This is a genomic window from Rhizobium sp. G21, assembly GCF_014158035.1.
In the GTDB taxonomy this organism is placed as follows: domain Bacteria; phylum Pseudomonadota; class Alphaproteobacteria; order Rhizobiales; family Rhizobiaceae; genus Rhizobium_E.
Genome location: NZ_JACFXW010000002.1, coordinates 395001 through 451170 on the forward strand (window position 1 = coordinate 395001; position 56170 = coordinate 451170).

Annotated in this window: 50 protein-coding genes, 1 tRNA gene, 2 rRNA genes and 8 pseudogenes (1 of these 61 running past the window's edge); 29 read left to right on the plus strand and 32 right to left on the minus strand. The window is 62.0% G+C overall.

What is annotated here, in order from left to right; all coding sequences use genetic code 11:
- The first annotated feature begins 9 nt into the window (after nucleotides 1-9).
- The 3 genes from H2O14_RS23120 to H2O14_RS23130 all read left to right on the plus strand — a co-directional run bounded on the left by H2O14_RS23120 (nucleotide 10) and on the right by H2O14_RS23130 (nucleotide 3396).
- A 23S ribosomal RNA gene (locus H2O14_RS23120) occupies nucleotides 10-2811 on the plus strand.
- Between the two features lie 233 nt (nucleotides 2812-3044).
- A 5S ribosomal RNA gene (rrf, locus tag H2O14_RS23125) occupies nucleotides 3045-3159 on the plus strand.
- Between the two features lie 160 nt (nucleotides 3160-3319).
- Nucleotides 3320-3396, plus strand: a tRNA-Met gene (locus H2O14_RS23130).
- A 616-nt stretch (nucleotides 3397-4012) separates the two neighbouring features.
- On the opposite strand, the gene H2O14_RS23135 is transcribed toward H2O14_RS23130, so the two are convergent.
- Complete coding sequence (locus H2O14_RS23135; protein ID WP_182829737.1) at nucleotides 4013-4975, minus strand: helix-turn-helix domain-containing protein; 963 nt, start codon at nucleotides 4973-4975, stop codon at nucleotides 4013-4015.
- Between the two features lie 299 nt (nucleotides 4976-5274).
- Between H2O14_RS23135 and H2O14_RS23140 the strand changes: the two genes are divergently transcribed.
- Nucleotides 5275-6195: an AraC family transcriptional regulator gene (locus H2O14_RS23140; RefSeq protein ID WP_182829738.1), complete on the plus strand. Its 921-nt coding sequence runs from the start codon at nucleotides 5275-5277 to the stop codon at nucleotides 6193-6195.
- 36 nt (nucleotides 6196-6231) lie between these two features.
- Here H2O14_RS23140 and H2O14_RS23145 read toward each other — a convergent pair whose 3' ends face one another.
- A complete protein-coding gene (locus H2O14_RS23145; protein WP_182829739.1) occupies nucleotides 6232-7125 on the minus strand; it encodes an AraC family transcriptional regulator in 894 nt (297 codons plus the stop codon).
- Between the two features lie 181 nt (nucleotides 7126-7306).
- Here H2O14_RS23145 and H2O14_RS23150 point away from each other — a divergent pair, with 181 nt between their 5' ends.
- From H2O14_RS23150 to H2O14_RS23175, 6 genes and pseudogenes are all read left to right on the plus strand, one after another.
- Entirely contained in the window at nucleotides 7307-7864 is a 558-nt protein-coding gene (locus H2O14_RS23150) for a type 1 glutamine amidotransferase domain-containing protein (RefSeq protein WP_182829740.1), read from the plus strand.
- A 43-nt stretch (nucleotides 7865-7907) separates the two neighbouring features.
- Nucleotides 7908-9334 (plus strand): annotated as a pseudogene (locus tag H2O14_RS23155) (NAD-dependent succinate-semialdehyde dehydrogenase).
- Nucleotides 9335-9373: 39 nt separating this feature from the next.
- Entirely contained in the window at nucleotides 9374-9910 is a 537-nt protein-coding gene (locus H2O14_RS23165) for a DUF2721 domain-containing protein (protein ID WP_182829743.1), read from the plus strand.
- A complete protein-coding gene (locus H2O14_RS29050) occupies nucleotides 9907-10671 on the plus strand; it encodes a lyase family protein (RefSeq protein WP_312858702.1) in 765 nt (254 codons plus the stop codon). Before H2O14_RS23165 ends, H2O14_RS29050 begins: the two co-directional genes overlap by 4 nt.
- On the plus strand, nucleotides 10559-11191 hold the full coding sequence (locus tag H2O14_RS29055; protein WP_312858719.1) for a lyase family protein: 633 nt from the start codon (nucleotides 10559-10561) through the stop codon (nucleotides 11189-11191). The genes H2O14_RS29050 and H2O14_RS29055 overlap by 113 nt, the downstream gene beginning before the upstream one ends.
- 170 nt (nucleotides 11192-11361) lie before the next feature.
- Nucleotides 11362-12117 carry an SDR family NAD(P)-dependent oxidoreductase gene (locus tag H2O14_RS23175; protein WP_182829744.1) on the plus strand — a complete coding sequence of 252 codons (756 nt, stop codon included), beginning with the start codon at nucleotides 11362-11364 and terminating at the stop codon, nucleotides 12115-12117.
- On the opposite strand, the gene H2O14_RS23180 is transcribed toward H2O14_RS23175, so the two are convergent.
- Nucleotides 12110-12910 (minus strand): LysR substrate-binding domain-containing protein, encoded by an 801-nt coding sequence (locus H2O14_RS23180; RefSeq protein ID WP_312858720.1) that lies wholly within the window; start codon nucleotides 12908-12910, stop codon nucleotides 12110-12112. The genes H2O14_RS23175 and H2O14_RS23180 overlap by 8 nt on opposite strands.
- Nucleotides 12911-13181: 271 nt before the next feature.
- On the opposite strand from H2O14_RS23180, the pseudogene H2O14_RS23185 reads away from it, so the two are divergent.
- Nucleotides 13182-14086, plus strand: a pseudogene (locus H2O14_RS23185) (SDR family NAD(P)-dependent oxidoreductase).
- A 109-nt stretch (nucleotides 14087-14195) separates the two neighbouring features.
- On the opposite strand, the gene H2O14_RS23190 reads toward H2O14_RS23185, so the two are convergent.
- From H2O14_RS23190 to H2O14_RS28010, 5 genes are all read right to left on the minus strand, one after another.
- Nucleotides 14196-14909, minus strand: a complete 714-nt coding sequence (locus tag H2O14_RS23190; RefSeq protein WP_182829745.1) for an SDR family oxidoreductase — start codon at nucleotides 14907-14909, stop codon at nucleotides 14196-14198.
- A 74-nt stretch (nucleotides 14910-14983) separates the two neighbouring features.
- Nucleotides 14984-15640, minus strand: coding sequence for a peroxiredoxin-like family protein (locus tag H2O14_RS23195; RefSeq protein ID WP_182829746.1), 657 nt, complete (start codon nucleotides 15638-15640; stop codon nucleotides 14984-14986).
- 94 nt (nucleotides 15641-15734) lie between these two features.
- Nucleotides 15735-16505 carry an enoyl-CoA hydratase/isomerase family protein gene (locus H2O14_RS23200; protein WP_182829747.1) on the minus strand — a complete coding sequence of 257 codons (771 nt, stop codon included), beginning with the start codon at nucleotides 16503-16505 and terminating at the stop codon, nucleotides 15735-15737.
- A 150-nt stretch (nucleotides 16506-16655) separates the two neighbouring features.
- Nucleotides 16656-17015, minus strand: coding sequence for a glutathione binding-like protein (locus H2O14_RS28005; protein WP_312858703.1), 360 nt, complete (start codon nucleotides 17013-17015; stop codon nucleotides 16656-16658).
- Nucleotides 16982-17167, minus strand: a complete 186-nt coding sequence (locus H2O14_RS28010; RefSeq protein WP_246697733.1) for a hypothetical protein — start codon at nucleotides 17165-17167, stop codon at nucleotides 16982-16984. The genes H2O14_RS28005 and H2O14_RS28010 overlap by 34 nt, the downstream gene beginning before the upstream one ends.
- A gap of 108 nt (nucleotides 17168-17275) precedes the next feature.
- Here H2O14_RS28010 and H2O14_RS23210 point away from each other — a divergent pair, with 108 nt between their 5' ends.
- Nucleotides 17276-18163, plus strand: coding sequence for a LysR family transcriptional regulator (locus H2O14_RS23210; protein WP_182829748.1), 888 nt, complete (start codon nucleotides 17276-17278; stop codon nucleotides 18161-18163).
- Here the strand turns inward: H2O14_RS23210 and H2O14_RS29620 are convergent.
- Nucleotides 18137-18352, minus strand: a complete 216-nt coding sequence (locus H2O14_RS29620) for an ester cyclase (protein ID WP_409526972.1) — start codon at nucleotides 18350-18352, stop codon at nucleotides 18137-18139. The two genes, H2O14_RS23210 and H2O14_RS29620, sit on opposite strands and share 27 nt — an antisense overlap.
- A 100-nt stretch (nucleotides 18353-18452) precedes the next feature.
- On the opposite strand from H2O14_RS29620, the pseudogene H2O14_RS23220 reads away from it, so the two are divergent.
- A pseudogene (locus tag H2O14_RS23220) lies at nucleotides 18453-19578 on the plus strand (IS3 family transposase).
- A gap of 56 nt (nucleotides 19579-19634) precedes the next feature.
- Here H2O14_RS23220 and H2O14_RS28015 read toward each other — a convergent pair.
- The 3 genes and pseudogenes from H2O14_RS28015 to H2O14_RS23230 form a co-directional block, all read right to left on the minus strand.
- A pseudogene (locus tag H2O14_RS28015) lies at nucleotides 19635-19856 on the minus strand (IS5/IS1182 family transposase); the annotation flags it as partial.
- Between the two features lie 126 nt (nucleotides 19857-19982).
- Nucleotides 19983-20969 (minus strand): B12-binding domain-containing protein, encoded by a 987-nt coding sequence (locus H2O14_RS23225; protein WP_182829749.1) that lies wholly within the window; start codon nucleotides 20967-20969, stop codon nucleotides 19983-19985.
- 217 nt (nucleotides 20970-21186) lie between these two features.
- Nucleotides 21187-21570 carry a cytochrome c family protein gene (locus H2O14_RS23230; RefSeq protein WP_182829938.1) on the minus strand — a complete coding sequence of 128 codons (384 nt, stop codon included), beginning with the start codon at nucleotides 21568-21570 and terminating at the stop codon, nucleotides 21187-21189.
- Between the two features lie 293 nt (nucleotides 21571-21863).
- Here H2O14_RS23230 and H2O14_RS29060 point away from each other — a divergent pair, with 293 nt between their 5' ends.
- On the plus strand, nucleotides 21864-22184 hold the full coding sequence (locus H2O14_RS29060) for a TspO/MBR family protein (RefSeq protein ID WP_312858704.1): 321 nt from the start codon (nucleotides 21864-21866) through the stop codon (nucleotides 22182-22184).
- On the opposite strand, the gene H2O14_RS23240 is transcribed toward H2O14_RS29060, so the two are convergent.
- The 6 genes from H2O14_RS23240 to H2O14_RS23265 form a co-directional block, all read right to left on the minus strand.
- Nucleotides 22151-22450, minus strand: coding sequence for a hypothetical protein (locus H2O14_RS23240; RefSeq protein ID WP_182829750.1), 300 nt, complete (start codon nucleotides 22448-22450; stop codon nucleotides 22151-22153). The genes H2O14_RS29060 and H2O14_RS23240 overlap by 34 nt on opposite strands.
- Nucleotides 22447-23679, minus strand: coding sequence for a geranylgeranyl diphosphate reductase (locus H2O14_RS23245; protein ID WP_182829751.1), 1233 nt, complete (start codon nucleotides 23677-23679; stop codon nucleotides 22447-22449). Before H2O14_RS23245 ends, H2O14_RS23240 begins: the two co-directional genes overlap by 4 nt.
- A gap of 4 nt (nucleotides 23680-23683) precedes the next feature.
- Complete coding sequence (locus tag H2O14_RS23250; RefSeq protein ID WP_182829752.1) at nucleotides 23684-25048, minus strand: BCD family MFS transporter; 1365 nt, start codon at nucleotides 25046-25048, stop codon at nucleotides 23684-23686.
- 11 nt (nucleotides 25049-25059) lie between these two features.
- A complete protein-coding gene (gene chlG / locus H2O14_RS23255) occupies nucleotides 25060-25980 on the minus strand; it encodes a chlorophyll synthase ChlG (RefSeq protein ID WP_182829753.1) in 921 nt (306 codons plus the stop codon).
- A gap of 135 nt (nucleotides 25981-26115) precedes the next feature.
- On the minus strand, nucleotides 26116-27552 hold the full coding sequence (gene ppsR, locus H2O14_RS23260) for a transcriptional regulator PpsR (RefSeq protein WP_182829754.1): 1437 nt from the start codon (nucleotides 27550-27552) through the stop codon (nucleotides 26116-26118).
- Nucleotides 27549-28331 carry a cobalamin-binding protein gene (locus H2O14_RS23265; RefSeq protein WP_182829755.1) on the minus strand — a complete coding sequence of 261 codons (783 nt, stop codon included), beginning with the start codon at nucleotides 28329-28331 and terminating at the stop codon, nucleotides 27549-27551. Before H2O14_RS23265 ends, ppsR begins: the two co-directional genes overlap by 4 nt.
- Before the next feature lie 390 nt (nucleotides 28332-28721).
- Here H2O14_RS23265 and bchF point away from each other — a divergent pair, with 390 nt between their 5' ends.
- The 15 genes and pseudogenes from bchF (at nucleotide 28722) to H2O14_RS23340 (ending at nucleotide 45065) form a co-directional block, all read left to right on the plus strand.
- A complete protein-coding gene (gene bchF / locus H2O14_RS23270; protein ID WP_182829756.1) occupies nucleotides 28722-29270 on the plus strand; it encodes a 2-vinyl bacteriochlorophyllide hydratase in 549 nt (182 codons plus the stop codon).
- Nucleotides 29267-30580 (plus strand): ferredoxin:protochlorophyllide reductase (ATP-dependent) subunit N, encoded by a 1314-nt coding sequence (locus H2O14_RS23275; RefSeq protein WP_182829757.1) that lies wholly within the window; start codon nucleotides 29267-29269, stop codon nucleotides 30578-30580. The genes bchF and H2O14_RS23275 overlap by 4 nt, the downstream gene beginning before the upstream one ends.
- A pseudogene (gene bchB / locus H2O14_RS23280) lies at nucleotides 30577-32111 on the plus strand (ferredoxin:protochlorophyllide reductase (ATP-dependent) subunit B). The gene H2O14_RS23275 and the pseudogene bchB overlap by 4 nt, the downstream one beginning before the upstream one ends.
- A complete protein-coding gene (locus tag H2O14_RS23285; protein WP_210275583.1) occupies nucleotides 32086-35892 on the plus strand; it encodes a magnesium chelatase subunit H in 3807 nt (1268 codons plus the stop codon). The pseudogene bchB and the gene H2O14_RS23285 overlap by 26 nt, the downstream one beginning before the upstream one ends.
- On the plus strand, nucleotides 35855-36784 hold the full coding sequence (gene bchL, locus H2O14_RS23290; protein ID WP_182829759.1) for a ferredoxin:protochlorophyllide reductase (ATP-dependent) iron-sulfur ATP-binding protein: 930 nt from the start codon (nucleotides 35855-35857) through the stop codon (nucleotides 36782-36784). Before H2O14_RS23285 ends, bchL begins: the two co-directional genes overlap by 38 nt.
- Nucleotides 36785-36806: 22 nt before the next feature.
- Complete coding sequence (bchM, locus tag H2O14_RS23295) at nucleotides 36807-37523, plus strand: magnesium protoporphyrin IX methyltransferase (protein WP_182829760.1); 717 nt, start codon at nucleotides 36807-36809, stop codon at nucleotides 37521-37523.
- Nucleotides 37520-38962 carry a BCD family MFS transporter gene (locus tag H2O14_RS23300; RefSeq protein ID WP_182829761.1) on the plus strand — a complete coding sequence of 481 codons (1443 nt, stop codon included), beginning with the start codon at nucleotides 37520-37522 and terminating at the stop codon, nucleotides 38960-38962. The genes bchM and H2O14_RS23300 overlap by 4 nt, the downstream gene beginning before the upstream one ends.
- Before the next feature lie 34 nt (nucleotides 38963-38996).
- Entirely contained in the window at nucleotides 38997-39779 is a 783-nt protein-coding gene (gene puhA, locus H2O14_RS23305; RefSeq protein ID WP_182829762.1) for a photosynthetic reaction center subunit H, read from the plus strand.
- The gene (gene puhB, locus H2O14_RS23310; protein ID WP_182829763.1) at nucleotides 39776-40447 is read left to right on the plus strand and encodes a photosynthetic complex putative assembly protein PuhB; all 672 of its coding nucleotides are present in this window, start codon (nucleotides 39776-39778) and stop codon (nucleotides 40445-40447) included. The genes puhA and puhB overlap by 4 nt, the downstream gene beginning before the upstream one ends.
- A 9-nt stretch (nucleotides 40448-40456) precedes the next feature.
- Nucleotides 40457-40951, plus strand: a complete 495-nt coding sequence (gene puhC, locus H2O14_RS23315) for a photosynthetic complex assembly protein PuhC (protein WP_182829764.1) — start codon at nucleotides 40457-40459, stop codon at nucleotides 40949-40951.
- Complete coding sequence (locus tag H2O14_RS23320) at nucleotides 40948-41253, plus strand: hypothetical protein (RefSeq protein ID WP_182829765.1); 306 nt, start codon at nucleotides 40948-40950, stop codon at nucleotides 41251-41253. The genes puhC and H2O14_RS23320 overlap by 4 nt, the downstream gene beginning before the upstream one ends.
- A gap of 101 nt (nucleotides 41254-41354) precedes the next feature.
- Nucleotides 41355-42358: pseudogene (acsF, locus tag H2O14_RS23325) on the plus strand (magnesium-protoporphyrin IX monomethyl ester (oxidative) cyclase).
- 6 nt (nucleotides 42359-42364) lie between these two features.
- Nucleotides 42365-43174 (plus strand): putative photosynthetic complex assembly protein PuhE, encoded by an 810-nt coding sequence (gene puhE, locus H2O14_RS23330; protein ID WP_182829766.1) that lies wholly within the window; start codon nucleotides 42365-42367, stop codon nucleotides 43172-43174.
- A gap of 79 nt (nucleotides 43175-43253) precedes the next feature.
- Complete coding sequence (hemA, locus tag H2O14_RS23335) at nucleotides 43254-44471, plus strand: 5-aminolevulinate synthase (RefSeq protein ID WP_182829939.1); 1218 nt, start codon at nucleotides 43254-43256, stop codon at nucleotides 44469-44471.
- Between the two features lie 42 nt (nucleotides 44472-44513).
- Nucleotides 44514-45065 (plus strand): isopentenyl-diphosphate delta-isomerase, encoded by a 552-nt coding sequence (locus H2O14_RS23340; protein ID WP_182829767.1) that lies wholly within the window; start codon nucleotides 44514-44516, stop codon nucleotides 45063-45065.
- A 197-nt stretch (nucleotides 45066-45262) separates the two neighbouring features.
- Here the strand turns inward: H2O14_RS23340 and pufC are convergent, their stop codons facing one another.
- From pufC to H2O14_RS23400, 14 genes and pseudogenes are all read right to left on the minus strand, one after another.
- Complete coding sequence (gene pufC / locus H2O14_RS23345) at nucleotides 45263-45979, minus strand: photosynthetic reaction center cytochrome PufC (protein ID WP_246697735.1); 717 nt, start codon at nucleotides 45977-45979, stop codon at nucleotides 45263-45265.
- Nucleotides 45934-46104 carry a photosynthetic reaction center cytochrome c subunit family protein gene (locus H2O14_RS29065; RefSeq protein WP_312858721.1) on the minus strand — a complete coding sequence of 57 codons (171 nt, stop codon included), beginning with the start codon at nucleotides 46102-46104 and terminating at the stop codon, nucleotides 45934-45936. The genes pufC and H2O14_RS29065 overlap by 46 nt, the downstream gene beginning before the upstream one ends.
- Nucleotides 46080-46331 carry a hypothetical protein gene (locus H2O14_RS29070; protein ID WP_312858724.1) on the minus strand — a complete coding sequence of 84 codons (252 nt, stop codon included), beginning with the start codon at nucleotides 46329-46331 and terminating at the stop codon, nucleotides 46080-46082. The genes H2O14_RS29065 and H2O14_RS29070 overlap by 25 nt, the downstream gene beginning before the upstream one ends.
- Nucleotides 46332-46343: 12 nt before the next feature.
- Nucleotides 46344-47306, minus strand: a complete 963-nt coding sequence (pufM, locus tag H2O14_RS23350) for a photosynthetic reaction center subunit M (protein ID WP_182829768.1) — start codon at nucleotides 47304-47306, stop codon at nucleotides 46344-46346.
- 13 nt (nucleotides 47307-47319) lie between these two features.
- A pseudogene (pufL, locus tag H2O14_RS23355) lies at nucleotides 47320-48164 on the minus strand (photosynthetic reaction center subunit L).
- A 104-nt stretch (nucleotides 48165-48268) separates the two neighbouring features.
- On the minus strand, nucleotides 48269-48466 hold the full coding sequence (gene pufA / locus H2O14_RS23360) for a light-harvesting antenna LH1, alpha subunit (protein WP_182829769.1): 198 nt from the start codon (nucleotides 48464-48466) through the stop codon (nucleotides 48269-48271).
- A gap of 12 nt (nucleotides 48467-48478) precedes the next feature.
- Nucleotides 48479-48700 carry a light-harvesting antenna LH1, beta subunit gene (pufB, locus tag H2O14_RS23365; protein WP_182829770.1) on the minus strand — a complete coding sequence of 74 codons (222 nt, stop codon included), beginning with the start codon at nucleotides 48698-48700 and terminating at the stop codon, nucleotides 48479-48481.
- Between the two features lie 116 nt (nucleotides 48701-48816).
- Nucleotides 48817-49050 carry a hypothetical protein gene (locus tag H2O14_RS23370; protein ID WP_182829771.1) on the minus strand — a complete coding sequence of 78 codons (234 nt, stop codon included), beginning with the start codon at nucleotides 49048-49050 and terminating at the stop codon, nucleotides 48817-48819.
- A gap of 45 nt (nucleotides 49051-49095) precedes the next feature.
- Nucleotides 49096-50547, minus strand: a complete 1452-nt coding sequence (gene bchZ, locus H2O14_RS23375; protein ID WP_182829772.1) for a chlorophyllide a reductase subunit Z — start codon at nucleotides 50545-50547, stop codon at nucleotides 49096-49098.
- On the minus strand, nucleotides 50541-52100 hold the full coding sequence (gene bchY, locus H2O14_RS23380; RefSeq protein WP_182829773.1) for a chlorophyllide a reductase subunit Y: 1560 nt from the start codon (nucleotides 52098-52100) through the stop codon (nucleotides 50541-50543). Before bchY ends, bchZ begins: the two co-directional genes overlap by 7 nt.
- 13 nt (nucleotides 52101-52113) lie before the next feature.
- A complete protein-coding gene (locus H2O14_RS23385; RefSeq protein ID WP_182829774.1) occupies nucleotides 52114-53118 on the minus strand; it encodes a chlorophyllide a reductase iron protein subunit X in 1005 nt (334 codons plus the stop codon).
- Nucleotides 53115-54053 (minus strand): chlorophyll synthesis pathway protein BchC, encoded by a 939-nt coding sequence (gene bchC / locus H2O14_RS23390; protein ID WP_182829775.1) that lies wholly within the window; start codon nucleotides 54051-54053, stop codon nucleotides 53115-53117. Before bchC ends, H2O14_RS23385 begins: the two co-directional genes overlap by 4 nt.
- Before the next feature lie 103 nt (nucleotides 54054-54156).
- Nucleotides 54157-55317, minus strand: coding sequence for a methyltransferase (locus H2O14_RS23395; protein WP_182829776.1), 1161 nt, complete (start codon nucleotides 55315-55317; stop codon nucleotides 54157-54159).
- 24 nt (nucleotides 55318-55341) lie between these two features.
- Nucleotides 55342-56170: pseudogene (locus H2O14_RS23400) on the minus strand (polyprenyl synthetase family protein); it runs 40 nt beyond the window's last position.

The window sequence follows — 56170 nt, forward strand, 5'->3', positions numbered from 1 at the left end:
AATGAGAACGATCAAGTGAAATAAGGGCAATTGGTGGATGCCTAGGCATGCACAGGCGAAGAAGGACGTGATACGCTGCGATAAGCCGTGGGGAGCTGCGAATAGGCTTTGATCCATGGATCTCCGAATGGGGGAACCCACCTCTGATGCTTGGTAATCTGGCCCGTCTTCGGACGGTCTTGGTTCCAAGCATTGAGAAGAGGTATCTGCACCTGAAAAGATAGGGTGTAAGAAGCGAACGCAGGGAACTGAAACATCTAAGTACCTGCAGGAAAGGACATCAACCGAGACTCCGTCAGTAGCGGCGAGCGAACGCGGACCAGGCCAGTGGCATCGAGGAATAAAGTCGAACAGGATGGAAAGCCTGGCAAGAATGGGTGATAGCCCCGTAGACGTAGAACACTCGATGTCCTTGAGTAGGGCGGGGCACGTGAAACCCTGTCTGAACATGGGGAGACCACTCTCCAAGCCTAAGTACTCGTGCATGACCGATAGCGAACCAGTACCGTGAGGGAAAGGTGAAAAGCACCCCGACGAGGGGAGTGAAATAGAACCTGAAACCGGTTGCCTACAAACAGTGGAAGGCCGCAAGGCTGACTGCGTACCTTTTGTATAATGGGTCAACGACTTAGTGTAACTAGCAAGCTTAAGCCGGTAGGTGTAGGCGCAGCGAAAGCGAGTCTGAACAGGGCGTTCAGTTAGTTGCATTAGACCCGAAACCAGGTGATCTAGCCATGAGCAGGTTGAAGGTTGGGTAACACCAACTGGAGGACCGAACCCGCATCTGTTGCAATAGATTGGGATGACTTGTGGCTAGGGGTGAAAGGCCAATCAAACCTGGAGATAGCTGGTTCTCCGCGAAATCTATTTAGGTAGAGCGTCGATCGAATACCCCGGGGGTAGAGCACTGGATGGGCTATGGGGACTCACCGTCTTACTGATCCTAACCAAACTCCGAATACCCGGGAGTACTAATCGGCAGACACACGGCGGGTGCTAACGTCCGTCGTGAAAAGGGCAACAACCCTAACCTCCAGCTAAGGTCCCCAAGTCATGGCTAAGTGGGAAAGGATGTGAGGATCCCAAAACAACCAGGATGTTGGCTTAGAAGCAGCCATCATTTAAAGAAAGCGTAACAGCTCACTGGTCTAGTCAAGGGTCTTTGCGCCGAAAATGTAACGGGGCTCAAGCCATGCACCGAAGCTGAGGCTTAGACATTCTTACGAATATCTAGGGGTAGCGGAGCGTTCCGTAAGCCTGTGAAGGGAGACCCGTGAGGGCTCCTGGAGGTATCGGAAGTGCGAATGTTGACATGAGTAACGATAAAGGGAGTGAGAGACTCCCTCGCCGAAAGACCAAGGGTTCCTGCTTAAAGTTAATCTGAGCAGGGTTAGCCGGCCCCTAAGACGAGGCGGAAACGCGTAGTCGATGGGAACCACGTTAATAATCGTGGGCCTGGCGGTAGTGACGGATCGCGTAACTTGTACAGTCTTACTGGATTGATTGTGCAGGGAAGCGGTTCCAGGAAATAGCTCCGCCATTATAGACCGTACCCGAAACCGACACAGGTGGTCAGGTAGAGCATACCAAGGCGCTTGAGAGAACTGCGTTGAAGGAACTCGGCAAATTGCACGCGTAACTTCGGAAGAAGCGTGACCCCTTTATACGCAAGTATTGAGGGGTGGCACAGACCAGGGGGTAGCGACTGTTTATCAAAAACACAGGGCTCTGCGAAGTCGCAAGACGACGTATAGGGTCTGACGCCTGCCCGGTGCTGGAAGGTTAAGAGGAGAGGTGCAAGCTTTGAATCGAAGCCCCAGTAAACGGCGGCCGTAACTATAACGGTCCTAAGGTAGCGAAATTCCTTGTCGGGTAAGTTCCGACCTGCACGAATGGCGTAACGACTTCCCCGCTGTCTCCAACGCAGACTCAGTGAAATTGAATTCCCCGTGAAGATGCGGGGTTCCTGCGGTCAGACGGAAAGACCCCGTGCACCTTTACTATAGCTTTACACTGGCATTCGCCAAGGCATGTGTAGGATAGGTGGTAGGCTTTGAAGCAGGGACGCCAGTCTTTGTGGAGCCATCCTTGAAATACCACCCTTATCTTCGTGGATGTCTAACCGCGATCCGTCATCCGGGTCCGGGACAGTGTATGGTGGGTAGTTTGACTGGGGCGGTCGCCTCCGAAAGAGTAACGGAGGCGCGCGATGGTGGGCTCAGACCGGTCGGAAATCGGTCGTCGAGTGCAATGGCATAAGCCCGCCTGACTGCGAGACTGACAAGTCGAGCAGAGACGAAAGTCGGTCATAGTGATCCGGTGGTCCCGCGTGGAAGGGCCATCGCTCAACGGATAAAAGGTACGCCGGGGATAACAGGCTGATGACCCCAAGAGTCCATATCGACGGGGTTGTTTGGCACCTCGATGTCGACTCATCGCATCCTGGGGCTGGAGCAGGTCCCAAGGGTATGGCTGTTCGCCATTTAAAGCGGCGGTACGTGAGTTGGGTTCAGAACGTCGTGAGACAGTTCGGTCCCTATCTGCCGTGGGTGTAGGAATATTGACAGGATCTGTCCCTAGTACGAGAGGACCGGGATGGACGTATCTCTGGTGGATCTGTTGTCGCGCCAGCGGCATAGCAGAGTAGCTATATACGGAAGGGATAACCGCTGAAGGCATCTAAGCGGGAAACCCACCTGAAAACGAGTGTTCCCTGAGAGCCGTGGAAGACGACCACGTCGATAGGACGGGTGTGGAAGCAAGGCAACTTGTGAAGCTTACCGTTACTAATAGCTCGATAGACTTGATCGTTCCCATTGCCTATGATCATCTTCATGAGCTCAGCTCATGAACATCTTTGTCCTCACGCTGACGCAGTCTGACGACTGCTACGCTGCGGACGGCGCGCCTGAAAAGTCAGGCGGCAGGCCCAAAGCCTGCAAAACGCCCAAACATTCGATCGAACCAGCAAATACGGACATGCTACTCGCTGATCCCTATTCGCTATTCGCAAAGAACCAGCTTCTCTGTTTGCCTTTCGCCGACCTGGTGGTCATGGCGGGGCGGCCGCACCCGTTCCCATTCCGAACACGGCCGTGAAACGCCCCTGCGCCAATGGTACTTTGTCTCAAGACACGGGAGAGTAGGTCGCCGCCAGGTCTGCAAAATGCAAACATCTCATAACTCTTCACAACACGCAGGCGCTTCCGGTATTTTTGCATAGCCAAAAACCTGTCGCGGTTCAGCCTTCCGGATTAAGCGATATTTTGCCTACGGCGAAAGTCGGTCGGTATTTTGCCTCCCGGCAAAAACCTGGTAACGCGGGGTGGAGCAGCCCGGTAGCTCGTCAGGCTCATAACCTGAAGGCCGCAGGTTCAAATCCTGCCCCCGCAACCACTGAGACTTGTAAATTAGACCATTCCAAATATTTTCTCTTAAGCTCCTCGCCATAACGGTCGAGGAGCTTTTTGCGTTTCTGCTCCGTATCGATCTCGCCAGACGCAATCCTGGCAACGAAAGCGTTATGCGCGGCTGCGATGAACTGCTGTTCCATCAGGTCCATGACATCCATCTGCGCGAAGATGGCAGCGATCAGTCCGTGGACCTGCAGTGATGCCGGCTGATGGCCGGGTGTCTTGCCGATCACCACGGTCTGCACCAGCTGACGCACGATTGGCATCAAGCCACGCTTGGCATCTTCGTTTCCGTTCCCACGTGCCATCGTTATGAGGTTGCGCATCCACACTGCGGTCTGCTCCGGATTATGACGTCGGCGGAGGTCTTCGATCTTCGCGAGCATATCGGGCTCGGACGTGTCGAACTCTGCAATCATCTTCATTAGCGAAAGCCTGTCTGTTGATTTGCACTGAGAACTGACCCGGGATTCGCGCCGAGAATTCTCGGTGCAAATCAACACTCGTGGACATCAGCGCCTCATCCTGCTTCCCTGTGCTTTGCAATGCTGATTTTTGCTGAAACCCGCACCGCCACACCGTGCGGTGCATCAGATGTCTCAAAGCAGTTCACTTGTTGCTGTGCTCAAAGATCTATACTGCCTCGGGGAGACTCCAAAGCGTATCGTAAACTGTTTTGACAAACCAGACAAGGACGTGAAGCCTGACAAGCGTGCGATTTCAGAAATTGGCAGGTCAGTGCTCAGAAGGAGCCGTCTGGCTGCGGCAAACCTGATGTTAGCCAGATGCTTGATCGGGGAGTGGCCAGTTTTTTCCTTGAACAACCGGAGAAAGTGGAAACGGCTGATGCAAGCTTCTGTAGCCAAACGATCGAGTGTCAGTGGTTGGTCGTAGTTTTCGGACATGAACTCCAGCACGCGAGCGAGACGAGAGTCGGTTAAGTGTCCAGGTGATCGAGGATCGTCTGAGAGTGATCGCATGCCGTAACGGCGCAAGATATGCGCGGCGAGCCATGTCGCTGTTGCATCTGCATACAGGTCACCGCCGTCGGCGTCCATCGCTTCCACTAGAGCATGCACCACTTCTGAAACAGCGCGGTCGCGTACCAGCACCGATCGATAGGCCGGGGTTTCTGATAGCTTGCCGGTTCTGCGGAACTCTTCATCGGCTGCCATCAGAAGTTGTTGTGGTAGATAGATAAGGCCTAGCCGGAAATCCTGCTCCCGACGGTCGGGAAAACGATAATTTGTTTTCTCAATTGTCCGATGGAGCATGGTCGAGCCCGGAGTGAAGTGATCCTGCCTCCATTGTCCGCCCAGCCGCGTATCGCAATGGAAGCTGCCTGCAAGCGTGACGCCGATCCGCAAGTCAGGAGTGGCCACTGAAGAGTAGCTCTCGGTGGACGAAACACCGCTGTGCACGTCAACGAGAAGCGATGACCACCCTTGATCGCGGCTCGATACGTGTTCTCGAGACGGTATAGCGTCGCGCGCCATCAGGCTTTCGTTCGCCACTTTCAAGGCTTGGTGAACATTTGTGGCCCGGCCTTCTTCGAACGACATTTGCGCCCTTTTTGCGGTTACCAATCGAGTGCTTAGAACATGTTGATCTTACCAAATGACATACTTCATAAATTGTCAAACCAAGAGCGATGGCCCAGTTAAAGCCCGGCCATCATTCTTGTCGGAAATTGCTGTTTTGTTTTCTCGTTTTGCCTTTCTAGTCTAGCGCCTATTCCCATCCCGATCCGCCGCCCGATACACGACAGCGTGTGGACGGGACGAAGTCGCGCCAAGACTTTGCGGGTTTCCCAACCGCTTTCCATCCCGGCTTCTGACATAACCTTTTCGAGGTGAAGCTCATGATTGAACGCAATTTGATTATCGACGCGATCTCGCGCCATGCTCCAGAAGACGGAACATTCGAGTGTGGCTTGCCAGGCGTCACTCTCATTCGCTGGTCAAGGCCAATCCTGCCCATGCCGGTAGTTTACCGACCGACGATGTGTATTGTCGCTCAAGGGAAAAAGCGCGCGATGCTGGGGTCTGAGGTCTTTATCTATGATCAGTCCCGCTATCTCGTTGCCTCTGTGGATCTGCCCGTCATGGGGTCGGTCATCGAAGCCAGCGTCGAGAAGCCCTATCTTTGCCTGCAGGTTGACCTCGACATAAAGGTGCTTGCGGAGCTCTCAGTCGAGTTTGCGGAGAAACCCAGCCAGGGCACCGCATCGACAGCCGGCTTGATGCTTCATGAGAGTGATCCGGGCATCTTGCATGCTGCATGGCGTATACTCAGCCTTCTGGACAAGCCAGACGATATCAGGGCACTGGCCCCTCTGGCCACCCGCGAGATCCTCTACCGACTGCTGACGGGCCCAGACAGTGGGCCGGTGCGAAGGCTGCTTAATTCGGGGAGCAGGCTGAAGCAGATTTCCCGCGCCATTGTTTGGATGCGGGAAAACTTCCGCGAGAATTGGTCTATCGAAGATGCCGCTGATGTCGCAAATATGAGCCGCTCTGCATTTCACAGCAACTTTAAGGCGATTACGCTGTTGAGCCCTTTAGAGTTTCGCACGCAGCTGAGATTGCAGGAGGCGCGGCGCCTGATGCTGAGCGAAGATCTTGACGCCGCTAGCGCAGGTTTTGAAGTCGGATACTCAAGCCCCTCGCAGTTCTCACGAGAATACCGGCGCGCATTTGGTGTGCCGCCCTCAAAAGACAAGACAGAGCAGCGCTATATGCACATTCCTCATTTTCAGGTGCCGAGCGGAGCGTCCGCATGAAGCAAGGCCGGCGGCTTAATGATGGTAATGGCCGGCTCAGGCGGCGACTTGGGTCTTGCTGAAACTCTCCCTTACATCCCGCGCGGGTGAGGCGCCAAACAGCCGGCCATATTCGCGTGTGAACTGCGGAACGCTTTCGTAGCCGACGGCATAAGCCGCATTGCTGATCGGCGCGCCGTCGGAGACCATCATGCGCCGCGCCTCGATCAAGCGCAGCTGCTTCTGGAACTGGAGTGGCGGCAATGATGTAACAGCCCGAAAATGGTGGTGGAACGAGGAAAGGCTCATTCCGGCCGCGTCGGCCAATTTCTCTACCGTCAGGGTCTCCGCGTACGCATTCCTGATCAGCGCGACGGCCCGCCCGATCCGGCTTGCATGGCTGTCGGTGACGCCGAGCGCTCGAATACCTGCGCCGTGCCGACCTGACAGCAGCCAATAATGCATTTCGCGGATCAGCTGGTTCTGTAGGACCGGGATCGAAGACGGGCGGTCGAGAAGCCTCATCAGGCGCAATGCGGTATCGGCGACTTCCGCTTCGGTCGGATCGACGCGAATGGGAACGCTTGTCTCCGCCTGGGCAATGCCGATGTCCATGACGAGCGATTGCGTTATCGCGAGATCGATATCGAGCACCAGTGAATAATACGGGATCGCCGCATTCGCCCGTGTGATCTGGCTGACATTCGGAACGTCAGCAGCAATCAGCAAAGAATCTCCCGCCCCGAAATAGAAGGTCCTGCTGCCCATCGTGACGCGCTTGGCGCCTTGAAGCACAAGCACCACCAGCGGTTTGGAAATCGCATACTGCATTTCGCTCGGTGACGTCGCACGCATGGCAAAGAGGCCGGGGATCGGCGTGCGCGCCACGCCAAACTTGTCGGCATTCGCGTCGGCGAAACAGCGCACGCATTCAAGGAGAGTGCGGTTCATTGGGTCCACTCCGATCCATCAGCATGCCGACATCCTATTAGCCGAGTGGACTTCTCCGCAAGCGACCTGGCGGATTGGGCAAGGATTCTGGATTCCGCGGCAACGCCGACCGGGGTGGCCTGCGATAGCTTGCTCCGAGACGGAAGCGACTTGCTTCCATACTTTTGAGCAAGGAAAAGTCATGACCGACCTGAAGGGCCGCAACATCCTGGTACTGGCAACCGACGGCTTCGAAGATGCCGAACTCTATAGCCCGCGCCAGTCACTCATCGAAACGGGAGCACGCGTTATCCTCGCCTCTCCCAAGGTCGACCCAATCCGCGGTTGCGTTTACAATGCCAAGACCGGCAATTCGGATAATTCGAACGAGACAATCACGCCCGATCGGCTAATCGCAGATGTCGACGCGGCCGACTTCGATGCACTCGTTTTGCCGGGCGGCGTAGTGAACCCCGACAAGCTGCGGATGGACAAGAAGGCCATCGCGCTGGTGAGGGATTTTGCCGACGCCGGCAAGCCCATAGCCTCGATCTGCCATGGCCCTTGGCTGCTCGTGGAGGCTGATGTCTTGCGCGGTCGGCGCGCCACGGCTTGGTATTCCATCCTTACCGATCTCAAGAACGCCGGTTCGACCGTCATCGACGCCGAAGTGGTGGTGGACGGCAACCTCATCACCAGCAGGATGCCATCCGACATCCCAGCTTTTACCAAAGCGATCGTCACCGCGCTTCAGAACTAACGGGTAAGCATCGGATTTTGCCAAAGTTCAAGAGGATATAAGAATGACGAGCAAGTTTCAGCTTTTGATAGATGGCGAGCAATGCGAGGGCTCGGAAGGCGCAGCCGTAGACGTGATCAATCCGGCCACAGGCGATAGTCTCGGCCAGGTGGCCTACGGGTCGCCGGCCGACATCGAAAACGCACTCGTCGTCGCCCGGCGCGGCCTGCAATCCTGGCAGGCGGTGCCAGCCTGGGAGCGCGGCCGCATCTTGAAGGATGCCGCCGGCATCATTCGCCGCGACGCCGACCGGATCGCCCGCATCCTGACCTTGGAGCAGGGGAAGATCCTCTCCCAGGCGCGAGACGAGGTTCATCGCGCCGCTGATTTCATCGAATGGGGTGGAGAGCAGGCGAGACGGATCGCGGGCCGCATTGTGTCGGGACGGCAGGTGGGTCAGCGGATCGAGGTACAGCCGCATCCGATCGGCGTAGTCGCTGCGTTGACACCATGGAACTTTCCTATGGCGCTCGCCGCCAAGAAGTTCGCCGGCGCATTGGCAGCCGGTTGCGCCATCATCTGCAAGCCGTCACAGGAAACGCCCGGTTGCGTCCTGGCGATGGGAGAGGCCCTGCTGGAAGCCGGCGTGCATCCTGCGGCGCTGGCCGTCATCTTCGGCGATGCCAACGAGGTATCTACCCAGCTCATCGAATCGCCAATCATTGCGAAGATCACCTTCACCGGCTCAATCCCGATCGGCAAGCGGCTCGCCGCTACTGCAGGACGGCAGATGAAGCCGGTGACGATGGAACTCGGCGGCCATGCGCCAGTCATCGTCTGCGGCGACGTGGACCCAGAGGCGATTGCGGAACTGCTGGCGCAGGCCAAGTTTACCAATGCGGGACAGATCTGCCTCTGCCCGTCGCGGTTCTTCGTCGAGGTAGGCATCGCCGAGCGCTTTGCGAGGCGCTTTGCAGAGGTCGCCAGGGGGCTGAAGGTCGGAGACGGTCTGGATCCGTCCACCGATGTAGGCCCGCTGGCCAGCGAGCGTCGCGTCGAGGCCATATCCCGTCTGGTCGACGACGCTCGCGAACGGGGTGCGACGATCCTCGCCGGTGGAGAACGCCTCGGGGACGCGGTTTCTTTTATGCTCCGACCGTCCTCACAGGAGTGGCTGGCGATGCTGCCGTACTTCATGAGGAACCTTTCGGTCCTATTGCTCCAATCCTGCCCTTTACCGATGAAGAGGCAATGCTCGAGGCGGCGAACGGACTTGAATTCGGGTTGTCGGCTTATGTCTTCACCCATGACGGCAAGAGACAGCGGCGGCTAGTCGATGCCCTGCACTACGGCGCCGTTTCTGTGAACGGTAGCTTGACCCATCTGCCGGAAGCGCCCTTGGGCGGCTGGAAGGACAGTGGAATTGGAACCGAGGGCGGCATCGAGATCCTCGAGCCCTACACAATCACCAAGCACGTCAACCTCGCCTGACCGACAATGTAACAACCAGGTGCCAACAACGGCACCTGATTGAGCGGAGCCCGACCAATGGTAACTATCGATTCTGCTGCAATTCCCCTCTCATTCGTGGCCGGACCGGCCGTTTTGGCGAATGTTTGCGCCATTCTCCAGAACGGAGTGAATATCCGCCACGCCCATTCGGTCGATCATTGGAGAAGCCTCCAGTCCCTGCGCGCCGGGCAAGGCGGAAAAGCAGCCGGGCTCTATTCGGATACGGACGCTGCAATTGCGCTTTCCGGTCGACGGGTTCGCCTGCAACTGCGTGCGACAGAACTGTTGACGCTAGGGACATGCAGCTTCGGGGTGACCAGCCTGCTTTCGCTTGGATGGTCGATGCTCGCCGATGCCGACAGCGCCAATGCGGACATCGACTGGAGGGCGGCGGCTTTTTCCGTGTCGACGATCTTCTGTGCGTGGGTCGGGCTCTTCATTCTCATGACGGCGGCCGTGACCGTCATTCAGGAAAGCGCAGCTGCGCGGGAATTGATGCAGCTGCATGGTCTGAACGTGCCTTCCCAGACGGAAGCCGCCGGAGATCGGCCATGAGCACGCTGTCTCTCCTCGATTCCCCTTTGTTCGGCGGCAGCCTCGTTAATGGCGAAATGCGCAGCCTGTTCGACAACGCTGCCTTTATAAACCGATGTGTCGAGACCGAAGTCGCACTCGCCACATCCGAAGCGCGTCTTGGTCTCATTCCCGAGGCCGCTGCCGCTGCGATCGCCTCGGCAGCCCGGACGATCCGTTTCGACCTGACCCGGCTTGGGCGCGAGACGGAGCTCGTCGGCTATCCGATCCTGCCGATCGTCGAGCAAATGGCCGATGCCTGCGGCGAGGCGGGAGGGTATCTTCACTGGGGTGCGACGACGCAGGACATCATGGACACGGCCACGGTCCTGCAGATCCGCCATGCGCTCGATCTGGTCGAACAGCAACTTGAGGACACAGTTAGCGCACTGCGAAAGCTTGACATCGAACATCCCGACACCCTGATGGCGGGGCGAACCCATCTGCAACAGGCATTGCCGATTACATTCGGCTACAAGGCCGCCGTCTGGCTGTCAGCACTTGAGAGACATCGCGAACGCCTGGTGCAACTGCGTCCGCGTGTTCTCGTGGTGCAGTTTTCCGGGGGCTTCGGGAACGCTGGCGTCCCTCGGAGAACACGGACTGGCCGTACAGGCAGAGCTCGCTCGCATCCTCGGCCTTGCAACGCCCAGCATCACCTGGCACGCCGCCCGCGACGGGGTGGCGGAGGTCGTCCAGGTCCTGGCATTGGTTTGCGGCAGCCTTGCCAAGATTGCGTTTGACGTTTCCGTCATGATGGCGACGGAGCTCGGAGAGGTCTCCGAACCCTTTACCCGTCACCGCGGCGCGTCCAGCACCATGCCGCAAAAGCGCAATCCGATCTCCTGCGAACTCATTATCGCGGCTGCCAAGATGGTAAGGCAGCATTCGGGCCTGATGCTCGACGCAATGGTTCACGACTTCGAGCGCGCCACAGGCCCTTGGCATCTGGAGTGGTCCGCCATTCCTGAAAGTTTCGCCCTGACTTCTGGGGCCCTCTTACAAGCCAATTTCATGCTGTCGGGCCTCGTCGTCCATCCTGACCGCATGCTGGCGAATCTGGGGATCTCGAAAGGCCTGATCGTCGCTGAAGCGGTGATGATGGCGCTCGCGCCGCTGACCGGTCGCCAGACCGCCCATGATCTCGTCTATGCCGCCTGCCGGCGCGCGGTGGGCTCCGGCAAGCCGCTTCTTCAAGGAGCTTGCGGAGACGCAGGACGTGGCGGTCCCGCTAGGCCGCGAGCGCCTACGTCATCTCACTGATCCGGCAAATTATCTCGGCTCTGCGTCGCAGATGGTCGATCGCATTATCCAGTCCACTCCAAGCGTCGGATTGGAGAAATAGGCAAGGTCGCCCAGAATCCGGCAAACGCCGGATCGCGTCCCCTGCCATAAGGTTCCTGTCACAACAAACAGATACAAGGAGAACGGAAATGAATACAGTTTCCCTCATCACCGGCGGCAGCCGTGGTCTCGGCCGCAACACTGCAGTCAGCATTGCGCGTCATGGCGGCGACGTGATCCTGACCTACCGCAGCGGCGCGGCCGATGCGCAAGCCGTCGTAGCGGAAATCGAAGCTCTCGGCCGCAAGGCGGTCGCCCTGCAACTCGACGTGACGGATTTCGACTCGTTCAAGGCATTTGCAGACAATGTTCGGAATACCCTGTCATCGACCTGGGGCCGCGACACATTCGATCATTTGGTCAACAATGCCGGACAAGGCGAAATGGCAAGCTTTGCCGAGACGACCGAGGCCCAGTTCGACGCCCTGTTCAACACCCATGTGAAGGGCGTCTTCTTCCTCACTCAGACTCTTCTGCCGCTGCTGGCCGATGGTGGCCGGATCGTGAACTTCTCCTCGGGCCTTACCCGAGTCTCTGCTGCTGGCTTCTCGGCTTATTCCGCCGCCAAGGGCGCCGTCGAGATTCTGACCCTCTACATGGCAAAGGAGCTGGCCGATCGCGGGATTACTGCCAACACGGTGGCGCCGGGAGCGATCGAGACCGACTTCCTCGGCGGCGCCGTTCGCGATATGCCCGATCTCAACAAGCAGTTCGCCGGCATGATTGCGCTCGGCCGTGTGGGTGTCCCCAACGATATCGGTCCCATGGTCGCAAGCCTTCTGGGTCCCGACAACCGCTGGATCACCGCGCAGAGGATAGAGGTCTCCGGCGGCCAGGTCATCTGAATCGGCGTGGTCCAAAAACAAGTTGAACGGAATCGGTGGTTCGATTCCGTTCAAGAGCGCGGATGTGACTGCGGAGCTCCCAGGAAGTCGAGAAACGCACGCATTCCCGCCCCGAGATGTCGATGCCTCGAGTAGTACAGGCAAAGCCCAGGATATGGTGGCGTCCAATCCGCCAGCACCTGCCTGAGCGTTCCGTTAGCAAGAGCTTCCGCGCCAGCCATCGCGTCACGTATGCAAGACCGCAGCCTTCGAGAGCAGCTCTCAGGAGGAGCCGGGACTGGTCCACTACGAGGTTGCCGGTGGTAGACAAGACGACGTCTTGGCAGCGACGCTGGAACTCCCACCGATATATGGACCCGCTCGCCATCCGCAATTGAATACACTCATGTATAGCAAGATCCTTAGGAGTCATGAGAGGAGGGGATGCATCCGGATAGGCGGGCGACGCCACCACAATGTGCTGCTGATCTGGGCCGATCGGGATAGCTATCATGTCTTCGGACACGAGCTCCGCCGCACGCACACCGCAATCGAACCCGCCCTCGGCGATGTCGACCAGTTTCCCCTCAGACCGGATATCGAAGCGTATTGCTGGCTGGAGCTTCATGAAGCGGGTCACCAGCGGCATCAACACCTGCTCGGCGGCGTTGGCGTCACAGTTGATCCGCACGAGCCCGGACGGCGACGCTGCCTGCTCATGCAACTCCTCGATCGCCATTCCGATCTCACCGATTTGCTGGCAAGAGCCGCCGGCAAGCCGGCGGTCAGGTTCTGTCAGCGAGACGTTTCTCATTGACCGGTGGAACAGCTTAACCTTGAGACGCTTTTCCAGCCCGGCCACCGCGTGGCTCAAGGCCGACGCCGTCTGCTCGAGCGTCCTCGCGGCCGCGCGAAAGCCTCCGTGCTCGGCGACGGCGAGGAAGGCGGCGAGCTCGCCGGGGGAAGCGAGCTGACTGTACGAATTAGCTCATCATTGCGTGTAGTATTCGTCATCTAGTTCACGAATGCCATGTGCTTATCTTGCGGACAAGTCAAATGTCTGAAGGAGTACGATCGTGACATCTATGCCGTTTGGATTTTCATCGACCGCCGCCGACGTTCTGGTGGGCGTCGATCTCGCCGGCCGGAACGTCATCGTGACCGGAGGAGCTGGGGGCATCGGGTTAGAGACGAGCCGTGCGCTTGCAGCCGTGGGCGCGGCAGTGACGATCGCTGCTCGTCGTCCAGACGACGCCGAGAAGGTGGTGGAGGAACTAAAGCGGACGATCCCCGGGGCTCGCCTGCGCGTCCGCCGCCTTGACCTTGCAGACCTATCCTCGGTGCACGAATTCGTCGAAGGTTGGAACGAGCCTTTGCACGTCCTTGTCAACAACGCAGGCGTCATGGCCATTCCGGAGCTGGAGCGGACCAGGCAAGGGCGGGAGATGCAGTTCGCCACGAACTATCTTGGACACTTCGCGCTTGCGACAGGTCTTCATCCGCACCTTGTGAAGGCGAACGGCGCCCGCGTCATTTCCGTCGCTTCAAGCGGCAACCTGTTCGCGCCTGTGTTTTGGGACGATCCGGACTTCCGTTTCATTCCCTATGACCCGCTGCTTGCCTACGGACAGTCGAAGACGGCCTGCATCCTGACGTCCGTTGGCATCACGCGAAAATGGGGCAACGACGGCATCACGTCGAACGCTCTTAACCCCGGAGCAATCGCGACAGGACTCCAGAAACACACCGGCGGCCTGCGCACCCCTGAACATCTGCGCAAGACGGTCGAACAGGGGCGTCTACTTCGGTGCTGCTCGCTGTCTCGCCGCTCGTGGAGGGCATCTCCGGCAAATACTTCGAGGACTGCCAGGTGGCTCCAGTCGTCAACGAGCGCGGATCAGGTCCGTTCAATGGCGTCGCGAAGTATGCCGTTGATGAGGAAAATGCGGGACGGCTGTGGAACATGGCAACGCGGATACTGGGCGAATAATCAGCGAGTGCACGCCGTTCCTTTGGCGGGACGGCATGGCAGTTCAGCACGACCTGCCGTGGTCAGGCCCTGGCCGCCACCGTGTTGAGTTTTAGCTAAGCGGATGCCTTTAGAACGCTGCTTTGCCGACGGAGGCGCCGCCGTCGATATGCAGCGTCTGGCCTGTCATGAACCCTGCGTCATCTGACAGCAGGAAGGCGAGCGCCGCGGCGACCTCTTCTGGCTTGCCAAACCGCCCCATCGGAACGCCTGCGAGATATCGAGCCTCGCCATCGCTCCCGGCCGGGTTGTTCGCCCTGAACAGTTCGGTTTCCGTCGGACCTGGCGAAACGGCGTTGACCGTGATGCCAGTTGCGGCAAGTTCCAGAGCCCAGCTCCGAGTGAAGCTGACAAGTGCGGCCTTTGCGGCGGCATAACTTGTTCGCTGCACGCTTCCGAGGACGGTGAGGCTTGAGATGTTGACGATCCGTCCCCAACCGCGCGCCCGCATGCCGGGCAGCGCTGCTTGCGTGGCGGCGAGAGCCGGATGCAAATTGACGCGCATGACCTCTTCGAGCGTCTCAACCGCGATTTCGCCTAGCGGCTCTGCCCGCACCAGCCCGACATTGTTGACGATCCCATCGATCCCGCTGTCGCGGACGATGGCCGCAAGTTGATCGCCGGCTGCGCGGTCTGAAAGGTCGAGCAAGTGGAGCTGGCCAGGAAAGCACTCGGTCGCGTTGCGGGCCACGCCAATAACCTCGTGACCCTGTCCTGTCAGGCGGATCGCCAGGGCGAGGCCGATGCCCTTGCTGGCACCGGTAATCAGAAATCTTCTTTTCATGGCAAGATCCTTGACCCCGCCTCCGAAGAGCTAGGGTGCTCTGGTGTAGACCGATCAGGCGGCGGTGCGGGTGGCTACGGCACGAGTGCCGGCAACATGTCTTCCGGCTCCGGGCGGCGGGTATAGTCCGGATTGACCTCGGCATAGAGGATTACGCCATCTTGGCCGACGACGTAGCGGGCAGGCATGGGCAGGGTCCAGCTCGGATCGCCGTTGAAAGCCTGAAGATCGTTCTTCAGCGACTTGTAGAGCTCGATCAGATAGTCCTGCATCTGGAAGCGCAGGCCGAAGGCGGCTGCGACATCGTTATGCGGGTCCGACAGGATCGGGAAGGTCAGATTGTTCTGGCGCATCGACTTGCGGCTGTTGACCGGATTCTGCGGAGAGATGGCGACGAGCTTCGCACCCATCGCCTCGAACTGCGGCAGCGCTTCCTGCAGGGCCTGAAGTTCCATGTTGCAATAAGGGCACCAAACACCGCGATAGAAGCTGATGACCAACGGTCCATGCGCCAGAAGGTCGGCAGACGAAACCGGATTGCCGTCAGGATCGGAAAGGGTGAATTCCGGCAGCCTGTCACCCGCCTTCAGCGCCCTTTGGGCAGCGCCCGAAGCGATCAGTTCGGCCGTGGCCCGATGCATAGTCTCGATCACCGAATAGGGGACGTTATAGGGTGGCTTGCCGGCTTCGAAATCGGCCTTGAAAGCATCGAGCTTGGATTGCAGTGTCATCGTCATCCTCCTTGAACTGTAATTGGATTGGGAGTTTTTGAGCGTGTCGGACTTCGGCATCTGCGCCGAAGTCCGGCAGTTAGTGAGGATCCTGCTAACCGGTCGCAGCCATCGAGCGGGCAACTTCCGCCGCACTGATGCCTTCGAGAGCGAGGCCATAGCCGCCGTCCTGATCGATGATCCGGCGCAGCTTCTGGGTCAGCGCGATGCGGGTGTAGCTCGAGGTCAGCGGCGGAAGGGCTGCAATGCCCTCGGCGATCTCGTGGGCGCGGGAGAGAAGCCGGTCGGCAGGCACGATCTCGTTGACCACGCCCCAGTCCCTGGCGGTAGCCGCATCGAGCACCTGGCGGGTGAGAATGAAATAGCGGCCTCGGATGCTGCCGATCACTTCCGGCCAGAGCAGGTTGACGCCATCACCGGGCACAATGCCGAAATCGAAATGCGGTTTATCCTGAAAGACTGTTTCGGGCGTTGCGAGGATGATGTCGGTGAGCAGTGCATATTCCGAGTGAAGGAGGACCGGGCCGTTAAGCGCGGTGATCATCGGCACCTCGATGTCGAGGATGTTCATCAGGACCTTGCGGCCCTCACGAAAGATCTTGTCGTAGCCGCGGGGCGAGAAGAAATCGAAGCCCTCGGGACTGATCGCATCCATGAAAGCATCGCCTGAACCAGTCAAGATGACGACTCGGTTTTCGGTGTCGGCGCCGATCTGGTGGAAGAGCTCGACGAATTGCTCATGGGTGTGGCCGTTGAAGACGAGTTTCCCGCCATCGGTGTGCAGCGCGACTTCGAGCACGCCGCTCGGCGAACGGCTAAGGCGGGCATTGGCGAAGGAATTCTTGTAGGTGTCGAACTTTGACATAATGGTTCTCCTGTATGTCGGGATGGATTCGTGGGTGGGAGGATCAGGCGGCGGACACGATGACTTCGACGCGAGCGATGGCCTTCTGGACGGCCGGGCGCGCAGCCACGGCCTCGAACCAGCGGGAAAGGTGCGGACTACGGTCGAGAGTCAGGCCGGGAACTGCAGACGCCACATCCATCCGAAATGAGCGATGTCGGCGATCGTGAACTCCTTTCCAGCCATGAAAGGCTGCGAGGCAAGCTTGGCATCGAGCAGGCCGAGGAGCCGCTCTGCCTCGACGGTAAAGCGGGCCGCGGCGATCGGCTGTGGCTCGGGCGATGAGCGCTTGAAGAAGCCGGCATTGCCGAAAGCAGGGCTCAAGCCCGAGGCGTGGAAGAAAAGCTGTTCAAAGACACGAGTGCGGCCGGCGCCATCCTTTGGCAATAGCTTGCCGGTCTTCTCAGCGAGATGGACGAGGATGGCAGCGCTCTCGGTCAGCACGAAGCCGTCGTCGACCAGGACCGGCACCTTGCCGTTCGGGTTTGAGCGAGGAATGCCGCGGCCTTCTGCGCGCCCAAACGCACGTTGATAGGCTTGAGATCGTAGGGCAACCCCAACTCTTCCAGGGCGATCAGCGCCTTGACACTGTTCGGAGTAGCGAAAGCGTGGACTTCGATCATTGTTTGTCTCCATCGGATCGTGTTCCGTTGAAGACAGGTATGCCCATTCCTCGAATCTTGTGGCAGGCAGCTTGAGGCGATAATGTTTATTCCCAGGGAGAATAGTCGATGGACCGACTGCAGGCGATGAGCGCATTTGTGCGAGTGGTGGAGACAGGCTCGTTCTCGCAGGCCGCGCGACAGATCGGTGTCGGCCAGCCGGCCATCTCCAAGACCATCGCTCAGTTGGAAGACCGGCTGCAGGTCCGTCTTCTTGTGCGTTCGACACACGGGCTGACGCCGACCGACGCAGGCTTGCGCTTCTTCGAGCGAGCTAGGAATGCAATCCAAGAAGCGGATGAGGCCGAACTTGAAGCAAAGGGTGCTGGCGCCGGCCTGTCAGGCCGGCTGCGGGTCTGCGCCGCAACCACCTTTGCCAGGATTATGATACTGCCGCATCTCTCGCAGTTCATGGACAGTCATCCGGATCTTGAAGTGGATGTCATTCTGGACGATCGCCTCATCGACCTCGTCTCGGAAGGGATAGACGTCGGGATCAGGATGGGCGAACTGTCAGACTCGTCGGCGGTGGCGCGCAAACTGGCGACCGGTCGACGATCGGTGGTCGCAACACCCGCCTATCTTGAGCGTCACAGTATCCCGACGGTTCCGGCTGATCTCGCAGCCCATCAGGCTGTCGTCTACACCCAGCTCGGCAACGTGTGGACCTTTACCCGCGAGGGAACGCAGGCTTCGGTAACTGTTTCCGGACGAGCGCGGTTCAGTGCTGCGGAAGGCATCCGCACCGCCGTCCTGTCTCATCTGGGCCTTGTCGTTGCTTCAGACTGGATGTTTGCGCCGGAACTTGCGGACGGGACGGTGCAGCGCGTCCTGGAAGACTGGGAACTTCCGCCAATCGACCTCTGGGCCGTCTTCCCAACCGGCAGGCTGGCAAGCGCGAAAGCGCGCGCGTTCGCTGATTTCGCAGGATCAATCGTTGCTGCGCAAAGCGTGTGACCGAGAATGACAGGGCCTCAATCGCAGCTTTGTCGAGTGCTGACCATATCTGACAATCTTACCGCCTTCGTATTCATAGAAGACGTTTTCGGAAAACTTCACGCGTTTCCCGTTGGCAGGAAGGCCGAGGAACTCGCCGCTCGGGCTAATGTCAAATTCCAGGGCGGCTCGCCACCATTCTGATCGGATACCAGAATGCTTACCTTGAAATGTAGGTCGGGGTAATCCCCCGCGAACTAACCGGGTTCAAAAGTAGAATTTTCTCACAATGATTTTGGAGAAGATTCCGATGAAGACATCACGATTTAGCGACGCGCAGATCATGGCGATCCTGAAGCAGGCCGAGGACGGCGTTCCGGTGGCGCAGCTTTGCCAGGAGCATGGCATGAGCGATGCCAGCTTTTACAAGTGGCGGGCGCGGCTGGGCGGCATCGATGCGTCGATGGTGGCGCAGATGAAGAGCATGGAAGACGAGAACCGGCGGCTGAAGAAGATGTATGCCGAGCTGAGCATGCAGAACGATCTCTTGAAGGAGGCGCTCGGAAAAAAGCGCTGAGGCCGTCTCAACGCAAGGAGCCTCACGGAAAAAGCAAGGCATTTGCCTACCGGCCAAGGGATGGCCACGCAAGCCGTTCAGAACCACAACACCAGTGCGGCGCTCGCGTGCCGGACGTTCTCTATCAGCGAGACGTGCTATCGCTACGGGCGCACGCTCGACAGTGAGAACGATGAGATTGCCGACTGGCTGCTGCGACTGACGACGGCGCACAAGACGTGGGGTTTCGGCCTCTTTTTCCTTTATCTGCGCAATATCAAGGGCTTCGGCTGGAGCCACAAGCGGGTTTACCGCATCTATCGGGATCTGTAATTGAACCTAAGATCAAGCCCAGAAAGCGTCTGGTGCCGGAGCGGCCTGAACCATTGGCGGCGCCCGAGCAGCCCAACCGGACCTGGTCGATGGACTTCATGGCCGATCAGCTCGCTGACGGCCGCTCGTTCTGGACCTTGAACTCATCGACGACTTCAATCGGGAAGGGCTTGGGATCGAGGTCGATTACTCATTGCCAGCCGAGCGGGTCATTCGGTCGCTGAACCGGATCATCGAATGGCGCGGCAAACCGGACGTCAACCGTGTCGACAACGTCCCGGAATACATCAGTGGCACGCTGCGGACGTGGGCCGAGAAACGCAACATCACCATTACCCACATCCAGCCGGGTAAACCCCAGCAGAATGCCCATATCGAGCGCTATAACCGGACAGTCCGCCACGAATGGCTGGGCTGCTTTATCTTCGAGACAATCCAGGAGGTGCAGGATCACGCCACACGCTGGCTCTGGACATACAACAACGACCGACCCAATATGGCCATCGGCGGCATCACGCCGAGGCAGAAACTGAAAATGGCAGCATGAATTCCACTGATCGACCCCGTTAAAAGCGGGGGATTACCCGACTGGCCGTGCATCGATTTGAGGATCGCCAGTCGCGCCACCAGCCGACTCGGCAGCGGCGCATGGCCCGGCGCATCCGTATAGACCGCGCCGCAACGCGCCTCCACAAAGCCCCAATCGATCGCCTGACCGATCTTGACCAGCGGATGGCCCATATCGACGATCTGATCAAGCCGCGCCCGGAACCTATACGACTGCCCGCTGTCTCTACGCTCCCTTGGACATGTCAATGCTCCCATGAACACCCTGCCGGACACAGAGAATCACGATTTGCCATTCCGCGCAATTTGTAAGTTTCTGCGCTCACAACCGCGGAACTTCGCATGAAAAACATTCAGAAGCCGGATATTACCAAGCAAAATCAGCTAACTCCGAATTCTACACGGACGACGAATTAAAATGTCCGCAAGATCCGAACACGGTCGCCACCTGCTACACGCTGCTCGCCAACTGCACCACATCCAGCGCGGAACGCGTGACAAAATGCGCGCCAATCCGCTGAAACATCTTCGGGGCGGCGACGACGGCGGGGCCGCCGAGTGCGATTTTGGTGGCGCGCAGCCGGGGGTGGATTGGACGCGGTCGATCGCCTGAGTGCACTCGGCGATGTCGTCCATGCGACCCACGGATATGCCGAGAAGCTTGTAGGGCCGTCGGGCGAGCCTGGCGTAGAGATCGTCGCCGATTTCGAGATCGCTGCCGCCCTCGACGTCCCAGCCCATGTCTCGAAAACAGGATGCGATGATGGTGACGCCCAACGTATGCGCCGCACCCCGCGTGCAGGCGAGAAGAACGCCGCGTCGTTCCGGCTGTTCGGCTTGGCTGGAATGGGCGGCGTGGGAGACATGGTTCACGATCATTCGAAGGCGGGTCGAGGCGACTGCCACCTGCATGAAATCGGCCTCGTCGCTGCACCAGAGATCGCCCAAGCGCGTCGCAACCGGCGCGAAAAGATGCACCGCCAGGGTCTGGATCGGCACGGATGATCGCAGCAACTCGTCCATCACCGCCCGATGATGCCGCGGATCGGGATGCACGAGACAGGCGAGCAGCGGCTCGCGAAAATCCACGGCCCGCTCCGCGCCGGGCATTTGCCTGGCGAGTGGATGCAGTTCCGGATGAAGACGGAATTCGGGATCATCGGACGGCGGACCACGGCCGTGAAGCGACACGATGTCCGGGTGACTTGCCCCGACAATGCTCGACACCGAGCCGCGGATCGCCCTTTCGAGAATCCGGTGATCGTTTGAATTCAGATGGTTCTCGCCGCAGGCGGCGGAGCCGGTGTTCGACGTTGCGATGGCCGAACTCGCCGGCGAGCGATCGCAACTCTCATTCCCGTTGTCGGCCATGTCCCCCTCCCGGTGATTGGCCTTACCCACGCGTCTCCCTCGCGTACAATCACCATACCCTATCCTTGACCTTTCGCAAATTGCGAAATTGGATATCTGTGTGTCGACCGCGATCTTCGGCCAGTATCCGGCATTTTCCCCGGAGCTCCGGGCCTCGGCGTCTTTAGACCGCATTCGTCGCGTTCGCCCGGAAAGCGCGAACGCGACGACTGCTGTTCTATTTCGCCGCGCTTGCCTGTTTGAGATAGGCGATGACATTGACGACGTCGGCGTCTTTCTTCAGCCCCGGAAAGGCCATTTTCGTGCCTTTCACCAGACCGCGCGGATCGGGCAAATAGGCCTTCAGAAGCGCTTCATCCCAAACCTTGCCCTGACCGAACTCGACCATGGCCTTGGAATATTTGAAGCCTTCCACCGTGCCGGGCTGGCGGCCGATGACGCCATATAGCGACGGGCCGATTTTGGCCTTGTCGGTGTCGGCATTGTGACAGGGCATGCATTTCTTAAACACGTCCATACCTGCGGCGGCGTCGCCGTCCTGAGCCCAGGTCGCCGCGGGGACCGCAGCGATGGCCAGGCTGAAGACGATTATGCGGAACATTGTCATTGTTACCTCCCTTACGGAAGCCTGATGGAAACTGCTTCCGCAGCTAAAGGGTTGAGGGCGTCGCCAGAGCGGCCGGAATGGTCGCTCTCGCATTTGTCACGTTGCGGTTCGGCCGCGAACGTGTAGTCTCTGGCTGCCGATCCAAGAACGGGAGGCCGCCATGGCTGCCATCATCTTCATCGCCATCGTTGTCGCCGCTGCATCGAAGCGGAGCGATTTTCAAGCCCGGCGAATGGTATGACGGTCTGAAAAAGCCGGGCTGGACACCGCCGAAATGGGCGTTTCCCGTGGTCTGGACCCTGCTTTATGCCGGCATCGCCTATGCCGGATGGGTAATCTGGGTGACGACGGGCTGGTCGCCGCCGCTTCTGTTCTGGGGCGCGCAGATCCTGTTCAACGCGTTGTGGTCATGGATCTTTTTCGGCCTTCGCAAGATGAACCTCGCCCTTGTCGACATCGCATTGCTCTGGCTCTCCATCCTCGGTTTCATCGCGACCGCCTGGCCGGTGTCGGTCGCGGCGGCGCTGTTGTTCATTCCCTATCTCGCCTGGGTCACCACAGCGGGATTTCTCAACTATTCCGTCCTTCGCTTAAACCCTTCCGCGTAAGGCTCGGCGCGCAGGATGATGTCGATCCCATGCGCGGCGAGCGAGCCCGCCAGCAGAAGCAGGACCCAGAGCGGGTTTTGTTGCGCGAGGGCGAGGCCGACGGCCAAGAGAAGGCAGGAGCCTGAACAGGCGTTGGCCGCGAGCATCCTGAACCGGCGCAGGGGTTCCGGCGACAGGAGCGAAAGCGCCGCCGTTTCGACCCACAGAACAGCGATCGCGAACGCGCTGATCCAGCCGGAGGTAAGCAGATCGAGGAGAACAGTCATTTCTGGCTCGCCGGGTGACTGAAGAGCTCACGGATATCCTTCAAAAATACGCGCAGATGCGCGAAAGGATCTCGGCGCGATATTTTTTTGTTCAAATAAGATTCCCAGGTCAGACGCTGGACATCCGGATCGGCGCAGAGCGAGACGAATTTCTCGCGCAGCCGATCGCTGCGATACCAGACCGCCTGCATGACGCCGAGGATGAAGAACACGCGACCATGATCCCGCATAAAGGCGCGGCGCGCCTGTTTCAACAGGGCGGCTCGACCTGTGGTGAGGCAGGCGTCCACCGCCTCGGCGCAGAGCCGTCCGCTCAGCATGGCGTAATAGATGCCTTCGCCGGAGGAGGGGGCCACGGTCCCGGCGGCGTCGCCGGTCAAAAGCACGTTGCGGCCGTTGTCCCAGCGCCGCATCGGCTTCAGCGGTAAAGGCGCGCCTTCGCGGCGTATGGTGCGGCAGCCGGCCAGGCCCGACGCCTGCCTGAGCGCTGCGGTCGCCTGACGCAGATCGTGCCCCTTTACGCCCGAGCCGCAACCGACGGAAGTCTGCTTCCCATGCGGAAACACCCAGCCATAGAAATCCGGAGAGATGCGGCCGTCATAGACGACGTCGCAGCGGTCGGCGGCGAAGGCAGTGGGCGCGCAACCATCGGGCGTCTCGACGATCTCATGATAGGCGAAGACATAGGTGGGACGCCGATGAGCGGCGAACATTTGTCGGCGCACCACCGAATTTGCGCCATCCGCGCCGATCACCATTCTGGCGCGCGCTGTATCGCGCGCCGGGATGGAATGACGTTCGCCTCGCGAAAGGGTGAGATCGAGCATGCCATCCGCCGCTTGTTCGAGCGTGTCGAGCCTGCCCTCAAGGAAATACGCGCCCGCGGCAATGGCGCGACCGCGCAGATAGGGGTCGAAGGTGGCGCGATCGACCATGCCGACGAAACCGATATCGCCGATGCGCATCTCCACCGCTCGGCCGGATGGGGCGATGATGCGCGCGCCGCAGGCGCGGGCGACGAGACAGTCTTCGGGGATCGAGAAATCCTTCAAAGCGCGCGACGGAATGGCGCCCCCGCAAGGCTTGATCCTGTTGCAGGGGTCAACGAGCAGGACGGAGCGACCCGCCAATACGAGACGTTCGGCGGCGATCGCGCCGCTCGGCCCGCCGCCGATCACGGCGACGTCGAAGATTTCCGGCCAGGCCTTCGGAACGTCGGTTGCGGACATGGCCTCACTCCGCCGGCTGTATGGATGCCGGATAGTCGGCGTCGGCGATATCGCGGCTCTCCCGCCCCAGGGCGAAGGCGACCGCCGTCGACATGAGGAAGAGCAGAGCCTCGAGGCCGAAAACGAGCGCGAAGGCGGTCTCATCGGCGCCGGTGTAACGCCGGCCGAGATCAAGCGCGACGCTGCCGAGCAATCCGCCGATACCGAAAGAAATCGCCTGGGCCGCTCCCCAGACCCCCATCCGCATGCCGGCATTACCGCTGGCGCCGCGGGTGGCGAGTGTCATCATGGCTCCGATCGCCGCCACGGCGAACACGCCATTCATGAAGCCGAGCGCGAATACATTGACTTGAAGCGGCCAGCGCGGCGCGAGCGTCGCGGCAAAACAAAGCGCGACCAGCGCCAATGCCGAACCGAAGCAGCCGGTGATGATGAAGATTCGGGTGAGATTGGGCAGCCGCCGTCCAAACAGAAAACCTCCGCCGCCGACCAGCGCCATGCCGAGGAACACGCCCATATGCTGTGACCCCGACAGGCGGGTCGATTCACCCGGGCTCATCCCGAACAAGAGGCCCGCAAAAGGTTCGAGGATGAGGTCCTGGGTCGAATAAGCCAGCATCGACAAGAATATGAACAGGGTGAAGAGCCGGGCCTGGCGATCCCGCAACACGTTTTTCAGGCTGTCGCTAAAGCCAGGCTTCGGCGCTGCTGCGGTCTCGTTTGTGATTTCCGGCCGAGCCTCGAGGCGATAAATCGCCAACCATGCGACGAGGAAGGCCGTTGCGCCGGTGGCGGCGGTTACGACCACGAGCCGCTCGGGCGAATAGGGGTCCAGCAGAGTGCCTGTCACGATGGAGGTTACGATGATGCCGAAGATCATCATCATCCAGGTGATCGTTGCGGCGCTGGCCCGGCGTTCCGGGGCTGTCCGGGTGGCGATCAAGGCCAAGAGCGAAGTCCCGCTCGCACCGACGCCCATGCCGATCAGAACATAAGCGACGACGGCGATCGCCAGGCCGGCCAGATGACTGTGGGGAAACAGAAAGGTCGTGGCCGAGGCCAGAACCCCGCCGAGCGCCAGTATCGCCAGCCCGATCAGGATCCAGGAGGCGCGCGACCCGCCGGCGTCGGAACGATGACCCCAGAGCGGACGGGTGATTTGCACGGCGTAGTGCAGGCCGACCAGCAGTCCCGGAACGACGGCGGCGAGACCGAGCTCGACGACCATCACCCGGTTCAGCGTTGAATTGGTCAGCACCACGATGGCTCCGATCGCCGCCTGAACGAGGCCGAGCCTGACGATGTCGAGCCAGCCGAGTCCGGTCGATGTCTTCGAGAAACGGTGAAGGGTCGGTCCGGTGGTCTGCATCGCGATCTCCTTCAGCCAATCGGGAGCGGGATGTCGAGGTGACGCATGCCGAAGGCTGCGATCATCATGCCGCCGACATAGAGGCCGACGCCGATCGACGAATACCAGACGGCGCGACGCACGGGATCGGCGACGAAACGGATCATCAGCGCCGCCTGGATGACCAGCAGGATCGCTGCCGCGAGCGCGTGAGAGGCGAGACCCCAATGCAAAAGCAGCATCGTCACCGCGAGCTGCGGCGCCGCCATCGTGACGGATGCGATGATGGCCGCCGCCCTCGGTCCGTGTCGCGCCGGCAGCGTGGCGATGTTCATCTCGCAGTCGCCGCGGATGGACTTGAAATCGTTGAGCGTGAGAATGCCGTGAGCGCCGACGCCGTAAAGGAGCGCGACGAGCAGGATCGAGCCTGTCGGCGCTCGTCCGGTCATGGCCGTGGCCGCGGTGATCCAGGGCAAGGTTTCATAGCTCAGGCCGACCACGGCATTGCCGATCCAGCCATTTTGCTTGAAGCGAAGGGGCGGGGCGCTGTAGGCCCAGGCGAAGGCGAGGCCGATGAGCGCCGGCAGAAGGACGTGCGGGCCGAGCAGCGCCGCGGCCAGCGCCGAAAGCAGCGACATCGCAATCGCGATCCCAAGACCCCAGCGACCCGGCATCCGACCGGAGGGGATGACGCGATGCGGTTCGTTGATCGCATCGACATGACGGTCGAACCAATCGTTGATCGCCTGGCTCGCGCCGCAGAGCAACGGACCGGCGAGGACGACCCCGGCGATTGCGGCGGCTGCGGCGTTCGCGAAGGTCTCACCCGACGAAATCGCGCCGCACGCATAGGCCCACATCGGTGGAAACCAGGTGATGGGCTTCAGCAACGCGATTACCGCCGAAGGGCTCGGCCAGTCTGCAGGCTGGGTCTGGGTTCGGGTGATCTGCATGTCCGAATGCTAGACGCGGCCACGAGAAGTGTCAATTAAAATTGACAGTGCCATACGGTGTGGACAGTCGTGCAGATTCTGCGCGCGCCGATGGCTCCATCGGACCGAGATTACGGGCAAGGGGAAGAGCGAAGGTCAGTTGGAAGGACGGTAGTCTTCCAGGCCGTGCCGACGGAGCTTGATGTAGAGGCTCTGGCGTGACAGGCCTAGAATTTCGGCGGCGTAGGCGCGGTTGTTGTTGGTCTGGTCCAGAGCCGCTTCGATGCAGATTTTTTCGATCACGTCGAGTGATTCTCGCATCAGGTCTTTCAGCGGCACCTTGCCGACGAGGTTGGCGAAGCCCTCCGCCTGTTCAGGCGCTCCTGGCGTAGGTATGGCGAGTCGTTCGACGGCGATCGGCTGCGTCGCCAGGATCAGTTGCACCTGGCCCGCCTCGGAATTGCGCCTGGCTGAGATTTGCACCGCGCGCTCGCCGGCGAAATTGTCCGTAAGAACCGTCGAGAAGCCGCGAACGATCTGCTCTTCGGCCAGTCGCGAATAGAGAACGTGCATATCGAGCGTCGATTTGCCGAACCAGGATCCGATGTTGCGCCCCAGAACCTGCGCCAGCGACGGAGCATGAACCAGATCGAGGAACAGCGCATTGGCGGCGATCACCTGACCCTCGGCATTGGTCTGCACGGCCGCTTCCGGAAGGTCCGAAAGATCGGCGACGCCGGCGACCAGTTTCTCGACGTGCTGGCGGCGCGCCTCGACAGCGTCGCCGCTCGCCCAGACCGAAACGATCAGATTGGTCGCGCCGTTCTCGCGATAGGAGCGCAGATTGAGAGAGACCGCGTCACCCTTGGAATTCTTGGTGTTTTCGAGAAAAACCGCGTTGGCGCTATGGCGCGCCTCGGCCATGGCGTCGCTGATACGGTCGCGATCCTGCTTGCCGAACAGATCGCGGAACGACCGACCGACGATCCCGCCGCCATTCGCCGACAGCAGAGCGAGCGCGGCGGCGTTCGCATCGAGCACCGTCTTGCGTTCGCCGTCGATCATCAGATGCGCGATCGTCGAGATCCGGAAGGCGGTGCGATAGCGGGCTTCCGCTTCCTGAAGTTCGCGGTAATCGGCCTCCAGATCCATCTGTGTTTCGACCAGGCGCTGCTGGTCCAGCATCTGCTGGCGCAGTTCCCGCCCTACGACGAGGGTGAACGGAAATTCCGGCGCGGCAAACGCCGAATAGAGCACCGGCAGGTCTGGTTTGCCGTCGGACGGATGATTGATCTGGTAGCCGCGCGAATGACGAATCTTGTCGTCTCCCGACAGCATCGCCTCTACCTTGGGGACAGACTCGACCGTCACCAGATCCTGGAGACGCTTGCCGACAGCCTTGGCGAGGCCGTAGCTGCCGATCTCTGGGTCGGACACGAAGACGCGGGAGACTTTATGGGAATGATCGACGAGCATGACGACGTCGGCGCTCAGACCGACCAGCGCCCCGATGGAATCGGCGTCGAGCGATTTGAGCAGGCTTACCGCGACTTCAAAGCCATGCATTGCGCTCGCACCGTTCAGAGGCTTCATCGTTTCAGCCAATCCGTTCCGCGGGCGCTCGCAGCAGTCTTGCGGCCGCTTGTTTTCGCCTGGTGGCCGAACTTTTCCAGTTCGTAGAAACTTTCACAGATCCTAGATGCGGAATAAACGCTGTCACATATGCAGTCAATCCCCAAACGTACAAGAAAATCAACGGACTCCAGCGCCGCGACGCCGCCGGTCACGATTGGCGGCCGCGCATGTGGGCGTTGCACTTTTATCGTGTCGACGAGTTGCGTAAAGGCCGGCCGCAAGCGGATATTGCTCCAGCCGATGCAGACGATATCGGCCTGGTCTATCGCCGTGCGCAGCCGCGCGCCGCGCGCGTCTTCGCCTTCGAGAATGAGGCTCGTCCAGCCAAGCGCGTCGAATAGCAGGCCGAGGAGATGCAGCATCAGCGTATGTTGCTCGCCATAGGGCGTCGTCAGCACCACGAAAGGCGCCGATGCGGCCGCGTGCATGCCCCGATATTCGAACGACAAGGACCGGATCAACTCCTGCAGCCGCGCGACGCCGATGCTGACATCGACAAAGCTGCAATCGCCGCTCACCCAGCGCTGCCCCAGCATGCGGGCGACGGTCTCGATGAAGAGGATTCTCACGAAATCTGGCTGTTCCTGAGGCAGTTCGTCGCGAAGATAGTCGCGCAGTCGCGACGGCCGGACGCGCGGACTGACGATCAAGCGACAGAAATCCGCGAGCGCCAGATCGTAGCGCCGGTCATGCTCCAGCCCGATTTCATAGCGCGCGGCCAGCTTGTCGGCGGTCATCGACGCCACCGTCCCCCAATAATGCGGCGAAGCTCATCCCGTTCGCTGGATAGGAGGTACACGTCCGCTCGATGCGGAGCAAGGGTCGCCCGGCTTTTCAGGCTTTCCGGTCGGGCAAGCGCCCCCGGGGGAACCCTCGTCCCCCTTGATATGAGATCTCATCCATCCAGCCCCGCGCGCGAGCGCCTCCTCACCGATGACGAGCAAATGCGGCTCCGAGATGCAGCGCGGATCCAGCCGTCTTCTGCGCCAGCGAGCATTTCTAGAATGCCAGACTGCAAGCAGATGTAAATGAAAATTTACGTCAACCTAAGTTGACACTGTGGCATTTACAGGACTACTCTCCGTCGTCATCCCAATAGGCCCTAGGGATGCATCCGGGGAGAAGACATGACCACGATGGGCAGGACCGAACAGACGGCGTCCGCTCCCGTTCTCTACACCGAGGAGGAAAGACGGAAGCGCGACGAAAGTGGATGGACCCTGGTTCAGGGCATTCTCGCGCCAATCCAATTCGTCGTGTTCCTGGCGAGTCTGACATTTATCCTGCGCTATATGATCACCGGCAACGGCCTGTTGGCGGCGGAAGTCTCGATCGTCGCCAAGACGTTCACGCTCTACGCCATCATGATCACCGGTTCGATCTGGGAAAAGCAGGTGTTCGGCTGCTACCTCTTTGCGCGGCCTTTCTTCTGGGAAGATGTTTTCTCCATGCTGGTGCTGGCGCTCCACACCGCCTATCTGCTGGCGCTTTTTCTGGGGCTGTTTGGCGATCACGGTCGCCTGTTGCTCGCGCTTGCAGCCTATGCGACCTATGTGTTCAACGCTGGTCAGTTCGTCTGGAAGCTCCGGCTTGCGCGTCTCGACGCCGCGTCGCGGCGGTCGGCGCCTGCGGTCGGTCTCGCCTCCGGGCTCGAAATCCCGGGAGGCGTATCATGACCACGCCCATGATCGATCTCCCGTCGACCGCCTGCGCCAGTCCGCCCGTGGTGCGCGAGCGCGGCCAGCACGAAGTCTTTTGCGGCCTGACCTCGATCATCTGGCTGCATCGCAAGCTGCAGGACGCGTTTTTCCTCATCGTCGGTTCACGCACCTGCGCCCATCTCATGCAGTCGGCGGCGGGCGTGATGATCTTTTCGGAGCCCCGTTTCGCCACCGCCATCATGGAAGAGCGCGATCTCGCCGGCATGGCCGACATGCATGACGAACTCGATCAGGTTGTCGCCCGGCTTCTCGTCCGCAGGCCCGATATCCGCATGCTCGTGCTGGTAGGCTCCTGTCCTTCCGAAGTCATCAAACTGGACCTCGGTCGCGCCGCTGGCCGTCTGAACGGACACTATGCGCCGCGTTGCCGGGTGATCGCCTATTCCGGCAGCGGCATAGAGACGACATTCACCCAGGGCGAAGACAATTTCCTCGCCGCACTCGTCGCGGATGCGGCCAAGCCCGCTGCGCCGAAAGCCCGCGCCCGCTTGGTCGTCGCAGGATGTCTCGCCGATGTGGTGGAGGATCAGTTCCAGCGTCTCCTGGCCGCCATGGGCATTGATGATGTCGTGTTCCTGCCCGGCCGCAGCGCCACTGCCGGGCTCGCCATCGGCCCCGAGACGCGCTACGTGCTGGCTCAACCCTATCTCGGCGCGACGGCGCAGGCGCTCGACGCCCGCGGCGCGCGGCGCATCGACGCCATCTTCCCGCTGGGAAGCGAGGGAACCACGGCCTGGCTTTGGGCCATCGCCGCCGCCTTCGGCATCGACCGCGACCGGTTCGACGCCGTCGTCGCCCAACCGCGCAAACGCGCCCGGCAGGCGATCGACCATTATCGCGGCTGGCTTGCCGGAAAGAAGATCTTCTTCTTTCCCGACTCCCAGCTCGAACCGTCGCTCGCCCGCTATCTTCATCAGGAACTTGACGCGGATATCGTCGAAGTCGGCAGCCCTTATCTGCATCGAGAGCATGTGGCGGGTGAAATCGCGCTGCTGCCGCCCGGCGTGATCGTCTCCGAAGGACAGGATGTCGATCGACAGATCGACCGTTGCCACGCCGCCGCGCCGGATCTGATCGTCTGCGGCCTCGGGCTCGCCAATCCCTTCGAGGCCGAGGGCCGCATCACCAAATGGTCGATCGAATTCGCCTTCACGCCGATCCTGGGCTATGAGCAGGCTGGCGATCTCGCAGAACTTTTCGCGCGCCCGCTGATGCGCAATCACACCCTGACCGGCCGCCCGGCAAATGTGGAGGCGGCCGAATGAAACTCTCCCTGTGGACCTATGAAGGTCCTCCCCATGTCGGCGCGATGCGGATTGCCGCATCCATGCGTGGCGTCCACTACGTTCTTCATGCGCCGCAGGGAGACACCTATGCCGATCTTCTCTTTACGATGATCGAGCGCCGGTCGACGCGTCCGCCGGTTACCTACACCACATTCCAGGCGCGTGACCTCTCAGGCTCCACGGCCGATATCTTCAAGACGGCCTGTCAGTCCGCGGTCGATCGCTTCCAGCCCGAGGCGCTGCTGGTCGGCGCCTCCTGCACCGCCGAATTGCTGCAGGACGATCCCGGCGGGCTCGCCCGCGCGCTGGATATGCCGCTGCCGGTCATTCCGCTGGAACTGCCGTCCTACCAGAAGAAGGAAAACTGGGGCGCGGCCGAAACCTTTTACCGTCTGGTGCGCGCTTTCGCCGGCCCGGTCGCCCGCCCGGCGGAGATCGCGCCAAACAGCTGCAACATTCTCGGCCCCACCGCGCTCGGCTTCCGCTGCAGGGATGATGTCGAGGAAATCCGGCGGCTTCTTACCGACGAGAAATTCGACGTCCGCGTCGTCGCCCCGCTCGACGCCAGCCCTGCCGATCTCGCCCGCCTGCCGGAAGCCGCCTTCAACATCGTGCTCTATCCGGAGATCGCCGACAGCGCGGCGCGCTGGCTGCAGAAGACCCACGGAATGCCTTTCACCACCACGATTCCGATCGGCGTCGGCGCAACCAGGCGCTTCCTCTCTGAGGCGCGCGCTCTGGCCGGGTTTGCGCCGCAGAGCTCAGGCGAAGCGGGGCAGGGCGGGAAAGACCGGCTCACATGGTACTCCCGGTCGGTCGACAGCACCTATCTCACCAATAAGCGGGTCTTCATCTTCGGCGACGCCACCCACGCCATCGCCGCCGCGCGCATTGCTTCGGAGGAACTCGGTTTCCGCGTTTGCGGGCTGGGAACCTATATGCGCGAATTCGCCCGCGACGTCCGTGAGGCCGCCGCCCGCTACGGCGTAGACGCGCTGATCACCGACGATCATCTCGATGTCGAGGCCGCCATCGTCGCGGCCCGCCCCGAGCTCGTGCTGGGCACGCAGATGGAGCGCCATATCGCCAAGCGGCTGAGGGTCCCATGCGCGGTGATCTCGGCGCCGGTGCATGTTCAGGATTTTCCCGCACGCTATTCGCCGCAGATGGGTTTCGAAGGCGCCAATGTCATCTTCGACAGCTGGGTGCATCCGCTCATGATGGGACTGGAGGAGCATCTCCTGCAGATGTTCCGCGACGATTTCGAGTTCAACGACGAGGCCGCCGCCTCGCATCTACATCCGCATGCCGCCGCCGAACAGGTCGATGCGCCCGCGCCTGCCGAGGCGGCGCGGATCTGGACGGTCGACGCCGAGCGCGAATTGAAAAAGTGCCCTTCTTCGTGCGCGGCAAGGCCCGGCGCAACACCGAACTCTTTGCCGCGAGCAAAGGCATTCACCCGATCACCGTGGAGACGCTGTATGATGCGAAAGCCCATTTCGCCCGCTGACAGCACCCCGGTCAGGGTGGTGCTGGTCACATTGGACAATCACATCGCCGCAGCCGTCGACGACGCCCGCCGCGCGCTGGCCCGCGATCTGCCGGGCCTGACGCTGACGGTCCACGCCGCCACGGACTGGGCGGAGGATCCCACGAGCCTGGCCGACTGCCGAGCCGCGATCCTCGCAGGCGACATCATCATCGTCTCGATGATCTTCGTCGAAGAACATGTGCGCGCCATCGCCGACGTGTTGGAAGCCCGCCATCGCGATTGCGACGCTATGGTCTGCTGCATGTCGGCCGGCACGATCATGAAATACACCACCATGGGTCGCTTCCGCATGAGCGACGAGCAGAAGGGGCCGTTGGCGCTGTTGAAGAAGTTGCGCGGCTCGAGCTCGTCGCGCAACGGCCGCGACAGCGGCAAGACCGCCGGCGAGCGCCAACTCGCCATGCTCCGGCGGCTGCCGCAGCTTCTGCGCTTCATCCCCGGCACGGCGCAGGATGTGCGCAATTATTTCCTGACGCTGCAATACCGCATCGCCGCCTCGCACGAGAACATCGCCAATATGGTGCGGCTGCTTGTGGGCAAATATGCGCGTGGCGACCGCAAGGGGCTGCAGGGCCGGATTTCGGTCGGCGATCCCGTCGACTATCCCGAGATCGGGCTCTATCATCCGCGCCTCACGCCGCGGGTCACCGAGCAGCTGAGGGCCCTGCCGCCGCTCGATGCGTCGAAGGGAACTATCGGACTGCTGTTGCTCCGGACCTATATTTTGTCCGGCGACACCGGTCATTACGATCGGGTGATCGGCGCGCTGGAAGCGCGGGGATATCGCGTCCTGCCGGTCTTCTCGAGCGGGCTCGACATGCGGGCCGCGATCAGCCGCTACATGGACCCGTCCGAAGGCGGCCTCAAGGTCGATGCGCTCTGCTCGCTCACCGGCTTCTCGCTGGTCGGCGGCCCTGCTTATAGCGACGCCAAGGCCGCAGCGGAGACGCTCGAAAAGCTCGATGTCCCCTATCTCTCCGCCTTCGTGACCGAATTCCAGTCGAAAGAGGGCTGGCAGGCGTCGACGCAGGGACTGACGCCGATCGAAACGACGCTGATGGTCGCTATTCCCGAACTCGACGGCGCCGTCGGCTCGATGGTCATCGGCGGTCGATCCGATTGCGGCGGCAAATCGAAACCCTGCATCTGCGCCCGCGAACTCGGTCAATGCCCCGAGGGCCGCGCCTGCATGCAGCCGGATGACGAACGCGTCGGCTTGCTGGCTGATCGGCTGGCGGCGATGGCCAATCTCCGCCGCAGCGCCCGGCGCGAGCGCCGCATCGCGGTGACTTTGTTCAACTATCCGCCCAACAGCGGCAGCATCGGAACGGCTGCTTTCCTGTCGGTGTTCGAAAGCCTCTACGAGACGATGCGGCGACTCCAGGCTGAAGGCTATGATGTCGAGACGCCTGAAAGCGTCGACGCCCTGCGCGGCATGATCCTGGAAGGCAATGCGGCGCTTTACGGCGTCGAAGCGAATGTGCATGCGATCATCCCGACCGACGATCATGTCCGGCGCCAGCGCCATCTCGACGAAATCGAGGCGCAATGGGGGACGGCGCCGGGCCGCATTCTCAGCAATGGCCACGGCATTTTCCTGCTCGGCCGGCAGTTCGGCAAGCTGCTGGTCGGTCTGCAACCGTCCTTCGGCTATGAAGGCGATCCGATGCGGCTGCTCTTCGAAGCCGGCTTTGCCCCAAATCATGCTTTTGCGGCCTATTACACCTATCTTCGCGAGGTCTTCCGCGCCGATGCGGTGCTGCATTTCGGCACCCATGGCGCGCTCGAATTCATGCCCGGCAAGCAGAGCGGACTATCCTCGACCTGCTGGCCCGACCGCATTCTCGGCGCGCTGCCGAACTTCTATCTCTATGCCGCCAACAATCCCTCCGAAGGCTCGATCGCCAAGCGTCGCTCGGCCGCCACGCTCATTTCCCACCTGACGCCGCCGGTCACGCAAGCCGGGCTCTACAAGGGGCTGAGCGAGCTGAAATCGAGCCTCGACCGCTACCGCGCCACAGCGCCCGATGCATTGGTCGAGCGCGAGACACTGATCGCGCTCATCCGCGTCCAGGCCGAGCAGTTGGACCTCGCCGGCGATAACGCCCAAAGCAGCGACGCGCCCTTCATCCAGGAGATCCTGCGCGCGGTCAATGAGCTCGAATATGCGCTGATTCCGCATGGTCTTCATGTCGCGGGCCGTCCGATGGACAGAGCCGAGCGGCTCGATATGCTCGCGCATGTCGCGGCGGGCATGGAGGATGCACCCGGGATCAAGGATGACGCCGACCTGTTGTCAGCGATCATAGATGCCGACGAGGCGCGCATCGCCGCTATGATGCGACAGGCGGATGAAGGCCGGAAGCAAGCGGTCGTCCGGCTTTCGGCGCTGAATGCCGGACTTGCGGAAAACCGCGAACTCGATGGGCTCGTCCGGGCGCTCGATGGGCGTTTCGTCATGCCGTCGCCTTCCGGTGATCTCCTGCGCACGCCGGAGCTTCTGCCGACCGGGCGCAACATTCACGGCTTCGATCCCTTCGGCATTCCGAGCGCCTTTGCCGTGCAGGACGGCGCGCGCCAGGCCGCGCGCGTGCTCGACCGCTACATGAAGATCGACGGCCGCCTGCCGGAAACCGTGGCGATGGTGCTGTGGGGCACCGACAATCTCAAGACCGGCGGCGCGCCGCTCGCCCAGGCCATGGCGCTGATGGGCGCGACGCCGAAGCTCGATTTCTACAATCGCGTCTGCGGGGCGATCCTGATCCCGCTCGAAGAGCTGAAGCGCCCACGCATCGATGCGGTGGTGACGCTCTCCGGCATCTTCCGCGATCTCCTGCCGATCCAGGCGAGCATGCTGGCCGAAGCGAGCTATCTCGCCGCCGCCGCCGATGAACCGGTCGAAATGAATTTCATCCGCAAGCATGCGCTCGCCTATTGCGAGAGCCATGGCTGCGATATCGAGCAGGCCGCCTATCGCGTCTTCTCCAATGCGGACGGCGCCTATGGGGCCAATGTCAACATGCTGATCGCGTCGTCCGCCTGGTCCGACGACGAGGAGATCGCCGACACTTATACCAGCCGCAAGAGCTTCGCCATCAATCGCAAGGGCAAGACCAGCCGGCAGACGGAGGTTCTCGACGCCATGTTGGGCGAGGTCGACATGGCCTATCAGAATCTCGAATCCGTCGAGGTCGGCGTCACCACGATCGAGAACTATTTCGACACGCTGGGCGGGCTCACCAAGGCCGTCAACCGCGCCAAGGGCGGCGGGGCTCTTCCGGTGTTCATCTCCGACCAGACCAAGGGCGAGGGCAAGGTGCGGACGCTCGGTGAACAGGTGGCGCTCGAAACCCGCACCCGGACGCTGAATCCCAAATGGTTCGAAGGCATGCTCAAGCATGGCTATGAAGGCGTGCGCCATATCGAGACTCAGGTCGCCAACACGCTCGGCTGGTCGGCGACCACCGGCGGCGTCGATCCCTGGGTCTACCAGCAGATGACCGAGACGTTCATGCTGGATCCGGCGATGCGCCGTCGGCTGTCGGCCCTCAACCCGGCCTCCACCGCCCGCGTCGCGTCGCGTCTCATGGAGGCGCATGAGCGGAATTACTGGCAACCCGACGCCGAAACGCTCGCCGCTCTCAGGCTGGCGGGCGAAGAACTGGAAGACCGTCTCGAAGGCGTGGTCAGGAGGCTGCCCAATGAATATCTTCACACACGCCAAGACAGCCGAACATGACGCGCGCGTCGCCCGCAAGCTGCGGGAGCGCGCCGATGGCGAGGGCAGCGTCCAGGTCCATCTCGACCCGACAATGGAAATCGAAGGAGCCAAGGTCTTCGCCGTCTATGGCAAGGGCGGGATCGGCAAATCCACCACCTCGTCGAACCTCTCGGTCGCCTTTTCCAAGATCGGCAAGCGGGTGCTGCAGATCGGCTGCGACCCCAAGCACGATTCCACCTTCACGCTCACCAAGAGCCTGATCCCGACGGTGATCGATGTCCTGGAAAAGGTCGACTTCCATAGCGAGGAACTCCGGCCCGAAGACTATGTGGTCGAAGGCTATAACGGCGTGCAATGCATCGAGGCGGGCGGTCCGCCGGCCGGCACCGGCTGCGGCGGTTATGTCGTCGGCCAGACCGTCAAGCTTCTCAAGGAGCATCACCTGCTCGACGACACCGATGTGGTGATCTTCGACGTGCTGGGCGATGTGGTCTGCGGCGGCTTCGCGGCGCCGCTTCAGCATGCCGAACGCGCCGTGGTGGTGGCCGCCAACGATTTCGACTCCATCTTCGCGATGAACCGCATCGTCGCCGCCATCAAGGCCAAGTCGCGCAATTACGAGGTCCGTCTCGGCGGCGTCATCGCCAATCGTTCCCGCGAGACCGATCAGATCGACCGCTACAACGCCGCGATCGGGCTCAAGCGCCTCGCCCATGTGCCGGATTCCGATCATGTCCGGCTGAGCCGCCTCAAGAAGAGCACGCTGTTCGAGATGGGAGACGCCCCCGAGATCAAGGGAATCCAGGCTGAATATATCCAGCTTGCCGAACGGCTCTGGGCCGGCACGCCGGCGCTCGAAGCCGAGCCGATGAAGGATCGGCAGATCTTCGAATTTCTCGGTTTTGAATGAGGCGCGGGCGGGAGGACAGACGATGACGCAGGCCGACTACACGCGCAGGACCGGAGAGATCGAGCACTATTTCGATCGGACGGCATTCGACGCCTGGAAGAGGCTCACGGGCGACCAGCCGGTGAGCGGCATTCGCGCCACCGTGCGCAAGGGCCGCGATGCGATGCGCCGTACGCTGGTCGACTGGTTGCCGCAGGATTTGACCGGCTGGCGCATTCTCGACGCGGGCTGCGGTTCAGGGGTCATGGCGGTGGAACTGATGGAGCGCGGCGCCGATGTGCTGGGCATCGACCTCTCGGCGCAGATGGTGGCGTTCGCCCGCCAGCGCGCCTTCGATCGCCATGCCGGCGGCGGCCCGCGCCATGGCTCGGTGCGTTTTGAGAGCGGCGACATGCTCGACCCCCGCCACGGCCGCTTCGACGCCATCGTCGCCATGGACGTCCTGATTCACTACCGCCCGGCGCAGGCGAGCCGTCTCCTCGAGCAGATGGCCGCCCGCACCTCGCGCAAGCTGATCTTCACGCTGGCCCCCGGCTCGCGCCTGCTGCGCACCATGCTTGCGGCGGGCCGCGTCTTCCCGCGCGGCAACCGCTCGCCGTCGATCTATCCGGTCGACGCCAAGTGCCTCGTCGGCGACCTCGTCGCCAAGCCCGACATGGCCGCGTGGTCGATGGGTCGCAGCCAGAGGATCGCGATCGGGTTTTACACCTCTCAGGCCATGGAGGTGTCACGGTCATGAGCGTCGGCGCCGCAAATCGCAGGCTCATCGGTCTCTGGCAGCGGCTGGGCGTGCGCTTCATGCCCTTTGCAGATGCGGCGACGGAAGACATGCCGCTGTCGAGGCTGTTGCGATTGGCGCTGTTCCAGGTGTCGGCCGGCTGCGTGATGGTGCTTCTCAACGGCACGCTGAACCGGGTGCTGATCGTCGAGCTCGATGTGCCCGTCGAACTGGTCTCGGCTGTGATCGCCATTCCGGTTCTCGCCGCCCCGCTTCGGCTCATCTTCGGTTACAGGTCCGACACCTATAAATCCGTGCTCGGCTGGCGGCGCGTGCCCTATGTCTGGCTCGGCAGCCTGCTGCAATTCGGCGGGTTAGCCATCATGCCTTTTGCGCTGCTGCTGCTTCAATCGCAGACGGTGGGGCCGGAATGGGCGGGGGTGGTCGGCGCCTGCCTCGCCTTCATCCTCACCGGTTTCGGCATGCATATGTCGCAGACTGCGGGCCTGGCGCTCGCCAGCGATCTCGTGCCGGCTGAAAAGCGCCCGCGGGTCGTGGCGCTCCTCTATGTCATGCTGCTCGTCGGCATGATCGGCGCTTCGGCCTTCTACAGCATCGCGCTCGTTGATTTTTCGCCCAAACAACTGATCCAGGTCATTCAGGGCACGGCGCTGTTCACCATCGTCATCAATGTGATCGCCATCTGGAAGCAGGAGGCGCGCAACCCGCGGGCGACGGCCCCGGATCGCGACCTCACCGGTTTCTTCGAGGCTCTCGACGCCTATCGCAGCGATCCTGGCACGGTGCGGCTGCTCCTCGCCGTCGCGATCGGCTCGGCCGCGTTTTCGATGCAGGATATCCTGCTCGAACCCTATGGCGGCGAAATACTCGGCATGTCGGTGGGGCGCACGACCCTGTTGACGGGGCTCTGGGCACTGGGCGCCATGGCGGGTTTCGCCTGGGCGGCGCATAGCCTCCAGCGGGGCGCGCCGATGTATCGCATCGCCGCACGCGGTCTGCTGATCGGCATCGTCGCCTTTTCGGCCATCATTCTCGCCGAGCCGCTCGAATTGCAGGGGCTCTTCTATGCCGGGGCGGGCTGCGTCGGTCTGGGCGGCGGCCTCTTCGCCGTCGGCACCTTGTTGGCGGCGATGGCGATCTCGGATCGTTCGGAGAGCGGCATCGTGGTCGGCGCCTGGGGCGCGGTCCAGGCCACCGCGATCGGCTGCAGCCTGCTCGCCGCAGGCGTCATCAAGAACATGGTCAACATGCTGGCGCTCAACGGCGTTTTGGGCGAGGCCATGGCGACGAGGGCGTCCGGCTATCTCGTCGTCTACGGCGTTGAAATTCTGCTTCTCTTCGTCTGCCTGGCGGTGATCGGTCCCCTGACGGGGCGGCGTTACCAGCGGGCGGATCACGACAGTGACATGCGTTTTGGCCTGGCGGAACTGCCCGGCTGAAAGCCGGCGCGCGCCATCTCTTGGAGGGACAATGATGATCGGATCTCTCGGCGGCAATCTCGATGTGGCCCAGGTGGTGCTCTACGCCTTCTGGGTCTTCTTCGCCGGCCTCGTCTGGTATCTCAGGCAGGAGGATCGTCGCGAAGGCTATCCGCTCGAAGCGGATGTCTCGGGACGCTACAACAAGCATCCCTTCCTGTTCGTGCCGCCGAAAAAGACTTTCGTCCTGCCGCATGGACAGGGCTTCAAGCAGGTTCCGGATTTCGTCCGCGACACCCGTCCGCTCGCCGCCCGGCGTTTCGCCAAGGCGCCGGGCTATCCGATCGAACCGGTGGGAAATCCGATGCTCGCCGGCATCGGTCCTGGCTCCTGGGCCGAACGCGCCGAAAGGCCTGATATGACGGCGTATGGCGACGCTCGGATCGTGCCGCTGCGGATGGCCGAGGGCTTTGCAATCGCCGAGGGCGAGACGGATCCGCGCGGTCTGCCGGTCATCGGCTGTGACCGGAAACAGGCCGGAACGGTCGTCGACGTCTGGGTCGATCGCTCCGAACAGCTGATCCGCTATTACGAGGTGGAGATCGGCATAGGCGAGGCTGTGCGCAACGTGCTCTTGCCGAATAATTTCGTCGTGGTGCAGAGCAATCTGCGCTCCCGCCAGCTCTATGTCCACGCCATCACCTCGGCCCAGTTCGCCGAAGTCCCGGCGACGGCGAATATGGACACGATCACGCTCAGGGAAGAGGACAAGATCGCTGCCTATTACGGCGGCGGCCTCCTCTATGCGCTACGCGAACGACAGGAGTCGCTGCTGTGAAACAGTTCGTCACGCGAGAGCACGAGATCGAGCCCGTCCCGGGTCTGCCGAGCGAGCTGCCGAAGGGTGAACAGATTCTCTGGCAAGGCCGTCCGTCGGCGCGGCTCGTGGCGCGTCATTGTCTGAAGAGCGTCTGGATCGGCGGCTATTTCCTCGTTCTTGCGCTCTGGGCGGGCGTCTCGGGACTGTCGGACGGCCAACCACTTGGCGGCATCGTTTTCTCGATCGCAATTCTGACCGCGCTCGCGGCGTTGCTGCTCGGCCTAATCGAGCTCTTCGCCTGGGGCGTCGAGAAGACTACGCTCTACACCATCACCAGCGAGCGCGTGGTGATGCGCTTCGGCGTGGCGCTGTCGATGACGCTGAACATGCCGTTCAAGCAATTTCACAGCGTCTCGCTCGGAAGGCTGGGCGGCAAGGCGGGCACGATCGCGATTGCGCTCGTTCCGGGTCATCGCCTGTCATGGCTTGTCCAGTGGCCGCATGTCCGGGGCTGGCGCTTCACTGCACCCGAGCCGAGCCTCATCTGCCTGCCCGATGCGGAAGCCGTCGCCCAAGTGCTTGCGCTCGCCTATGGCCGGTATCGCAGCGTTCATTCCGCGCATCCGCGCCTGACCGTGATCGACGAGGCCGTATCTGCGCCCGTCCACGTCGCGGCGGCGGAATAGGAGGGAGCCATGCGATCGTCGCTCCGACTTGGATATTGGGACGCCCGACAGGGCCGCAAGACCAACCGGCTTCCGCCGGCGATCTTGGCGGCGTCGATCGGTCTCGTCGTCTTCGCGGCGTCTGCCGTGCTTTTCGGTCAGGCAACCGGTCTTGGGCTTGTGCGCCAGGAGGCCGGTCGCCCCGTCGCCATGCGCGACATAATCATCTCCCGCGCGCCCGGAGACGCCGTCGTCGTCAACGACGCGGCCAGCGGCAAGGCGATCGCGACCTATCCGAAAGACACTGGCGGCTTCGTTCGCGGCTCTCTCCGCGCCTTCGAACGCATGCGGCAGGTGGCGGCCGTTCCGAACGGCGCGGCCTACAGGATCATCAAGTGGGACACCGGCCGCGTAAGCCTTTCCGACACCGCCACCGGCGAACGCATCTATCTCGAAGCCTTCGGTCGCGACAACGCGGCCGCATTCGCGGCCCTTCTGGACTCTCAGGGAGGAACACGTCCATGAACCCCGTCTTTGCCTTGATGCGTCGGCGAGAGCTCGTCGATTGCACCGTCGAACTCAACAACACTTTCGAGGCGCTGGGCGCGCATCTGCGCTTCGACAACGGCGTGATCGTCCATCCCGGCGACGAGGTGCTCGTGCATGGCGCGCCGGTGCAGATCCCCTATGGCGAATGCCACAGCTTCCGCCGCAAAGCGACGATCACCCGCGCCGGCGCGCTGGAACGGGTCTGGACCCGCGCCACCGGCGATCTCGACATGATGGAACTGTGCGAATTCAGCTTCACGGAGAGGGCGCTGTCATGAACAACCATGTTTCGAAAGCCGACCTTCAGGATCATGAGCCGACGATCGAGGAGCGACTGTCCACGGTCAACGACACCACGCGCAGCGCGCTGGTTTCGACCATGCTGACGCCGCGCTTCTACACCACGGATTTCGACGAGATGGACAAGATCGATGTCGAGCCGGTGCGAGGCGAATGGGACCAGCTGATCGCCCAGATGCGCAGCGACCCCAATCGCGGTCATTTCCGCCGCAACGAAGAATGGAACGACATCGATATCGACGCGCTTCCCGCCGACCTGCGCGAAGAGCTGATCGACTTTCTCGTCTCCTCGCTGACGTCGGAATTCTCCGGCTGCGTGCTCTACAAAGAGATGAAGCGGCGCGGCAAGAACCAGGAGATCTGCGAATTGTTCGGCTATATGAGCCGCGACGAATCCCGCCATGCCGGCTTTATCAACGATGCGCTCAAGGATTTCGGCATCGGCGTGAATATGGGCTTCCTCGCCAAGGCCAAGAAATACACCTTCTTCAAGCCCAAATTCATCTACTATGCGACCTATCTGTCCGAGAAGATCGGCTATGCGCGCTACATCACCATCTTCCGCCATTTCGAGCAGCATCCGGATAGGCGCTTCCATCCGATTTTCAAATGGTTCCGGCAGTGGTGCAATGACGAGTTCTCGCATGGCGAGGCCTTTTCGCTGATCATCCGCTCCGACAAGCGGCTGATGTCTGGCGTCAACAAGCTCTGGATCAAGTTCTTCCTTCTGGCCGTCTTCGCGACGATGTATGTTCGCGATCACATGCGGCCGGCTTTTCACGACGCCGTGGGCATCGACATCGACGATTACGACATGCGCGTCTTCAGGCTGACCTCGGAAATCTCGCGGCAATGCTTCCCGCTGGTGCTCGATCTCGACAATCCGGCGCTGCGAGAAGGCTTCCGGCGGATGGAGCGCATCAATCGCCGGGTGATGGCGGCGCGGGCCGAAGGCGGTCTCGTCGGGCGGCTGAAAAAGTCTGGTGGTCCGCTGCCGCGACCGTCAATTTCGTGCGGATGTATGCGATCCCCACCATATCGAACACGATCCCGGCCACGTCGCGCCTGCAGCCGGTCTGGTAAGCCGTGATGGCGCTCACCCACCCTGTCACTGTCGTTCTGATCGCCATCGGCGTCTGGTGGCTGTCGACGGGGCTCGTGCTGGCCATGGTTCATCGCACCGGGCGGGGCGGCTGGCGCCCCATGCAAGTGATGCTGCTGATGACGGTGATCGGCGCGATCGGCTTCGGCATGATGCTGTTCGGCGCGCAGGAGCGCACGCCGCTCGGCTCCTATTCCGGCTTCTTCGGGGCGCTTCTGGTCTGGGCCTGGCATGAGGCGGCGTTTCTGACCGGCGCGCTGATCGGCCGCCGGGCCGGCGATTGCCCGCCCGGTCTCGCCGGCTTCGCGCGGTTCCGCGCCGCTTGGGAGGCGATCTGCGACCACGAGATCGCGATCTTGCTGACGGGTTTGGGTCTCTGGTTCGCGCTGTCGGGAAGCGACAATCTCTTCGGTCTCGCAGCCTTCGGCCTGCTCTGGGGCATGCGGATTTCCGCCAAGCTCCTGATCTTCTTCGGAGCGCCGCATGCGGTCAGCGAGCTGATGCCGAAGCGGATCCAGCATTTGAAGAGCTATTTCAACACCGACCGACTGACGCCGCTGTTCCCGCTGATGATGGCGGCGGCGACGAGCCTTTTCGCCATCCTTGTGGTCGGCGCGAGCCGCGCGACGCAGGATCATTCGGTGGTCGGCCACATCCTGCTCGCGACCTTCACGGCGCTCGCGATCCTCGAACACATCATCCTGGTGGTGCCTGTGTCGGACTTCGCGCTCTGGCGCTGGGCGGCGCCTGGGACGGGGCGGCAGGGCAGGCCGGGCGGAAGTTCCGCCAAACGATAGACGCCGCCTGTTCCTCAGGGAGCAGCCGGCGGCGACGACGACATTAGAGTTGAGACAAGAGACGGGAGAGAAAAAGATGATGGATGTTCACAAGCACATGGAAGAGGCTCTCGGTGAGCTCAGGACCGCCGGCAATTATCGGGTCTTTGCGGAACTGGAACGCCAATGCAGCGCCTTTCCCAGAGCCACCATCCATCACGGCGATGGCGAGACGGGGGAGGTGACCGTCTGGTGCTCCAATGATTATCTCGGCATGGGCCAGAGTCCCGTCGTCACCGAACGCATGACCGAGATCATCCGCAAATGCGGCGCGGGCGCGGGCGGAACGCGCAACATCTCCGGCACCAATCACTACCACGTCCAACTCGAGCGCGAACTGGCCGACCTGCATGACAAGGAAGCTGCGCTGATCTTCACCTCGGGCTATGTGTCGAATTGGGCGGCGCTGGGCACGCTGCTGTCGAAGATCCCCGGCATCATCGTCTATTCCGATGCGCTGAACCATGCCTCGATGATCGAAGGCATCCGGCATTCCGGCTGTCCGCGACGGATATTCCGGCATAACGATTATCGCCATCTTCGCGCGCTGATGGCGGCCGACGATCCTGCGCTGCCGAAGCTCGTCGCCTTCGAATCCGTCTATTCGATGGACGGCGACATCTCGCCCATCCGCGAAATCTGCGACGTGGCCGACGAATTCGGGGCTATGACCTATCTCGACGAGGTTCATGCGGTCGGCATGTACGGTCCGCGCGGCGGCGGCGTCGCCGAGCGCGAGGGGCTGATGCATCGTTTGACGGTGATCGAGGGCACGCTCGGAAAAGCATTCGGCGTGATGGGCGGCTATATCACCGGCTCGAACACGCTGGTGGATTTCGTCCGCTCCTTCTCCTCCGGCTTCATCTTCACCACCGCGTTGCCGCCGGCGCTCGCCGCCGGCGCCACGGCGTCCATCCGCCACCTCAAGGAAAGCCAGGCCGAACGCAGTGGCCACCAGCGCGCGGTCGCCAAGGTCCGCGCCGCCCTCGATGCGAGAGGCATTCCGCACATGGCAAATCCCAGCCATATCGTGCCGGTCATGGTCGGCAACGCCGCCAAATGCAAATGGATCTCCGATATCCTGCTCGATACGTTCGGCGTCTATGTGCAGCCGATCAACTATCCCACGGTCGCGGTGGGAACGGAGCGGCTTCGTATCACGCCGACCCCGTTGCATTCGGACGACGATATTCGTCATATGGCGGACGCCTTGTCGTCGCTCTGGGCGCAATGCGCGCTGGCGCGCCGGGTCGCCTGACCCGTTGCAGCCCACGGCGCGCCGCAGGAAAGGAAAGGCCCGATGGGGTTCAACCGCAACTCGATCTTCATTCCGGCCGTCGCCGACAATGGATCTCTGTATCCGATCGAGAAGATGAAAGCCCATGTCCTGGGCCAGTTGCATCTGGCGGTCTCCGTGTTCGTGTTCGACGGCGACCTCCTCCTGATTCAAAAGCGGGCGATCGGGAAATATCATTGCGGCGGGCTCTGGGCCAACACCTGTTGCACCCATCCGCATTGGCGCGAAACCTTGGAGGCGTGCGCCGCGCGCCGCCTCGGTGAGGAGCTCGGCTTCTCCGTTCCGCTCACGCGCCATCAGACGGTCGATTACGCAGCCGAGGTCGGCAACGGATTGCGTGAGCACGAGCGGGTGACGCTGTTCAGCGCCGCCGTCGATCGCCATGCCATCGATCTGGCTCTGGATCCGCACGAAGTCGAAGAGACTCGCTGGATCTCGCATGCGGATCTGCTCGCCGAGGCGGAAGCCCGACCCGAAGCCTTCACGCCCTGGTTCCGTATCTATCTCCACCGGTTCCCCGGCCTCGTCTTCGCGCCGGCCGCCAGAGCGTCCTGAACCCCGACATTCCCATTCCAGATGGACAGCGCAACGCGTCGCCTTCCGTGCGCACGCTGCCGAACAGACCGTTTTGCGCAAAGAAAAAGGAGCCTTTCGGGCCCCTTCAAGACAATCTGCCGAGATCGTCGATGATCCGGCTGTACTGTTGAAAGCGCCGCTATGATATGCGGCGCCCGGCAGATTTGCGGCCCGCCTCAGCTCTTGCCAGGCTGGTAGGCCGAGTAATCCGGAACCGTGGTCGGCTCCTTCTTGGCGAGTGCGTCGAGATAGTTCTTGAGCATCGACACGCCGTAAAGCGGCTTCTGCACGCCGTTGTGGCAAGTCGCGCAGCCGATCTTCAGCACATCGCCTTCGGGACCCTTGCGATTGGCCGGGAAGACCGGCGTCAGGCCTTCGATATAATTGTTGTTCAAATCGCGCACCATGCGGATGCCGTGCCAGGCCGTCACGCGCTGCGGCGAGCTCTGGTCCCAATCGTTGAAGGCGCGGGAATTGTGGCACGTGACGCAGTTGACGCCGAGCGATTCCGACATATGTATCATCAGCGCCCAGGTGTTTTCCGTCTCCTTGGTGCCGGCTTTGTTTGTCCCGGTCGGCAGGGCGGAGGTCGAATGGACGCGGATCGGCTTGTCGTGGACGAGATAGTCCATCAGCGCGTTCTGCGGCAGCGACGTCTTGCCGGCATAAAGCGCCACCACATTCTGGCCCTGGCGGTTCTGGGTCATGTTGCCCGCCGGCTTCGGTTCGAGGCTCGTCGACCAAACCTGTTTCGGCACGCCATTGCCGCGATGGCAGGTGTAGCAGGTGACGCCGGTTTCGGCGACATGGGGTTTCCAGTCGACATTGATCGCCTGCGTCATCTGGATCATGCGGCGGGCGACGACCTTCTGGTAGACTTCGTCTGACGCCATGTTCTCCGGATTGTGGCAGTGTAATTGCAGCCCGCCTCCGGCGCCACCCATTCGGTGATCGAAGCCATGAACTGGTTGAATTGATCGTCCGAGAGATCCTTCAGCACCTGAACATTCTCATAGATCGCGCCGGCCCTGTCGCCGCTCGGATCGGCTTCATAGGGCGCGGCGGCGCGATATTCGCCGCTCTGAGGGCTTCTTCGGTCTCGATATCGCGGTAGTGAGCCATGCCGGTTCCGCGATAGCCGATCTGCTCTCCGGCGACCGGCGGCGCATCCCAGCCCGCGCCGACGAAACTGGCGATGGTGAGCAGCGTCCCGGCGGAGATCGCGAATGGAATCCAGAGTCTCATTGTCCTTCTCCCTCATTTCGCCGGATCGATGACGCCGGGCCACATGACCGGTAGCGGAGACACAAGGCCATGCTTGACGCCCCAGAGATACCAGTTGTCGACGACGGTGCCGGTCAACAGGATGCCGATGCCTCCGGTCAACGGGGTCAGGATGGCGAACCACCAGGCCCAACGATGCACAGATTCCATCGTCGCGTTGAAACCCATCGTCCAGCGCCAGAACAAAGCGGCGCGTTCCGACGCCGTGCCGCGGTCGGTAATCTGCTCGAGTTCGCGCTCGCCGCCATATTTGCCGACGGCTGGGATGGTCGCGCCATGCATGGCGAACAGCAGCACCGAGCCATAAAGGAACACGATCGAGAGGCAGTGGAACGGGTTGTAGTAGAGGTTTCCGTAACGAATCGACAGCGCCGCGGTCCAATCGAGATGCGGGAAGATGCCGAACGGCACGGCTTCGGCGAAGTTGCCCATCAGCAACGGGCGGATGAAGCCCAGCACCAGGAACAGCCAGATGGCCGAGGCGAAGGCCCAGGCGACATGCGTGCCCAGTTCGAGCTGCCGGGCGCGTCGATAGACGCGAACCCACCACAACAGCACCGACAGCGTCAGGAAGAAGCCGGCGATCAGCCACCACCCGCCCTCGGCGAGCGGTGGAAGGATCTTCAACCCATATTTCGCCGGCGGCGGTTCGAGCCCGAGCCAGAAAAGCTGGCGGACGAACTGGATCGGATCCCAGCCGACCGAGGCGAACATATTGAGCCCGATGATCTCGAAGGCGATGAGGCCGAAGACCAACGACAACGTTCCGAGATAGCCGAGATAGATCGGCCCGATTTGAGCGTTGCCGATCCGGCCGAACAGTCGCACGAAGAAGGGCTTGCCGGTGCGGGGGCTGTCGCCGCGGGGCAGGGGCGTTCCCTCTTCCGCAGGTCCGCTGATTTGGATGGGCGTGATGATGTTTTGATATTGCGCCATTGTCGGATCCCCCTCAGCGCCAGATCGGCAGATCGAGCCACCAGCTCCACCACTGCGGCCAGCCCTTGTTCCAGAAGGGTCCGCTGATTACGATGCAGACGGCGCTCCAGAAGCCGGCGTTCAGCGCCAGGATCAGGCCCAGCCGATGGATGCCGAGCGTGCCGATCGAATAGCCGATGATGTCGCGAAAGAAGGTGTCTTCATATTCCGGGGTCTTGACTTCCGCCTGCTGACCGGGCTCGTCCAGCGACGCGCCCGGATTGGCCGCCGACAGGATGAGCCCGCCATGCAGCGCCAGCGCCATCGTCGTCGTGAAGAAGAAGGACACGGCGATCATATGGGCGGGATTGTAATGGAAGTGCAGATACTGGTAGCCGACATTCGACACCCAGTCGAGATGGCTGAAAATTCCATAGGAAAGCCGGCGCCCCAGGCGCCGAGCAGCAGCGGCCTGAACACCACCAGCGTCGTATAGGCGAAGATGGCGACGGAAAAGGCGAAGGGAACGTGGTAGCCGATGCCGAGCTTGCGGCAGATCTCGACTTCGCGAAGTGCCCAAGAGACGAAGGCCCCGAGAGCGCAGACGGTGATGATCTGCCAGAGCCCACCCTGCTTGAGCGGCGCGAGCGCCAGGCCATAGGAAAGGTCGGGCGGGGCTATAGAAATCTGCCAGATGTTCCACGTCGGCCCGATGGCCGCGCCATAGATGATCAGCGCCGTGCCGAGCGTCGCGAAAAAGGCGGTGGTGACGCCGAAAAAGCCGACATAGAAGGGGCCGACCCAGAAATCGAAGAGGTCGCCGCCGATCAGCGTTCCGCCTCGCACGCGATATTTGCGTTCAAAACTCAGCAGCGCCATTTACGTATCCTCCAGAGCGGTCAGCTCATTGGCGATGTCGGTTCGTTGGGAATTGGCGGCGGGCGAGACCGGAGGAACCGGCCACGCCCGCTGCCGTCTTGGCTTCAGCTGACGAGCCGCTGCCCTTCGCCCCAGGAGACGGACTTTTCGATCGCGCTGGTCTTGAGGGGCTTGCCCTCGAGCCAGTTGAACCGGTCCGTGCTCAACAGGATGAAGTGGATCAGGATGGCGAGCGTGAACAGGAAGACAGAGAGTGCGACCAGCGCCTTGCGCGGATCGAACATCAGCCAGATTCTCCACATGTCGCGGTCCCCTTACGCCAGCATCGGAAGAAGCGCCTGGGCCGCGTGGTTGATGTTCTCCAGGGAGACATAACCTTCGGGTCCCGGGATCCATGGACGCCACATCCAGACCAGGATATGCGCGACGATCGCAATCGCCGTGAATATCAAAAAGCCTTGGATGAAGAATCCATGGACCTCGCGCGCTTCGCTTTCGGTAAGACCCGAAAGTGAGACGTTTGATGTGTCAGCCATCAAATTCACCTCCTAGTCTCGAACACCGCGGCGCCCCCGCGGCGGGGTTCCGGTCGAGCCTTTTCGGGCCGAACCGGGCTTTTGTCGGTGTCGAGAACACCGGCAAACCAGGAAGGTCATGCGTGGAACGCATAACCGACAGCCGCATAGGCCGCGGAGCGGGCTTCGGCGAAAACGGATTGGTCGGGGCGCGCCGCGCCCTCGTCGAACTGGGCTGCGAGCCGCTTGGCGATCGCCGCGGCCAGACAGAACGGGTAGGAAATCAGGAAGAGTTGCCGCATCTGCGCGCGCTCGGAGCGTCTTTCTCGCAGGACATGTTCGAATGTCTTGGACTGGGTGGGGGAAAGCATGCTGTCACCTCCTGGCCGTCTCTGGACGGATCTCGACTGTCGTTATCATGCATAGGCTCCCGCCAGCTTGGCCGCTCCATCGACGTGACGGAGGGCGACCTCGGCCGCGTTTTCGAGGCGCGCCTCGCGTTCCGCCGCATCGCGCAGGCGCTTGGCGGCCGAGATCCTGACAAGGACCGGTTCATTGGCAATCCGCCGGTCGAGCGCGTCCTGCGCGGCGGCCGCCCAGGGAAGTTCGCCGCTGCGGCGCGTGGCGGTCGCCTCGATCGCGTCGAGTTCGCTGGCTTTGGGCAGGATTTCGAACAGCATGTCGAACAGCGCGTTGCAGATCTCCTGGATCATCCAGGACGCGCCCGAATAGCCCATCACCGGCGTGCCGGTGTGGCGGCGGACGATCGCGCCAGGATAAGAAAGCTGGATGAATTTGCCGCGCTGGCTGCGCTCGGCCATGTACATGCGCTCGTTGAACGAGCCGAACATCACCATGGGCGGCTTGGCGGCCAGGAGATCGGCGACGGCCTGGTTGTCGGTCTTGGCGCCGGGTTTGCGCGCCACTGAGAAGGCGCAGGGCAATCCCATTTCCTCTTCGAGGAAATTGCGCACGCCGCGCGTATAGGTCTCGCCGGCGACGACGGCGAAGCTGGCCGTGGCGAAGAAGTCCTGCGTGACCGAGCGCCAGAGATCCCAGAGCGGCTTCAGGGTCGTGTGCTTTTCCCGCAGGATGAACGGTTCCGGATCGAGCCCGAGCATCTCGCCGAGCGAGCGCAGGAAGGCGGTGGTCGAATGGATGCCGATCGGCGCCTGCAGATAGGGACGGTCGAGGGATTCGCAGAGCAGGCGTCCGAATTCGCGATAGAGACAGATATTGGCGTCCGCATCGGCGAGCTTGCGGATGTCGTCGAGATGGCTGCCGAGCGGGAAGACCATATTCATCTCCGCGCCGATCCCTTCGACGAGCCTGGAGATCTCCGCCAGGTCGGACGGCATGTTGTAGACGCCATAGGTCGGACCGATGATGTTGACCCGGGGCTTGGCCCCGTCAGCCCGGCGGCGTGGGGCAGGGACTTTGCCGCCTTTCGGGCCGAATTCCGTCCAGAGCCATTTCAGCGCGCGATCGGCGCTCTGCCATTGGTCCTCGTCGATCGTCCGGGGCAGGAAGCGCAGGATGTTCGAGCCCTCGGGCGTCACGCCGCCGCCGATCATCTCGGCGATCGAGCCTGTCACGACCACGGCCGGCAGATCCGGATCGAGGGCCAGACGGGCGCGCTTCATCGCGCCTTCGGTGCCATGTTGCCCGAGTTCGTCTTCCGACAGGCCGCTGACGACGATCGGCAGTTCATGCGGCGGCAGCGCGTCCGTGTAGTGCAGCACGGAGGTCACCGGTAGGTTTTCGCAGCCGACCGGGCCGTCGATGATGACCTGCAGGCCTTTGATTGCCGTGAAGGCGTAGACGCTGCCCCAATAGCCGCCGGCTCTGTCGTGATCGAGGATCAGCATCCGACGCTATCCCCATTCTCGACCGCGTTGCGCGACTGCTTGATCTTCGCGGCGTATTTCTTGCGATAGGCGCTGCGATCCTGGGGCGTCTCGCGCCAGATGCCGGCCGTGTCGCCATCGCCGACGCCCTCGAAAAACGCGTTCATGGCTTCGAAGCGGGCCTTGTTGGCGATGGCGGCGTTTATGATCGAGGGCAGGGAGCCCGGACCGGCCGGTCCCATCAGCGGGCGAGCGGAGATCAGATTGGTGAAATAGAGCGCCGGCGTCGCGGCTTCCTTGGCCTTCTGCACCACCGGCGTCGTGCCGATGGCGAGATCGGGACGGAATTCCTCGAAGGCGGCGATGTCCTGCTCCAGTGAGGCGCGGAAGCGGACGGTCACCCCATGGGCGGCAAGCCAGTCGGCGTCTTCAGCGTTATAGGGCGTCGTCGGGCAGGCCGTTCCGACATAGCGCAGATCTGCGCCGAGCTCGACGAGGAGACGGCCGACCAGCAGTTCGGAGCCTTCATAGCCGGAAAGCGTGATGCGTCCTTTGATGCGATTGGCGGCGAGGCCGGCGGAAATGGCGCCGCGCATGGCGTTGCGGGTCTGGTCGATCCTCGCTTGCGGCACGCCGCAGGTCCGGCCGATGGCGGAGAGCCAGGCGTCCGTGCCGTCGAGCCCGATCGGGGCGGAGCCGACGATGCTGCGGCCGGCCGCCGTGAATTCCCGGAAACTCGCCGTGTAGAAAGGATGGATGGCGGCGACGGCGGCGCAATCGAGCGCGGCGTAGAGATCGCGCCATTCGCGCACCGGAATGGTTGGTCCGGCCGCCAGTCCCATCGGCTCGAGCATGCGCCCGATCACCACGGGATCGGCGGGGAACATCTCGCCCACCAGCGTCACGGTCGGTCTGTCGGCCAGGCCGCTGCGCGGCCGCTGCACGGGGCCGGCCTCGATCTCCTGCCGCGCATAGCTGAGCATCGCGGCGGAGAGCACGTCCTTGGCCTCGGCATGGGTCGGCACGCCGAAGCCGGGCACGTCGATCCCGACGATGCGCACGCCGTCGATCTCGCGCGGCAGCATCTGCAGCGGCACGCCGGAGGCGGTTGGGACGCAGAGATTGGTGACGATGACGGCGTCGTATTTATCCGGATCGGCCATCTGATGCACGGCTTCGACGATGTCCTCGAAGAGCTTGCCGGTCACCAGTGTTTCGGAGCTGAAGGGCACATAGCCGACGGAGCGCTTGGCGCCGTAGAAATGCGAGGTGAAGGTGAGGCCGTAGACGCAGCAGGCCGAGCCCGACAGGATCGTGGCGACGCGGCGCATGCGCAAGCCGACGCGCAGCGAGCCGAAAGCCGGGCACATCGATTGCGGCTGGTCATGGGGTCCTTTGGGGTAGTCTGCTTCGAACCGATCCATCAGCGCGCCGGCGCCGGCTGCGCGCGCGGCGGCTTTGGAGCGTTCGGCGCCGTTGTGACAGCCGGCGTCTTCTGCCGGAGGCAGATCGAATTCCCGGGCTGCGATCTCCCGGTCTCTCTCCGCTTCAAATTCTTTGCGATGGTCATCCATGGCGGTCTCGCTCTCAAACCGTATCGTAGATGACTTCGAGTGACGGGCGCGTCATCGCGCCGGTCGGACGCATGTCATCAGCCGTCGCCGGCACGAGCTTGTAGTCGGCGCCCGTTTCGCTGGCGTCGAACAGGCCGAGCAGCCCATCCTGATCGAGCGGGCGCGGCAGCACCGGCGGCGCTTCGGCGAGATTGATCGACAGCGCCTCGAACAGAGGCCCCCATTGGGACTCGGGCGTGCCGATGATCTGGTAATTGGCGCTCTTGCGGCGGATGTCCTCGTGCTGCGGGATCGAGGCGAGCACGGGAATGCCGACCGCTTTGGCGAAAGCCTGGGCTTCGCCGGTGCCGTCGTCCTTGTTGATCACGAGGCCGGCCACGCCGACATTGCCGCCGAGATTGCGGAAATATTTCACCGCCGAGCAGACATTGTTGGCGACATAGAGCGATTGCAGGTCGTTGGAGCCGACCACCACAACCTTCTGGCACATGTCGCGGGCGATCGGCAGGCCGAAGCCGCCGCAGACGACGTCGCCGAGGAAGTCGAGCAGGACATAGTCAAAGTCCCAGTCGTGAAAACCGAGCTTTTCCAACGTTTCGAAGCCGTGGATGATGCCCCGGCCGCCACAGCCTCGGCCGACTTCCGGCCCGCCCAACTCCATGGCGAAGACGCCGTCACGCTTGAAGCAGACGTCGGAGATCGACACCTCCAGTCCGGCTTCCTTGCGGCGCGACGCCGTCTGGATGATCGTCGGGCAGGCGCGGCCGCCGAACAGGAGCGAGGTCGTGTCGCTCTTCGGGTCGCAGCCGATCAGCAGCACCTTCTTGCCGAGCTGGGCCAGCATGTAGGAGAGATTGGCGAGCGTGAAGCTCTTGCCGATGCCGCCCTTGCCATAGATCGCGATGATCTGCGTTTCCTTCGTCACCTTTCCGACTACGGGCGGATCGGGCTCGATGGCGGCTTCATCGCGGAGGTGCTCCTGCAGGCGCGAGGCGTCGATGTCGAGATCAAGGCTCATGCGGCGTTCCTCCAGTCGATCACCATTTTCAGGCAGGTCGTATCCATGAATGCGGTCCGGTAGGCCGTCTCCGCCTGTTCGGGCGCGGCGCGATGCGTGATGAGGTTTTTGAGCGACAGCCGCCCTTGATCGACGAGCGCGAGGACGGCCTCGACATCTTCAGGCCGAAACTCGGCGGCGATGGAGAGCGTGAGTTCGCGCATGAAGGCGGGGGCGAAGGCGCAGCCGATCCGCTCGCCGTAAAAGCCTGCCAGAACCAGTTCAGCGGGACGCTGCAATTGCGCGATGACGGCATCGACCACCGCAACGCCGCCGCTGGCGTCGATGGCGGTGAGATAACGGGAGGCATGGTCGTCGCTGGGATCGATGACGACATAGGCTTCGCCGCCCCCGCGCCGCGCCGCGGCCTTTTCCCACACGATCGGCGGCTCGGCGTCCAGCGCGATCACCATCCGGGCGATCAGTCGTCCCAGAACGCCGTGACCGATCACGAGGCCGACTGCCCCACGCGCCCGCTTCACGGCATGATGAGCGGTGGCGGCGAGCGCCAGCAGAATGGCGTCTTCGTCCATCTCTGCGCTGATCTTGAACGTGCGTGCGCCAGGCGCGACCAGACGCGACGCTGTGGCGCCGAACAACCCCGCCGCCCCCGCATAACAATTGGCTCCGGGCACGAAGACGAGGTCGCCTTCCTTGCGTCCCGATACCGCTCCGGCTTCGATGACCTGCCCGATCGTTTCGTAGCCGGGGACCAGCGGATAGCGCATGCCGGGGAATGCGGGCATCGTGCCGCTGAAGAGCATTTTCTCCGTGCCGGTCGAGACGCCGCTTGCGATGGCCTCGATCACGACCTCGTCGGGGCCGGGAACGTTCAGCGCCAGCTGCCGGAGGGCAACCTCGCCTGGTCTCTCGAATATCACAGCTGACGTCTTCATGTGCGTGCCTCCCCAGACACAGGAGCTCCCGTCTCCGACTGTCATATTATGTTGACAGATAAAAGTGTCAAATCTTATTTACACTTTTATCGCGTCCAATGTGTCAACGTTGTGCGCAAACGATGGTCGCGATGAGAGGATTGCTGGTCGAGACTGTCTTGGCAGCCTGAAAACCGGCCTCGGTAAGCAGGTCTGAGATCTCGTCGGCGCTGCGGCAGCGGCCCGATCCCATCGCCAGGAAGTAGACGCTGAAATAGGCCGAAGCCAATCGCGCGCCCGCCGAGGGTCCGCTCATCGCCTCCGCAACCAGAATCCGGGCGCCGGGGCGTAGCGAGCGATAGAGATTGGCGAGGAGCACGCGGACGCGATCATCATCGTGGTCGCAGAGAATGCGAATCAGCGTGACGCAATCGGCGTCCGCAGGCGCGGGATCGCGGCAGAAATCGCCGCAGAATATCTGGCTGCGCGCGGCGAACCCTTCCGCCGCGAGATGGATGCGGGCCCGTTCCGCCACGGCCGGCAGATCCAACAGGCCGAGTTTCAAGTTTCGATGGCGACGGCCCACCGCAGTGAGAAAGGCGCCGTCGCCGCCGCCGACATCGACGAGCATGCTGTACCGGCCGAAGTCATAGGCGGGGAGGAGGCAATCCGTCATCATCGACTGGCTGTGGCGCATCAGGGTGGAATAGTCTGCCACCGCCGCCGGCGGTAGGGCGCCGGGATCGCCGCCGCGCGCATAGGCCCAATAGCGACCGAGTTCGGTATTGCCGGCTCCCTCGCGGAACAACTGTTCGGGTTCGAGCAGGTCGCGATAGAGCATGTCGTGATGCCGGATCATCGCCGCCACGCCGGGATCGGAGGCGATCACGGTTCCGGCGTCGTCGAGCGCCCAGAGATCGGGCTCGATCTCGATCAACAGGCCGAGGTCCGCATTGGCTTTTAGCAGGGTGCGCATGCGCGACGGCGGCACGTTCAGTCGATGGGCGATTTCGCCAGCGCTCAGGACTTTGTCGCGCAAGAGCTCATACAGGCCGAGCCTGACGCCGGCGAGCAGCAGTTGCGACGAGATGAAGCCGCCGGTGAGGCGGAAGAGGGCGTTGGCCTTGCGGTTTCCGAGCGCCCGCAACACCGGGACGCGCGCGATCAAGCGGCGAAAATCGGTCGACCCCACCAGCCGATTGCGCCAGAGGCGAAACCTCACGGCAAGAGACGGCGCGACCGCGGCATGCGCGGGCTCGATCCGGATCTCCGAGGGCGTCGCCATGATCTTGTTCCTTCCAGAGCCGGCTTAGGCCGCGCTTGCGGCGAGCTTTTTCGGCATCAGCCTGGTCGCTTCATTGCGGATCATGGCGCGGAACTGCTCTTGCCCTGCGCAATCCGGCACGCTCTCCGCCGCTTTGTCGACGAGGCGACGCAGATGTCCGAGCGCGCCTTCGAGCCCCAGCGACCGAACGATGTTGGGCTTGCCGTTGCGGCTGTCTTGGCCCGCCGGCTTGCCCATGCTGCCGCTGTCGCCGATGGCGTCATAGAGATCGTCGGCGACCTGATAGGCCGAGCCGAGCGCGTCGGCGAGCGTCAGCCAGTCCTGCGGATTGCCGCCGGCGGCGAGCGCGCCTGTCGAGACGGATCCAGCAAAAAGCGAGGCCGTTTTGGCGCGGTGATATTGGTCGATATTGATCTCGGCTTCGCTCTCCCAGGCCTGGCCTGCGACCAGCCCATAGGGCGAGCCGACCGCCTTGCCGATCATGGCGATCAACGGCGCGGTGAGGGCGGGCGCCTGCACGGTTTCGCGCGCGATCGTTTCGAAGGCCGCGACGATCAAGCCGTCTCCGACCAAGAGAGCAATTTCCTCGCCGAATTCGGCGTGAACCGAGGGCAATCCGCGGCGGGTGGCGGCATTGTCGAAACAGGGCATGTCGTCATGCACGAGCGAGGCGCAATGCAGAAGCTCGATCGCCGCAGCGGCGCCTGTCGCCGCTTTGGGGTCGCGATCGCCGCAGGCCAGTGCGACCGCCAGGCAAATGCGCGGCCGAATGCGGGCGCCGCCGGGAAAGACCGCGTGACGCATGGCGGCGGCGAGTTTTGGGGGCAGCCATTGGCGGTTGCAAGTCTTAGGG

What these genes read in the sequence shown, in the direction of transcription:
- H2O14_RS23190 (WP_182829745.1), bottom strand. Translation starts at nt 14,909, where the DNA reads ATGAAAAGAAGATTTCTGATTACCGGTGCCAGCAAGGGCATCGGCCTC.
- H2O14_RS23210 (WP_182829748.1), top strand. Translation starts at nt 17,276, where the DNA reads ATGGACCGACTGCAGGCGATGAGCGCATTTGTGCGAGTGGTGGAGACA.
- H2O14_RS23180 (WP_312858720.1), bottom strand. Translation starts at nt 12,910, where the DNA reads ATGAGAAACGTCTCGCTGACAGAACCTGACCGCCGGCTTGCCGGCGGC.
- H2O14_RS23150 (WP_182829740.1), top strand. Translation starts at nt 7,307, where the DNA reads ATGACCGACCTGAAGGGCCGCAACATCCTGGTACTGGCAACCGACGGC.
- H2O14_RS29050 (WP_312858702.1), top strand. Translation starts at nt 9,907, where the DNA reads ATGAGCACGCTGTCTCTCCTCGATTCCCCTTTGTTCGGCGGCAGCCTC.
- H2O14_RS23385 (WP_182829774.1), bottom strand. Translation starts at nt 53,118, where the DNA reads ATGAGCCTTGATCTCGACATCGACGCCTCGCGCCTGCAGGAGCACCTC.
- hemA (WP_182829939.1), top strand. Translation starts at nt 43,254, where the DNA reads ATGGATGTTCACAAGCACATGGAAGAGGCTCTCGGTGAGCTCAGGACC.
- puhE (WP_182829766.1), top strand. Translation starts at nt 42,365, where the DNA reads ATGGCGCTCACCCACCCTGTCACTGTCGTTCTGATCGCCATCGGCGTC.
- H2O14_RS23245 (WP_182829751.1), bottom strand. Translation starts at nt 23,679, where the DNA reads ATGTCCGCAACCGACGTTCCGAAGGCCTGGCCGGAAATCTTCGACGTC.
- puhC (WP_182829764.1), top strand. Translation starts at nt 40,457, where the DNA reads ATGCGATCGTCGCTCCGACTTGGATATTGGGACGCCCGACAGGGCCGC.
- H2O14_RS23300 (WP_182829761.1), top strand. Translation starts at nt 37,520, where the DNA reads ATGAGCGTCGGCGCCGCAAATCGCAGGCTCATCGGTCTCTGGCAGCGG.
- ppsR (WP_182829754.1), bottom strand. Translation starts at nt 27,552, where the DNA reads ATGAAGCCTCTGAACGGTGCGAGCGCAATGCATGGCTTTGAAGTCGCG.
- H2O14_RS23250 (WP_182829752.1), bottom strand. Translation starts at nt 25,048, where the DNA reads ATGCAGACCACCGGACCGACCCTTCACCGTTTCTCGAAGACATCGACC.
- H2O14_RS23140 (WP_182829738.1), top strand. Translation starts at nt 5,275, where the DNA reads ATGATTGAACGCAATTTGATTATCGACGCGATCTCGCGCCATGCTCCA.
- H2O14_RS23225 (WP_182829749.1), bottom strand. Translation starts at nt 20,969, where the DNA reads ATGGCCGACAACGGGAATGAGAGTTGCGATCGCTCGCCGGCGAGTTCG.
- H2O14_RS28010 (WP_246697733.1), bottom strand. Translation starts at nt 17,167, where the DNA reads ATGATCGAAGTCCACGCTTTCGCTACTCCGAACAGTGTCAAGGCGCTG.
- H2O14_RS23135 (WP_182829737.1), bottom strand. Translation starts at nt 4,975, where the DNA reads ATGTCGTTCGAAGAAGGCCGGGCCACAAATGTTCACCAAGCCTTGAAA.
- chlG (WP_182829753.1), bottom strand. Translation starts at nt 25,980, where the DNA reads ATGCAGATCACCCGAACCCAGACCCAGCCTGCAGACTGGCCGAGCCCT.
- H2O14_RS23230 (WP_182829938.1), bottom strand. Translation starts at nt 21,570, where the DNA reads ATGTTCCGCATAATCGTCTTCAGCCTGGCCATCGCTGCGGTCCCCGCG.
- H2O14_RS23195 (WP_182829746.1), bottom strand. Translation starts at nt 15,640, where the DNA reads ATGACACTGCAATCCAAGCTCGATGCTTTCAAGGCCGATTTCGAAGCC.
- pufB (WP_182829770.1), bottom strand. Translation starts at nt 48,700, where the DNA reads ATGGCTGACACATCAAACGTCTCACTTTCGGGTCTTACCGAAAGCGAA.
- bchM (WP_182829760.1), top strand. Translation starts at nt 36,807, where the DNA reads ATGACGCAGGCCGACTACACGCGCAGGACCGGAGAGATCGAGCACTAT.
- H2O14_RS29070 (WP_312858724.1), bottom strand. Translation starts at nt 46,331, where the DNA reads ATGAGACTCTGGATTCCATTCGCGATCTCCGCCGGGACGCTGCTCACC.
- H2O14_RS23285 (WP_210275583.1), top strand. Translation starts at nt 32,086, where the DNA reads ATGCGAAAGCCCATTTCGCCCGCTGACAGCACCCCGGTCAGGGTGGTG.
- H2O14_RS23240 (WP_182829750.1), bottom strand. Translation starts at nt 22,450, where the DNA reads ATGACTGTTCTCCTCGATCTGCTTACCTCCGGCTGGATCAGCGCGTTC.
- bchL (WP_182829759.1), top strand. Translation starts at nt 35,855, where the DNA reads ATGAATATCTTCACACACGCCAAGACAGCCGAACATGACGCGCGCGTC.
- H2O14_RS23200 (WP_182829747.1), bottom strand. Translation starts at nt 16,505, where the DNA reads ATGTCAAAGTTCGACACCTACAAGAATTCCTTCGCCAATGCCCGCCTT.
- bchC (WP_182829775.1), bottom strand. Translation starts at nt 54,053, where the DNA reads ATGAAGACGTCAGCTGTGATATTCGAGAGACCAGGCGAGGTTGCCCTC.
- puhA (WP_182829762.1), top strand. Translation starts at nt 38,997, where the DNA reads ATGATCGGATCTCTCGGCGGCAATCTCGATGTGGCCCAGGTGGTGCTC.
- pufM (WP_182829768.1), bottom strand. Translation starts at nt 47,306, where the DNA reads ATGGCGCAATATCAAAACATCATCACGCCCATCCAAATCAGCGGACCT.
- H2O14_RS23275 (WP_182829757.1), top strand. Translation starts at nt 29,267, where the DNA reads ATGACCACGCCCATGATCGATCTCCCGTCGACCGCCTGCGCCAGTCCG.
- H2O14_RS23145 (WP_182829739.1), bottom strand. Translation starts at nt 7,125, where the DNA reads ATGAACCGCACTCTCCTTGAATGCGTGCGCTGTTTCGCCGACGCGAAT.
- pufA (WP_182829769.1), bottom strand. Translation starts at nt 48,466, where the DNA reads ATGTGGAGAATCTGGCTGATGTTCGATCCGCGCAAGGCGCTGGTCGCA.
- bchF (WP_182829756.1), top strand. Translation starts at nt 28,722, where the DNA reads ATGACCACGATGGGCAGGACCGAACAGACGGCGTCCGCTCCCGTTCTC.
- H2O14_RS23395 (WP_182829776.1), bottom strand. Translation starts at nt 55,317, where the DNA reads ATGGCGACGCCCTCGGAGATCCGGATCGAGCCCGCGCATGCCGCGGTC.
- H2O14_RS23175 (WP_182829744.1), top strand. Translation starts at nt 11,362, where the DNA reads ATGAATACAGTTTCCCTCATCACCGGCGGCAGCCGTGGTCTCGGCCGC.
- H2O14_RS23340 (WP_182829767.1), top strand. Translation starts at nt 44,514, where the DNA reads ATGGGGTTCAACCGCAACTCGATCTTCATTCCGGCCGTCGCCGACAAT.
- bchY (WP_182829773.1), bottom strand. Translation starts at nt 52,100, where the DNA reads ATGGATGACCATCGCAAAGAATTTGAAGCGGAGAGAGACCGGGAGATC.
- H2O14_RS23265 (WP_182829755.1), bottom strand. Translation starts at nt 28,331, where the DNA reads ATGACCGCCGACAAGCTGGCCGCGCGCTATGAAATCGGGCTGGAGCAT.
- H2O14_RS23320 (WP_182829765.1), top strand. Translation starts at nt 40,948, where the DNA reads ATGAACCCCGTCTTTGCCTTGATGCGTCGGCGAGAGCTCGTCGATTGC.
- H2O14_RS23370 (WP_182829771.1), bottom strand. Translation starts at nt 49,050, where the DNA reads ATGCTTTCCCCCACCCAGTCCAAGACATTCGAACATGTCCTGCGAGAA.
- bchZ (WP_182829772.1), bottom strand. Translation starts at nt 50,547, where the DNA reads ATGCTGATCCTCGATCACGACAGAGCCGGCGGCTATTGGGGCAGCGTC.
- pufC (WP_246697735.1), bottom strand. Translation starts at nt 45,979, where the DNA reads ATGGCGTCAGACGAAGTCTACCAGAAGGTCGTCGCCCGCCGCATGATC.